General features: G+C 39.7%; 54 protein-coding genes and 4 pseudogenes (1 of these 58 only partly in view). 19 read left to right on the top strand and 39 right to left on the bottom strand.

Going from position 1 to position 57671, the window contains the following annotated elements:
- Window positions 1-115, bottom strand: partial view of a PAS domain-containing hybrid sensor histidine kinase/response regulator gene (locus CWB65_RS02995; protein WP_008128009.1) — the start only. The gene continues 3677 nt to the left of window position 1, outside the view; the window shows 115 of its 3792 coding nt (coding positions 1-115); it begins with the start codon at window positions 113-115; its stop codon lies off the left edge, out of view.
- 66 nt (window positions 116-181) lie between these two features.
- Window positions 182-601, bottom strand: a pseudogene (locus CWB65_RS02990) (PhoH family protein); the annotation flags it as partial.
- A 502-nt stretch (window positions 602-1103) separates the two neighbouring features.
- Between CWB65_RS02990 and CWB65_RS02985 the strand changes: the two are divergent.
- Together CWB65_RS02985 and CWB65_RS02980 are read left to right on the top strand one after the other, a co-directional pair.
- On the top strand, window positions 1104-1625 hold the full coding sequence (locus tag CWB65_RS02985; protein ID WP_008128012.1) for a DUF305 domain-containing protein: 522 nt from the start codon (window positions 1104-1106) through the stop codon (window positions 1623-1625).
- A 1-nt stretch (window position 1626) separates the two neighbouring features.
- Entirely contained in the window at window positions 1627-2358 is a 732-nt protein-coding gene (locus CWB65_RS02980) for a MauE/DoxX family redox-associated membrane protein (RefSeq protein WP_008109669.1), read from the top strand.
- A 216-nt stretch (window positions 2359-2574) separates the two neighbouring features.
- Here CWB65_RS02980 and CWB65_RS02975 read toward each other — a convergent pair whose 3' ends face one another.
- The 22 genes and pseudogenes from CWB65_RS02975 to cadR form a co-directional block, all read right to left on the bottom strand.
- A complete protein-coding gene (locus CWB65_RS02975; protein ID WP_235590935.1) occupies window positions 2575-2928 on the bottom strand; it encodes a hypothetical protein in 354 nt (117 codons plus the stop codon).
- Between the two features lie 48 nt (window positions 2929-2976).
- On the bottom strand, window positions 2977-3345 hold the full coding sequence (locus tag CWB65_RS02970; protein ID WP_008128017.1) for a hypothetical protein: 369 nt from the start codon (window positions 3343-3345) through the stop codon (window positions 2977-2979).
- Window positions 3346-3355: 10 nt separating this feature from the next.
- On the bottom strand, window positions 3356-3778 hold the full coding sequence (locus tag CWB65_RS02965) for a hypothetical protein (protein WP_008128018.1): 423 nt from the start codon (window positions 3776-3778) through the stop codon (window positions 3356-3358).
- Window positions 3762-4427, bottom strand: a complete 666-nt coding sequence (locus CWB65_RS02960) for a methyltransferase family protein (protein ID WP_008128020.1) — start codon at window positions 4425-4427, stop codon at window positions 3762-3764. The genes CWB65_RS02965 and CWB65_RS02960 overlap by 17 nt, the downstream gene beginning before the upstream one ends.
- Window positions 4420-4755, bottom strand: a complete 336-nt coding sequence (locus CWB65_RS02955; RefSeq protein ID WP_008128023.1) for a DUF2933 domain-containing protein — start codon at window positions 4753-4755, stop codon at window positions 4420-4422. Before CWB65_RS02955 ends, CWB65_RS02960 begins: the two co-directional genes overlap by 8 nt.
- Window positions 4756-4764: 9 nt before the next feature.
- Entirely contained in the window at window positions 4765-5118 is a 354-nt protein-coding gene (locus tag CWB65_RS02950; RefSeq protein ID WP_029773135.1) for a cupredoxin domain-containing protein, read from the bottom strand.
- 24 nt (window positions 5119-5142) lie between these two features.
- Window positions 5143-7386, bottom strand: coding sequence for a heavy metal translocating P-type ATPase (locus CWB65_RS02945; protein WP_138739854.1), 2244 nt, complete (start codon window positions 7384-7386; stop codon window positions 5143-5145).
- Between the two features lie 101 nt (window positions 7387-7487).
- Window positions 7488-7901, bottom strand: a complete 414-nt coding sequence (locus CWB65_RS02940; protein WP_004589265.1) for a MerR family transcriptional regulator — start codon at window positions 7899-7901, stop codon at window positions 7488-7490.
- A gap of 299 nt (window positions 7902-8200) precedes the next feature.
- Complete coding sequence (locus tag CWB65_RS02935; protein ID WP_138739853.1) at window positions 8201-8623, bottom strand: hypothetical protein; 423 nt, start codon at window positions 8621-8623, stop codon at window positions 8201-8203.
- Between the two features lie 147 nt (window positions 8624-8770).
- A complete protein-coding gene (locus tag CWB65_RS02930) occupies window positions 8771-9622 on the bottom strand; it encodes a formyltransferase family protein (RefSeq protein WP_238529425.1) in 852 nt (283 codons plus the stop codon).
- Window positions 9610-10305, bottom strand: coding sequence for a heparan-alpha-glucosaminide N-acetyltransferase (locus CWB65_RS02925; RefSeq protein WP_259413530.1), 696 nt, complete (start codon window positions 10303-10305; stop codon window positions 9610-9612). The genes CWB65_RS02930 and CWB65_RS02925 overlap by 13 nt, the downstream gene beginning before the upstream one ends.
- Entirely contained in the window at window positions 10296-11171 is an 876-nt protein-coding gene (locus CWB65_RS02920) for a copper resistance protein B (protein WP_008109642.1), read from the bottom strand. The genes CWB65_RS02925 and CWB65_RS02920 overlap by 10 nt, the downstream gene beginning before the upstream one ends.
- Window positions 11168-12991, bottom strand: coding sequence for a copper resistance system multicopper oxidase (locus CWB65_RS02915; RefSeq protein WP_138739852.1), 1824 nt, complete (start codon window positions 12989-12991; stop codon window positions 11168-11170). The genes CWB65_RS02920 and CWB65_RS02915 overlap by 4 nt, the downstream gene beginning before the upstream one ends.
- Window positions 12992-13018: 27 nt before the next feature.
- Window positions 13019-13483, bottom strand: a complete 465-nt coding sequence (locus tag CWB65_RS02910; protein ID WP_138739851.1) for a YybH family protein — start codon at window positions 13481-13483, stop codon at window positions 13019-13021.
- 15 nt (window positions 13484-13498) lie between these two features.
- Window positions 13499-14386, bottom strand: a complete 888-nt coding sequence (locus CWB65_RS02905) for a CopD family protein (protein ID WP_036984766.1) — start codon at window positions 14384-14386, stop codon at window positions 13499-13501.
- Window positions 14387-14405: 19 nt separating this feature from the next.
- A complete protein-coding gene (locus tag CWB65_RS02900) occupies window positions 14406-14753 on the bottom strand; it encodes a copper resistance CopC family protein (protein WP_004589258.1) in 348 nt (115 codons plus the stop codon).
- Window positions 14754-14997: 244 nt separating this feature from the next.
- A complete protein-coding gene (locus CWB65_RS02890) occupies window positions 14998-15345 on the bottom strand; it encodes a copper resistance CopC family protein (RefSeq protein WP_138739850.1) in 348 nt (115 codons plus the stop codon).
- A 53-nt stretch (window positions 15346-15398) separates the two neighbouring features.
- Window positions 15399-17981 (bottom strand): annotated as a pseudogene (locus CWB65_RS02885) (efflux RND transporter permease subunit); the annotation flags it as partial.
- Window positions 17962-18324, bottom strand: a pseudogene (locus tag CWB65_RS20230) (TolC family protein); the annotation flags it as partial. The pseudogenes CWB65_RS20230 and CWB65_RS02885, both read right to left, overlap by 20 nt.
- Window positions 18324-18821, bottom strand: a complete 498-nt coding sequence (locus CWB65_RS02875; RefSeq protein ID WP_004589252.1) for a DUF411 domain-containing protein — start codon at window positions 18819-18821, stop codon at window positions 18324-18326. The gene CWB65_RS02875 and the pseudogene CWB65_RS20230, both read right to left, overlap by 1 nt.
- Before the next feature lie 107 nt (window positions 18822-18928).
- Window positions 18929-19282 (bottom strand): hypothetical protein, encoded by a 354-nt coding sequence (locus CWB65_RS02870; RefSeq protein ID WP_138739849.1) that lies wholly within the window; start codon window positions 19280-19282, stop codon window positions 18929-18931.
- A 139-nt stretch (window positions 19283-19421) separates the two neighbouring features.
- Window positions 19422-19811, bottom strand: a complete 390-nt coding sequence (cadR, locus tag CWB65_RS02865; protein WP_138739848.1) for a Cd(II)/Pb(II)-responsive transcriptional regulator — start codon at window positions 19809-19811, stop codon at window positions 19422-19424.
- A 79-nt stretch (window positions 19812-19890) separates the two neighbouring features.
- Here cadR and CWB65_RS02860 point away from each other — a divergent pair, with 79 nt between their 5' ends.
- Together CWB65_RS02860 and CWB65_RS02855 are read left to right on the top strand one after the other, a co-directional pair.
- Entirely contained in the window at window positions 19891-20622 is a 732-nt protein-coding gene (locus tag CWB65_RS02860) for a transglutaminase-like domain-containing protein (RefSeq protein ID WP_138739847.1), read from the top strand.
- Complete coding sequence (locus CWB65_RS02855) at window positions 20609-21496, top strand: cation diffusion facilitator family transporter (RefSeq protein ID WP_008128682.1); 888 nt, start codon at window positions 20609-20611, stop codon at window positions 21494-21496. The genes CWB65_RS02860 and CWB65_RS02855 overlap by 14 nt, the downstream gene beginning before the upstream one ends.
- Before the next feature lie 71 nt (window positions 21497-21567).
- Here the strand turns inward: CWB65_RS02855 and CWB65_RS02850 are convergent, their stop codons facing one another.
- From CWB65_RS02850 to CWB65_RS02830, 5 genes are all read right to left on the bottom strand, one after another.
- Window positions 21568-24696: an efflux RND transporter permease subunit gene (locus tag CWB65_RS02850; protein ID WP_008128680.1), complete on the bottom strand. Its 3129-nt coding sequence runs from the start codon at window positions 24694-24696 to the stop codon at window positions 21568-21570.
- Window positions 24697-24706: 10 nt separating this feature from the next.
- On the bottom strand, window positions 24707-25603 hold the full coding sequence (locus CWB65_RS02845) for an efflux RND transporter periplasmic adaptor subunit (protein ID WP_008128679.1): 897 nt from the start codon (window positions 25601-25603) through the stop codon (window positions 24707-24709).
- A 70-nt stretch (window positions 25604-25673) separates the two neighbouring features.
- Entirely contained in the window at window positions 25674-26966 is a 1293-nt protein-coding gene (locus CWB65_RS02840) for a TolC family protein (RefSeq protein ID WP_008128677.1), read from the bottom strand.
- 72 nt (window positions 26967-27038) lie between these two features.
- Window positions 27039-27410 carry a hypothetical protein gene (locus CWB65_RS02835; protein ID WP_235590936.1) on the bottom strand — a complete coding sequence of 124 codons (372 nt, stop codon included), beginning with the start codon at window positions 27408-27410 and terminating at the stop codon, window positions 27039-27041.
- 8 nt (window positions 27411-27418) lie between these two features.
- The gene (locus CWB65_RS02830) at window positions 27419-28318 is read right to left on the bottom strand and encodes a cation efflux transmembrane domain-containing protein (protein ID WP_058405780.1); all 900 of its coding nucleotides are present in this window, start codon (window positions 28316-28318) and stop codon (window positions 27419-27421) included.
- A 166-nt stretch (window positions 28319-28484) separates the two neighbouring features.
- Here CWB65_RS02830 and CWB65_RS02825 point away from each other — a divergent pair, with 166 nt between their 5' ends.
- The 5 genes from CWB65_RS02825 to CWB65_RS20145 all read left to right on the top strand — a co-directional run bounded on the left by CWB65_RS02825 (window position 28485) and on the right by CWB65_RS20145 (window position 35138).
- Entirely contained in the window at window positions 28485-28835 is a 351-nt protein-coding gene (locus tag CWB65_RS02825; protein WP_008128668.1) for a hypothetical protein, read from the top strand.
- 83 nt (window positions 28836-28918) lie between these two features.
- Window positions 28919-30136 carry a TolC family protein gene (locus CWB65_RS02820; protein WP_008128666.1) on the top strand — a complete coding sequence of 406 codons (1218 nt, stop codon included), beginning with the start codon at window positions 28919-28921 and terminating at the stop codon, window positions 30134-30136.
- 66 nt (window positions 30137-30202) lie between these two features.
- A complete protein-coding gene (locus CWB65_RS02815) occupies window positions 30203-31537 on the top strand; it encodes an efflux RND transporter periplasmic adaptor subunit (RefSeq protein ID WP_138739846.1) in 1335 nt (444 codons plus the stop codon).
- 11 nt (window positions 31538-31548) lie between these two features.
- Window positions 31549-34749, top strand: coding sequence for an efflux RND transporter permease subunit (locus tag CWB65_RS02810; RefSeq protein ID WP_138739845.1), 3201 nt, complete (start codon window positions 31549-31551; stop codon window positions 34747-34749).
- 71 nt (window positions 34750-34820) lie between these two features.
- Complete coding sequence (locus CWB65_RS20145) at window positions 34821-35138, top strand: YkvA family protein (protein WP_171047555.1); 318 nt, start codon at window positions 34821-34823, stop codon at window positions 35136-35138.
- 40 nt (window positions 35139-35178) lie between these two features.
- Here the strand turns inward: CWB65_RS20145 and CWB65_RS02800 are convergent, their stop codons facing one another.
- The 5 genes and pseudogenes from CWB65_RS02800 to CWB65_RS02780 form a co-directional block, all read right to left on the bottom strand.
- Entirely contained in the window at window positions 35179-35496 is a 318-nt protein-coding gene (locus CWB65_RS02800) for a hypothetical protein (RefSeq protein ID WP_008128660.1), read from the bottom strand.
- A gap of 4 nt (window positions 35497-35500) precedes the next feature.
- Entirely contained in the window at window positions 35501-36535 is a 1035-nt protein-coding gene (locus tag CWB65_RS02795; protein WP_138739844.1) for a hypothetical protein, read from the bottom strand.
- 202 nt (window positions 36536-36737) lie between these two features.
- Window positions 36738-37100 (bottom strand): hypothetical protein, encoded by a 363-nt coding sequence (locus tag CWB65_RS02790; RefSeq protein WP_138739843.1) that lies wholly within the window; start codon window positions 37098-37100, stop codon window positions 36738-36740.
- A 192-nt stretch (window positions 37101-37292) separates the two neighbouring features.
- The gene (locus CWB65_RS02785) at window positions 37293-38675 is read right to left on the bottom strand and encodes a PhoH family protein (RefSeq protein WP_058405775.1); all 1383 of its coding nucleotides are present in this window, start codon (window positions 38673-38675) and stop codon (window positions 37293-37295) included.
- A gap of 257 nt (window positions 38676-38932) precedes the next feature.
- Window positions 38933-39796: pseudogene (locus CWB65_RS02780) on the bottom strand (PIN domain-containing protein); the annotation flags it as partial.
- Window positions 39797-40103: 307 nt separating this feature from the next.
- Here CWB65_RS02780 and rapA point away from each other — a divergent pair.
- From rapA to CWB65_RS02765, 3 genes are all read left to right on the top strand, one after another.
- A complete protein-coding gene (rapA, locus tag CWB65_RS02775) occupies window positions 40104-42998 on the top strand; it encodes an RNA polymerase-associated protein RapA (protein ID WP_138739841.1) in 2895 nt (964 codons plus the stop codon).
- Between the two features lie 193 nt (window positions 42999-43191).
- On the top strand, window positions 43192-43845 hold the full coding sequence (gene rluA, locus CWB65_RS02770) for a bifunctional tRNA pseudouridine(32) synthase/23S rRNA pseudouridine(746) synthase RluA (RefSeq protein WP_138739840.1): 654 nt from the start codon (window positions 43192-43194) through the stop codon (window positions 43843-43845).
- 119 nt (window positions 43846-43964) lie between these two features.
- Window positions 43965-44870, top strand: coding sequence for a DUF3530 family protein (locus CWB65_RS02765; protein ID WP_249365009.1), 906 nt, complete (start codon window positions 43965-43967; stop codon window positions 44868-44870).
- On the opposite strand, the gene djlA is transcribed toward CWB65_RS02765, so the two are convergent.
- From djlA to CWB65_RS02750, 3 genes are read right to left on the bottom strand one after another with little or no spacing between them, the layout of a single operon-like run.
- Window positions 44853-45710, bottom strand: coding sequence for a co-chaperone DjlA (gene djlA / locus CWB65_RS02760; RefSeq protein WP_138739838.1), 858 nt, complete (start codon window positions 45708-45710; stop codon window positions 44853-44855). The two genes, CWB65_RS02765 and djlA, sit on opposite strands and share 18 nt — an antisense overlap.
- A gap of 33 nt (window positions 45711-45743) precedes the next feature.
- Window positions 45744-46397 (bottom strand): N-acetylmuramate alpha-1-phosphate uridylyltransferase MurU, encoded by a 654-nt coding sequence (murU, locus tag CWB65_RS02755; RefSeq protein WP_138739837.1) that lies wholly within the window; start codon window positions 46395-46397, stop codon window positions 45744-45746.
- Window positions 46394-47395: an aminoglycoside phosphotransferase family protein gene (locus tag CWB65_RS02750; RefSeq protein ID WP_138739836.1), complete on the bottom strand. Its 1002-nt coding sequence runs from the start codon at window positions 47393-47395 to the stop codon at window positions 46394-46396. The genes murU and CWB65_RS02750 overlap by 4 nt, the downstream gene beginning before the upstream one ends.
- A 112-nt stretch (window positions 47396-47507) precedes the next feature.
- On the opposite strand from CWB65_RS02750, the gene lptD reads away from it, so the two are divergent.
- The 7 genes from lptD to CWB65_RS02715 all read left to right on the top strand — a co-directional run bounded on the left by lptD (window position 47508) and on the right by CWB65_RS02715 (window position 56244).
- On the top strand, window positions 47508-49754 hold the full coding sequence (gene lptD, locus CWB65_RS02745; RefSeq protein ID WP_033025766.1) for an LPS assembly protein LptD: 2247 nt from the start codon (window positions 47508-47510) through the stop codon (window positions 49752-49754).
- Between the two features lie 39 nt (window positions 49755-49793).
- On the top strand, window positions 49794-51089 hold the full coding sequence (gene surA / locus CWB65_RS02740) for a peptidylprolyl isomerase SurA (RefSeq protein WP_008131826.1): 1296 nt from the start codon (window positions 49794-49796) through the stop codon (window positions 51087-51089).
- 2 nt (window positions 51090-51091) lie between these two features.
- A complete protein-coding gene (pdxA, locus tag CWB65_RS02735; RefSeq protein ID WP_008131824.1) occupies window positions 51092-52084 on the top strand; it encodes a 4-hydroxythreonine-4-phosphate dehydrogenase PdxA in 993 nt (330 codons plus the stop codon).
- Window positions 52081-52887 carry a 16S rRNA (adenine(1518)-N(6)/adenine(1519)-N(6))-dimethyltransferase RsmA gene (gene rsmA, locus CWB65_RS02730; RefSeq protein ID WP_006793226.1) on the top strand — a complete coding sequence of 269 codons (807 nt, stop codon included), beginning with the start codon at window positions 52081-52083 and terminating at the stop codon, window positions 52885-52887. Before pdxA ends, rsmA begins: the two co-directional genes overlap by 4 nt.
- The gene (apaG, locus tag CWB65_RS02725) at window positions 52871-53260 is read left to right on the top strand and encodes a Co2+/Mg2+ efflux facilitator ApaG/CorD (protein ID WP_006793227.1); all 390 of its coding nucleotides are present in this window, start codon (window positions 52871-52873) and stop codon (window positions 53258-53260) included. Before rsmA ends, apaG begins: the two co-directional genes overlap by 17 nt.
- 12 nt (window positions 53261-53272) lie before the next feature.
- The gene (locus CWB65_RS02720) at window positions 53273-54073 is read left to right on the top strand and encodes a symmetrical bis(5'-nucleosyl)-tetraphosphatase (RefSeq protein WP_008131821.1); all 801 of its coding nucleotides are present in this window, start codon (window positions 53273-53275) and stop codon (window positions 54071-54073) included.
- A 155-nt stretch (window positions 54074-54228) separates the two neighbouring features.
- The gene (locus CWB65_RS02715; protein WP_008131820.1) at window positions 54229-56244 is read left to right on the top strand and encodes a methyl-accepting chemotaxis protein; all 2016 of its coding nucleotides are present in this window, start codon (window positions 54229-54231) and stop codon (window positions 56242-56244) included.
- 80 nt (window positions 56245-56324) lie between these two features.
- Here CWB65_RS02715 and mutM read toward each other — a convergent pair whose 3' ends face one another.
- Together mutM and CWB65_RS02705 are read right to left on the bottom strand one after the other, a co-directional pair.
- Window positions 56325-57134, bottom strand: coding sequence for a bifunctional DNA-formamidopyrimidine glycosylase/DNA-(apurinic or apyrimidinic site) lyase (mutM, locus tag CWB65_RS02710; protein WP_008131819.1), 810 nt, complete (start codon window positions 57132-57134; stop codon window positions 56325-56327).
- Complete coding sequence (locus tag CWB65_RS02705; RefSeq protein WP_033025764.1) at window positions 57134-57649, bottom strand: hypothetical protein; 516 nt, start codon at window positions 57647-57649, stop codon at window positions 57134-57136. The genes mutM and CWB65_RS02705 overlap by 1 nt, the downstream gene beginning before the upstream one ends.
- Between the last annotated feature and the right edge of the window lie 22 nt (window positions 57650-57671).

Raw genomic sequence — 57671 nt, 5'->3', positions numbered from 1 at the left:
TGCGCTCAAGCTTGATATTGTAAAGATGTAAACACAGTAAAAAAGCAACGATTAAAGGCACCAACAGGGCAACAATTAAAGAGCGATAATAATGTTTGAGAGGTAAAAAATTCAACGTGCAGTCTGCCATTTGGCCCGAAAATCAATCATTAGACTATCGAGCCAAATAGTTAAGCGCAAGTTATAAATTCTCTTCTGCAAATGAAGCCAACCGACTCCTTACAACACCATTAAGATTTATAGTTGCACTGCCTTCAAAGTTTTTAAAACGTTCTACTATGTAGGTTAAACCTGATGTAACTGGCGTTAAATAGTTACTGTCTATTTGCGCTAAATTACCGGTGCAAATGAGCTTGGTGCCTTCTCCGCAACGAGTAATAATTGTTTTAAGTTGAGACGCTGTTAAATTTTGGCTTTCATCTAAAATTACTACCGCATTTTGAATACTGCGCCCACGCATAAAATTAACCGACTTAAACTGCACATTGGCCTTTTCCATGATGTAATTTCGGCTCGATATTGGGTTCTCGTCACCTTTATGGAGTACTTCTAGCGTATCGGTAATAGCAGCGAGCCACGGCGCCATTTTTTCCTCTTCCGTTTTCCTAAGATCCACACCTACGTTGTCAAAAAGTTACATTAATACTTATTTACTTAAATCCAAATTATTAATTATTTCCCTTTCAATTTGTATAGCTACAGTAACGTTTCTTCACATAACTCGATAAGCAACCGGAATATGATTTATCTATGGTTTGCATGAATTAACCAATACTTTCCTAATTCAGACTTGCGATGATCGCAATAATCCGATCAATATGAAATCCATCATAGCAGGTAAAACCACTAATAGAAATTTGAAGCCGAAGGCTTGGGTTAGATATAGAGTAACTAACGATCATCATTTCTAACTAAAACAAGTCCAATTATCAATATATAGCCTAACAGTGGCGCAAATCCAATTCTGTGTTGGTAAACCATATTCACAATAAGATAATAATGATACTGGCTCATTACTTGCACTTTTTCGAGAACATGACCACATGTAGAGAATAATAGGCTAACAGTGGGAAATATTTACACTATCAATGTAAGGATTACTTATGAAATACTCAAGATTTGCTGCAATGATCATCACCTCAACCATTACTATGTTTGTCATGATGTACCTCAACACTTACGCAGTATCACATATATGGTTTAGTGAAACGCGTATCTATATGGCGTTGTATATGGGAGCAGGTATGGCAATGATCATGCTGGCCTTTATGCTTGGCATGTACAGTAACAAGAAGCTCAACATGGCTATTTTTCTATTGGCGACAATACTGTTTGCCATATGTCTTTATCTTGTTCGCTCTCAAAGCACAATTTCTGACACTGCCTACATGAAAGCGATGATTCCTCATCACTCCATTGCTATTCTTACTAGTGAGCATTCAACTTTGGAGGATGTACGCGTGCGTGAATTGGCAAATGGTATTATTAAAGCCCAACGAAAAGAAATAAAAGAAATGGAATGGCTGATTAAAGATATTTCTGAAAATGGAAAGGTCAGCTCACAAGCTCAGGCTGAGCAACGACCGCTCCCAAAGTTTGAAGGCACACTGAACAAAGGAGACTAAGATGACTAAGACAGCTACCCTGTACAGAATGGTCACTGACGAACATATCTGCCCCTATGGTTTAAGGTCGAAAGATTTGCTGGAGAGGCAAGGGTATGATGTAGAAGATCATAAGCTCACGTCAAGACAACAAGCTGATGACTTCAAAGCTAAGCATGATGTCAAAACTACGCCACAAACCTTTATTGAAGGAAAGCGTGTCGGAGGATACGATGACTTAAGAGAGTATTTTGGTAAAGATGAAGCAGGTCAAACTGGCACAACCTACACGCCCGTTGTAGCCATTTTCTCGATAGCTGCACTTCTTGCTGTCGCATCTCAACATTTTGCTTCCGGCTCATTTATCTCCATCAGAACACTGATGCTATTTATAGCTTTTTCAATGACGCTCTTAGCGGTGCAAAAACTGAAAGACCTATACAGTTTCACAAATTCGTTTATTACTTATGATTTACTAGCGATGAGATGGATAAGATATGGTTATATTTATCCCTTCATTGAAGCATATGCAGGTATTGGTATGGTTGCCCAACTACAGCCTCTCGCAGTGGCACCATTTTCATTGTTTATCGGCACAGTTGGAGCAATTTCAGTTTTCAAAGCCGTTTACATCGACAAACGCCAGTTAAAGTGTGCCTGTGTAGGCGGCGATAGCAGTGTGCCACTTGGATTTGTATCGCTATCTGAAAACTTATTTATGATCGCGGGAGCATTGATTATGCTGCTGATGTAAAGGTATAGCTCTATTCGGCGGCCCCTTAACTGTTAAGATTAGACCTAGGATGCCAGCCCACACCTTTCTAATTCATATGTAACATTTTTTCTGTCGTACTGGCATCAAGATAACCAGAACTGAGCAAACAATCTCAAAGGTTTTACAAAATAACACTAAAGTTTTTTCATTAAGTTTTATTGTTATGCTCCTGTGGTGGCTTTCGCCACCACTTTACTAGTCTTCAAGTTCCACCATATCTTTCGCTGCGATGTCACCAGATATTAGTTTTACCGTTGCGAAGTGATCATTTACAATTTTAGTAATTTGTACCGTTCCCACTTTTTCAATAGTGTACGGATCATCACCTTCACCCGGCGCAATTTCCTCATGGAATCTAATAACACTGTATTTTTGTCCAACCTCTGCACCATGTTTGGCACCAATACAAATCAGAGTTCGATCAGTAGACTGCTCAACCACTTGGCCCCTCATCATATTTTTGTGATAAAACGCAGTATTCGAACAGCCTGCTAAAAAGATACCGAATACAACAAGCAAAAGAATTTTCATATTGGATGTTTTCATCATTTTTTCCTCATCTAACTTATTAACTGAGCAAGCTCTTTGGAAGCTTACTTATTTTATCCGGCTTGCACCCGGAGGAACTTTGTGACAACTCCACGGTTTATGAGCAGCGTTGTCTTTAACATTCTGATCAACAAATTTGTAGTAACTTTCTTTAGTGTGCGTCCACCAATCATCATGAACATCGGCACCATGTTTGCGAATAACTTCCTCAATCCCATCAAGGTTTATATTTGCCGCATCATATGCTAGGTGTATTTCACCTTCTTTGATGTTGTAACTGACTTCATCTATACCAAAAAGCTGATCAATTTTTTTTACTAACTCGTCACAGTTTTCTTCTGTGACATTACTTAGTCTTAAATTTCGAACAACTAAATTCTGCTCTCTAACGCCAACTCTATGATCTAAATCGCTCATAATTTATCTCCTAATGTGAGTGCGAGTGTTGTTGTTTTTTGTCTTTCATTTCTGCCATTTTGTATTTCATTTGTGGCATCATGTTTTCCATCATTTCCAGATGATGTTCAGCCATCTTGATTTGCTTATGCATTGGCATTGCTTCCATGTTTTTGTGCATGGATTGCATCATCTTCATCATTGAGCGGTGATGTTCAGCCATCATCTGCTGTTGCTTTTCAGGATCTTTTTCAGCTTTAATGGCATGGACTTCCTTTTTCATTTCCATCATTTTTGAATGCATTTTTCCCATGTTCTCATGCGACATTGCCATGCCTTGATGCATATCCGATTTGTTCGCACCTTCATGTTTATTCTCATTTTTTTGAGCAAATAAGCTTGTGGCCGCCAATAGTGAGCTGACAAATAAAATTGATTTACCTAACATTTTCATGATTTTTACCTTCTATGTTCTTATTAAAATTTGGAATCCAACTTGGTGTCGATTCCATATAGCTATGGTACTCCGAACCAAACTCGGCAATAGCTTGTGTCTCTTCGCGTTTCGCTAGCTTGACGTAAACAACGACTAAGATTGGAAACATCGCAAGTGTTGGGATGGTCGGCCACTGCAATAAAAAGCCGAATATGATTAGAATGAAAGCTACGTACTGTGGGTGACGACACCTCGCGTACCATCCTGTAGTAGCCAATTGATGGTGTTTTTGCGCGTGATGCAATACGTTCCATGCTGAAGACAACATAAAGAAACCTGCCACAATAAACACCATACTCGCTATATGAAATGGGTCCCAATGGGCATCACCTTCCAAACCAAAGAAAGTATGTAATAAGTGCCCATTTTCATGCGCAAAGAAGTTAACTTCTGGGTAATTTTCAGTTAACCATCCAGACAAAAAATAGATAGTTAAAGGAAAGCCATACATTTCAGTAAATAGGGCGACAATAAAGGCGGAGAACGCTCCTAGGCTTCGCCAATCAGTTGATGTTTTTGGTTTTACAAAACTAAAGGCAAAAAAGATAAAAATTGCTGAATTCAGTATCACCATTGACCATAAGCCATAATCATATGTCTCATTCATCACTGTTCTCCTTCTTATGCAATTCCTTGCGTCCTTTTTCTAACCCTTGTATGTAGCCATCGCGATAGGCTTCATTTTTATCCGTGAGTTCTTGAAAGCTCTCTTCCTTTTTGTCATCAGGCGCATGTGAATGATCGTGACCATGTTTGCCGTGACTGCCATGCATAAATACATGCATCAAAGGACATAACAGCAAAATTAAATAGGGAAGAAATTGCAGAACATGTTGTCCATGTTCAAAGATTAAAAAATAGGTGGCTGCGGCAATAAGCACCAATGCAGCCCAACCTGTGGGTGTAAACCAAAATTTAGGGTGCTCATTTTTCATGTTGGCCTCCTAAACGACTTTTAAGACACCGCGATACATTTGCATCTGACAATGAAACTCATGCTCTCCCGGTGATAAGTTCAATAAGGTAATTTGAGTAATTTCATTTAATTTAAGCTGCTCACTTATCTCCAATGATGGAATAAGCATTGTTTCAGCGCAGGGTGATTGATCTTTGCGCATAAACTTCAGAGTGACAGGCTGGCTAGCAGACACCTGAATTGAGGATGGTGAATACACGCCATCCCTCACTTCAATGAGTACTTCACTATCTTGAACAATTGTTTTATTGGGTTTGTATAGCCAAAACCACCAAACAATCATTGCAATTAACACTAAGCCTAATAAGTTAATTATCATCATTGTGATTCTCCAAATGCTTACTTTCTATGAGTTTTGGGCTTTAAAAAAGCGAAGTCGATTTGCATTTGACACTACGGTCAATGACGAAAACGCCATTGCAGCACCAGCAATTACAGGGCTAAGCAGAATGCCAAAGAAGGGGTATAGAACCCCCGCAGCAAAAGGAATCCCGGCTACGTTATAGACAAACGCGCCAAACAAGTTTTGTTTGATATTTCGTAAAGTCGCTTTGCTTACCGCGATGGCATCAGCAAGGCCATGAAGTGAACCACGCATCAGGGTAATATCTGCGCTTTCAATCGCAACGTCTGTACCTGTGCCTATAGCAAAACCAACATCAGCTAACGCTAGCGCCGGAGCATCGTTGATGCCATCACCTGTCATACCAACGATTTCGCCACTGCCTTGTAGCTCTTTCACCTTGTTGGCTTTGTCTTCTGGCAGCACTTCAGCAAAAAACTCGCTAATGCCCGCTTTTTTGGCAACAGCGGCAGCGGTTTCCTTGTTATCCCCCGTTAGCATGATGACGCGTATACCATTGGCCTGAAGACGTTGGATAGCAGAGATTGAGTCTGACTTGATTGGATCTGCAACAGCAATTATTGCGGCAAGCTCACCATCAACAGCAAAATACATAGGTGTTTTAGCTTCTTTTGCTAAAGACTGGGCTTTTCCAACAAAGCCAGTGAGGTCTATGCCTTTTAACTTCATTAGTTTATCGTTACCGAAAAGCAGGGCTTTATTGTTGCAGTTTGCTTCTACACCAAAACCCGTGATGGCGTTAAAGGCTTCAATTTTTAGTAACTCAATATCGTGCGCTAACGCACTTTCAACAATCGCTTGCGCTAAAGGGTGCTCTGAGCCGCTTTCTAAACTTGCTGCAAGCTGTAGTACGCCTTCTTCGTTAGTAGCTTTTGCCAAAACAATATCGGTTACCTTAGGTGCCCCTTCAGTAATAGTGCCCGTTTTATCTAAAATCATGGCAGTGATTTTAGAGGCGGTTTGCAGTGCTTCACCGTTTCGAATTAGCACTCCTGCTTCTGCTGCTTTTCCTACTCCGACCATAACAGACATAGGCGTTGCCAAGCCCAAAGCACACGGACAGGCAATAATGAGTACGGTAGTTGCTGAAACGATGGCAAAAGCAATTGCAGGCTCAGGTCCAAAGTTAAGCCATGCTAGCGCACTTAACACAGAGATGATCATGACAACAGGAACGAAAAAAGCTGAAATAACATCGGCCAAGCGGCCAATCGGCGGTTTTGAATTTTGCGCTCGTTTGACCATATTGATGATCTGTGCAAGCGCCGTGTCTTTACCAACGCGTGTCGCTCTAAATAAAATCATGCCTGATTTGTTCAAAGTACCAGCGACAACCTCATCTTCTTCAGCTTTTTCAACAGGCATGGGTTCGCCTGTCAGCATGGACTCATCAATGGAGGTGTGGCCTTCCAATACCACACCATCGACGGGAATTTTTTCGCCCGGTTTTACCTTTACAACATCATTCAGTAAAACCTGCTCAATACCAATCTGAACCTCTTTGTTATCACGAACTACGGTTGCCGTTTTGGCCTGCAAGCCGATAAGACGTTTAATGGCCTCAGAGGTTTTACCTCTGGCTTTTATTTCTAATGCTAGACCTAAATCAATTAAGCCAATGATCATGGCGGTAGCTTCAAAATAAACATGCCGTGCCATCAATGGAACGGCGTCAGGTGCAAACACGACAACCATCGAATACAACCAAGCTGTACCTGTTCCTAAAGCTATTAGAGTGTCCATATTAGCGGAGTGATTTTTAAAGCTTTTCCAAGCGCCAACATAAAAATGCTTACCTGAAAAATACATAACACCAAAAGTTAAAATGCCTACAAGCAGCCAAGACATGCGTTCAAGGTTGGTTTCAACCGTCATTTCTCCAACTACAATACTGTAGATCATCAAAGGAACACCGAGTGAAAGGGCAATAAATGTATCGCGCATTAGCTTTTTATAATATGCCCAATCAGCCGCTTCTTTCTCGTCAAGCGCATCTGTTGCAGAGCTATCATCAATTGGCTTCGCGTTATACCCCACAGACTCAACAGCTTTGATCAATTCTTCTGTTTTAGCTGTCCCATAAACTGTTACTGTCCTATCAGCAAAATTCATTTCCGCACTGACGACTCCAAGAGTTGCCTTCAACGCCCCTTCAATTTTGCCTACACAGCTAGCACACCCAGCACCTTCAATGATAAGCTGTTGGTTATGTGATACTTTCTCCAACGTATTCTCCTTACTTTTACACGAAGAGGATTGAGCTTTTGCCTGACAGCAACAGCCTGATTCAGTTTTTATATTTGTGTTAGTAGCCACCCTTTTTCCTCCTATGCTTTTTTAATTTGCTCAAAGTTTTCGATGAGATGACAAACCATGTTTGCAGTCGGTGCTTTGTCTTCCATTTCTTCCCATCGAGAAAGCGCAGAAGACATTTTTCCTCGAAGTGCCAACATTGCTTGAAACTGCTTTTCTGTTTCTTCAAGCCGCTCTTTGATCAGGCTTCTGACTAATGGGCACGCACTTTTACCATCTTCAGATTCATTAATAATTTCCTTGATATCTGCAACGGAAAAACCAAGGTTTCTGGCACTTAAAATGAATTTAAGTCTCGATACTTCTTTATTCGAGTATGACTTGTAGCCGTTCACTGACTTAGCAGGTTTTAACAGTCCCAATCGCGAGTAATAGCGCACCGTATCAGCAGTCGTTCCAAGGCTTTTTGCCAGCTCCGCAACTTTCATATTCACTCCTCAGTTTTTTAGCTAAGTTTGTACTCTCATCTTCAGCTTAGACCTGTGTCTAAGACACAGGTCAAGTACTAATTCTAGTGAATAAGCTAAAAACTAATTTTTTGGTAAAAGAGAAATCTCGGTCAAAATCGACAGCATTAAGTACTGTAAATAGCAATAGTTTGAGCATGTTCATCATGCCTCCAAAAAATATTGTGCTAATTGTTCAAAACGGTTGGTAATTTAAACCAATCAGTAAATCGTTTTATTTTTGATGGGACTGGCGAAAAAAAGGCGCACTGATCCCGTGATTAGCCAATAATTGGGGGACGATAAAGTAAGAGATGGATACCAGATTTTGGTAGGGGTATACGCTGTAGAATTAGCTCAGAATGAATATTGCAAATACCTTCGTCTTGCGCTTCCACAAGATAGGCATTTAAATGAAAGCTTGTACAAAAACCGCCTTCACAACAAACACAATCACCAGCTTTACATTTTTCACAGTCTTCATCACCATGACGGTTTTTAGAGTCTTGCGAATTTTCAGTGTGATAGTGACTATTGTCAATCATTGATTGATGATGCATATTTTTGCTTGGTTGTATAATATGCGTGTCGGATGAGCCATTATGATGCTCTTCACAATTCATTGGTTTAGCAATCGCAAAGCCATGCTGCGTAAGCAACACAGTTATTATTACTATTTTAAACCACCTGAAAAGTCCAAACATTATCATTCCTTCTTTAGCACCTACAATATTAGCCACTTTATAAAAATAATTTTATGATCTTGATCAACCTTTGAACTAAAACCTACGTTCTAACCTAGCCCTTAAAGTCTGCTTCAAAACATTTTATACACACTTTTAATATACGAATTACTCTAGTACTGCTGAGTTTACTAGCACCATAGAACTTTTAAAAACAACAGCAAAGCCACCATTCATAGCCACACTAATCAGCGCTTGGTCTTCAAAAATTATGCTGCCTAGCTTGTAGTCATGTTTGAAATCGGCCACCTCTAATTGGCTGACAATAAAAAGCTCTTCATAAATTGTTATTAAGATGCCAAAATGCCCATATTGACGTATTGCTTGCCTAAATTGTTGAGTATCATTGAGCCACGACATGATTCTCCTTTCTATACTAGGTTGCTTCCAATAAGTAGCTAATCGTTTTTGTTGTGGCGTAGCACTCTCATAGATAGTTTCGAGATCATTTAACAAGGTTTGCAGTAAAGATTCCGCAAGTAAGCTTGACTTCACCATTAAGGAGGAAATGGATTCATTTTGTCCTACTTCAAATTGTTCTTGGAGTAAGATATCTCCGCCATCAAGCATATATGTGATTTTGTGTATGCTTACACCTGCAAATTCTGGTAGATCCACAATGTAAGTTAATGGCGTAGGGCCTCTACCTTTAGGTAAAAGTGAGGGATGAATATTAAAGGCATATTTTATATCTGTTATGGGCAGTCTATATCCATAGTCAGCAACGACAAAAAGAGTTACTCCAGATTTTATATATTCATCAAGTTCTTCTTTAGTCGGTCTTAAAGAATGTGTCATTATCTTATGTATGCCACAAATTCGTTTAACGATACTTGCGTTTTCCTCTACATCATTAATATAAACAGCTTCAACACTAAAGCCTTGGTTAACCATAAATGTTAAACAGTTTGAAAAGAGATTATTTCCGAAATAGAGGACTTTCATATTCAATTGATCCATTCGATAGCGCTAAAGCCAGCAAAAAGCAAAGGTTGGTGAAGTAAATAAATCAGTAAAGAGTGTTGACTAAGCAATGTCAAATAAGGGTTTATCGCATGTTGATTGGCGGGAGCCAGACGAAAGATTCGGAAATTTGCAGCCCAGATACCGAGCAAGGGCAAAGCCAACCAAGGAAAAAGAGTAACCAAGTCACTAGGATGTTTTGAAATATATTGTTCAATATAGCTAAAAGGCCAATTCCACGGTATTTCTATCGCTATGTATGCGCTAAAAATAAATAAAGATAGCAGCAAAGCAAGTTTAGGTTTCCCCACCAACCAAACTAATAGAAGTGTTGCAACTGCTATGAAGTGTAAAATACCAAAGTAAATCCAATGTTCTGGCAAGGTAAATAGTGAGGATAAAGTCACTAGTAACGCAGCACTAGATATCTTAACCGTTCGCCAAGCTAATTTCTTCGCTGATATACCACCTTGATAGGAATAAACCAGACTGGCACCAACAGAAAACAAGAACAAACTTACAATTATTGCTCTTAGCTCTTTCCAGAAAAAGCCGTTAGGTATGTCTGTTCTAATATAACCAAAATAGTTTAAATCCCAGACAAAATGAAAAGCTACCATCAATATAATTGCGGTAGCTCTCATTAAATCAATGTAGTTATTTCTTCGTATTAAAACCAAAATCTTAAACCGGCAACAAACTCAGTATCGTTGCTGCTCTGCTCGTTTAGCTTGGCGTAATCTGCTGTGCTACCAAATTTATTAGTCCACTCTACACCTACATAAGGTGCAAATTGGCGAGTAAATTCATAACGAACCCTAACGCCAATAGCAGTACTAGATAGCCCACTGCCTAGCTCATTTTGTTCATCGTCTTTACCATAAAATGTTATTTCAGCACGAGGCTGTATAATGAGCCTTTGTGTTAAAAGCAGCTCATATTCAGCTTGTGCTGTAAATGCTGTATTGCCGCTCTCACCTACATACGCTGTCATATCAAGCTCAAACCAATAAGGTGCTAAGCCTTGAATACCAAACGCTAACCATTGACGGTTTTTGCCTTCTTTATAATAATCGTAGCGAATACCGACTTGCGTATCCCAATAAGCCGAAATTGCATGACCCCATAAAATATCAGTTTGATTTTCTTCAAGCTTGCCATAACTAACATCGCCCTCGGTTTTTATCACTAATCGATTAAAGGTGGTGCCGTACCAAGCTTGTAAATCGAAAACAGCAGCATCGGCTTGTTCGTTATACTCAAGGCGATCACCTAAAATAGCGTAAAACTTATACTCATCTGCAAGGGTTAAGCGCTCGCCATCTGCTAAAGCATATGGCCCTTGCGTTAAGGTTGTGCCATTAGCATAAGCGTGTGGATCGCGAGCATTTTTAGGGGCATCGCCGCCTTGCGGCTGCATTTTATCGCCCGCCATATCGCCAGACATGTCGCCCATTTCAGTTTGAGCAAACACATTCAGGCTCAATAACGGTGCGCTAATTAATAGTGCACTAGTAAGTACTGTTGATAAGGTTAAATTTCTCATGATACAACCACCTCTCTAAACATACCTGCATCCATATGAAACAGTAAATGACAATGCCAAGCCCAACGACCAAGATCATGTGGCGTAGTTAAAAAGCTAATTCTTTGGGCGGGCTGTACCATTATGGTATGGCGGCGAACTAACACATCGCCTTGATCGTTCTCCAAGTCGCTCCACATACCATGTAAATGCATAGGGTGTGTCATCATGGTATCGTTTTGTAAAATAACTCGTACCCGCTGATTATGCTTCATATGCACAGGGGTACTTTTACCAAACTCTAAGCCATCAAAAGACCAGCTGTAGCGTTCCATGTTGCCGGTTAAATGCAGCTCAATTTCGGCTTCGGGTGCTTGGTGGTCAACTATGCCATCAAGAGAGCGTAAATCTGCAAGTGTTAAAACTCGACGGCCGTTATTGCGCAGCCCAACACCAGGATCGTCTAAGTTTGTGCGTGGCGTATCAATGCGCGCATCAATTGAGGCGCCATATTCTGTTTTAGCGTGGCGAACTTTCTGACTTGGAACAGCCAGTGGGTTTTTACCCATATTATGCTTACTATGGTCCATTGCCATCGCTCCATGACCCATTGCACTATGATCCATTTTATTAGAATTCATGCCCGACATGTCTGCCATACCTGCCATCGCGGAATGCTCACCACCTTGGGCCATATTCCCCATCATATCTGTCATCGTTAACCATTCAACGGGATCTAGAGCAGGTACTGGTGCATTAATATTAGGTGCCATTGATAAAGTACCTTTAGCATAACCTGAGCGATCCATGCTTTGTGCAAAAATTGTGTATGCGTCATTTTTAGGCTCGACAAGTACATCATAAGTTTCACCGGGACCAAATCTAAATTCATCTACTGTCACAGGTTCAACATTTTGTCCATCAGCTTGTACAACTGTTAACTTCAGCTCAGGTATTCTTACATCAAAAAACGTATTGCTAGAACCATTAATAAATCTAAGCCTAACCTTTTCGCCAGCTTTAAACATTCCACGCCAGTTTGTCAAAGGCGCACAACCATTCATTAAAAAAGTCATTGCAGATGCTGATAAGTCTGCAAGATCTGTAGGGTTCATTCTCATTTTATTCCACATTTCCCGGCGTTGTAGCGCATTTGAAACGCTGCTATTTGAAATGTCATCAAAAAACTCTGGAACAGTAGGTTGATTAAAGTTAAATACATCCCCCTGAATTTTTAATTTACGGAATAACTCCATAGGATCATCATCAGTCCAATCAGACAATAGGATGACATGCTCATTGTCAGCACTAATAATATCCTTTTCTCTTGGCTCAATAATTAACGCCCCATACATACCGGTCATTTCTTGAAAGCCACTGTGTGAGTGATACCAATAAGTACCGCTTTGTTGTAACTTAAATTTATAAACAAACGTTTCGCCAGGCATAATGCCTTTAAAGCTAATGCCCGGTACACCATCCATTTGATACGGAAGAATGATCCCATGCCAATGAATTGAACTCGGCACTGATAATTTATTAGTTACCCTGATAGTAACGTCATCACCTTCTCTGAGGCGCAAGGTAGGAGCTGGTATTGAGCCATTGATTGTTGTAGCCATTCTTACAACACCTGTGAAGTTTACGGGTGACTCATCTATCACTAAATCTATTACTTCTCCACTTAGTTCGGGCGCAGTACCTGTTGAAGTTCCAGCAATCAAAGATGAAGCTGCATGAAGAACACTTGGAAAAGCAGCTAATATACCGCCAGCAGCTAAACCTTGTACAAAGCGTCTACGCGGTGTAGAAATTTGATGTAATGGATTTTTAATTCTCATTTTGTACTCCGTTATTTAACCAATAAATTAATGTGACCAATGAATGTGCTTAATCTTCCATTCACCATTTTGTTTTTCCAGCACCATCGTTTCCATGCCTTGATAATCGCGTTCAACACCTTTATGAGTACCTGTAGTTTGACTACGCGACGCAGAGATAGCGGTATTTCCAAGTATCGTCACTTGATGTTCAAGTGTGTCGCTCTTCATCGCTGCTAAATACTTCATATCCGACAACATATGATGATGAGCATATTCATCAGCGCTCCTTTCAACGCGGCCTCCCTCGAAAATGGTGACATCATCCGCTAACTGCGCTCTAGCCTGTTTTTGATTGCCAGTTTCAAGTGCTTGATGAAATGCCAAAACAACTTTTGCGGCAGGGGTATCTATACCTTTAAACAAACCTTTGTCTTTGTTCTTATCACCATGAGAGTTTGCTGCGAAACTAAACGTCATTAATAAAACAAGTAATATATTTATTGTTTTCATTCTCTCTTTTAGGTTTTAATTTGCAGGGCCAACAACACTAGTAAGCCCAGCCGTTACAGATAAAATGGCAAAAGCTACTACCATTTCTATCGAGATAGATTTAGATAACGCCTCCCTGCCTTGACTATTTTTAAGTTGTGGAACGAGTATTAGTTTATGTTTAGCAGCAAGTGCCAAAATAGACACTACAAGGGCCAATTTAAACAACAGTGTTTGTCCGTAACTTGAGCTTATTAGTGCATCAAGACTTCCGACCAATTGAATCACGAGCCAGAGGCCTGCTACCAACAATAGGCTCACTGTAAAACTTGCTTGTTTGCCAAAGCTTTCCATCAGCAAATGAAGTTCTGCATAACTTAGCTGATGGCAAGCCTGTTTTAGTGGCAATAACGCCCCAAACCACCATACCATAACGAGCACATGCAAAATAAGCAAGCCTTTTTCAATTGTGCCTAACTCAGAAATATGACCCAGTAACGTGAATGAGTATGCAAGGATTAATAAACTCAACATTAAAGCGCTTTGTTTTAAGTACGAGTTCACAGCGAGTTTGAACCTTAAAGCTAAAGCGATTATTGCGGTAACTAGCCCAAGCGCTCGAAGCAAAGCTCCAGTGCCGACAGAGGAGTCCCACATAATAGCCAATATATCAGCGTCTATCGCCCCCTGAATTCCCTCTTCTGCCATTGCACCAGTACTGGCAAAGAACCAAGTAATATTAGCGATCAAAGCCATAACTATATAAGTTCTTGTCCACGTTAAATTCGCTATTACAGCATTAGTATGAGATTCATTATTCTCAAATATTTGCCTGAAAAATGTATAACCAGCAATACAGGCAAAGCCGACGTAAAATACAATTTTAGACAGTACAATGACTGTATTCCAGATATACATTTCCATATCAATCACACCGCCTATTTTAGTGAACCATAAAGCCGAAGCTATGTTTCATTTTATGACCATCGTTACCTAAGAAGGTTACATCCACAGCATAGTTTGCAGGAGCTAATTTAGGTAGTTTCCATGTAAATTTGCTAGTAGCGACTTTAGAAGGCTCGAATCCAAATTTAAATTCTTCGCCTTGTTTATTGGCCAATGAAACTTTTACAACCCGTACCTCTTTGGTGAACACCAAAGTTAACTCTTCTGGAGGATTCATTAGCATTGCATTATCAGCAGGCACACTTTTTTCAAGATGCACATGCGCAAATACCGCACTACTAAAAACGACACTGATTACGGTTAAAAATTTAATTAATGTTTTCATATATACCTCTATTTTAGTTTGTTGAAATTGCTATTTATGGTTTCTTAACTTCGCTAAGCATTACTTTTTAGCTCCGCCTTAGAAAGCTCCTTATTACAGCATTAGTATGAGATTCATTATTCTCAAATATTTGCCTGAAAAATGTATAACCAGCAATACAGGCAAAGCCGACGTAAAATACAATTTTTGACAGTACAATGACTGTATTCCAGATATACATTTCCATATCAATCACACAGCCTTATTAATGAACCATAAAGCCGAAGCTATGTTTCATTTTATGACCATCGTTACCTAAGAAGGTTACATCCACAGCATAGTTTGCAGGAGCTAATTTAGGTAGTTTCCATGTAAATTTGCTAGTAGCGACTTTAGAAGGCTCGAATCCAAATTTAAATTCTTCGCCTTGTTTATTGGCCAATGAAACTTTTACAACCCGTACCTCTTTGGTGAACACCAAAGTTAACTCTTCTGGAGAATTCATTAGCATTGCATTATCAGCAGGCACACTTTTTTCAAGATGCACATGCGCAAATACCGCACTACTAAAAACGACACTGATTACGGTTAAAAATTTAATTAGTTTTTTCATATTTACCTCTATTTTAGTTTATTGAAATTGCTATTTATGGTTTCTTAACTTCGCTAAGCATTACTTTTTAGCTCCGCCTTAGAAAGCTCCTTGTTAAAGGCGTTTAATTCTGGCTTTTTAACGATTGAGTAAATTACTGGGAGCACAATAAGAGTGAGTAGCACAGCACTTGTCATTCCGCCTACCATAGGTGCAGCAATACGACTCATAATCTCCGAACCTGTTCCTGTACCATATAAAATGGGCATCAAGCCGATAATGATTGTTGCAACTGTCATCATTACTGGACGAACTCGTAAGCCTGCACCGTGCAATAATGCATCTTGATATGCATCATCAGAGATAGGTTCAGCTCGCTCTTCAGCTTTTTCCTTAAGCTCAGCAAGTGCCTGATTGAGATAGACCAACATTATCACACCAATCTCAACCGCTACCCCAGCTAGAGCAATAAAGCCCACGCCAACAGCCACAGAGAAGTTAAACCCTTCCAGATACATCAACCATAAGCCACCAATCATCGCCATCGGCAAGGTAACGATAATGATAGCCACCTCACTAAACGCTCTGAAGTTTAAGTAAAGTAGAATAACAATAATGGCGAGTGTTAAAGGCAATACATAGGTGAGCTTTTCTTTCGCTCTTTCCATATATTCGTATTGCCCAGCCCAAGTAATTGAATAACCTGCTGGTAGTTTTAGATTATTAGCCAAGTGTATTTTTGCACTTTCAACATAAGTACCTACGTCAACACCGTCTATATCGATAAACGTCCAGCCATTTAAACGAGCATTTTCACTCTTAATTCCCGGCGGACCGTTCTCAACTCGAATATCTGCGACATCACCTAGTGCAATGCGTTGACCACTTGGTGTTACAACAGGTAATCGTGATAGCTGCTCAGGAGAGTCTCGATAGTCTTGCGGATAGCGTAAGTTAACAGGGTAACGCTCTTGACCTTCTACCGTTTGGGTAACGTTCATACCACCAATAGCTGTAGAAACCACTTGTTGAACATCTTCGATGTTTAACCCAAAGCGACTTGCCTTATCGCGTGAAATATCAACCTTGATATATCGTCCACCTGCAACTCGCTCTGAGTAAACTGATGCTGTGCCTGTAACTTCGGGTAAAATTTGCTCTATTTGTTGGCCGATTTCCTGAATCACATCAAGCTCTGGTCCGGCGACTTTAATACCCACAGGCGTTTTTATGCCTGTTGCTAACATGTCGATTCGGGTCTTGATTGGCATAACCCAAGCATTCGTTAAGCCCGGAAACTTAACCAATTTATCAAACTCAGCTTTTAACGATTCAGTAGTCACACCCTCTCGCCACTGCTCTTGTGGCTTCAATTGAATAAAGGTTTCAATCATGGTTAAAGGTGCAGGATCGGTTGCAGTTTCAGCTCTTCCTACTTTACCAAATACAGTTTCAACTTCTGGCACAGTGCGAATAAGCTTGTCTGTTTGCTGCAATAACTCCCTTGCTTTACCAATTGAAATACCGGGATAGGTAGTAGGCATATACATGAGATCGCCTTCATCCAATGGCGGAATGAATTCACTACCAATTTTATCGACAGGCCAAAAGCCAACGATAGTCACTAATATTGCTGCTACTATTGTCGATTTTGGAAACTTCATGACTTGCTTTAAAACAGGCATGTAGATAGCAATCAATAATCGGTTTAACGGGTTTTTCTTTTCAGAAACAACTTTGCCTCGAATAAAGTAGCCCATCAAAACAGGCACCAATGTGATCGCCAAACCTGCTGATGCCGCCATTGCATAGGTTTTTGTATAGGCGAGCGGAGAGAACATTCTTCCTTCTTGCGCTTCCAAGATAAATACAGGTAAGAATGAGACTGTAATGATCAGTAAGCTAAAAAATAGTGCAGGGCCTACTTCACTCGCAGCCTTAGCAACAATTTGCCAGCGATTTTCATCTGTTAGTGGTGTTTTCTCCATATGCTTGTGCATATTTTCAATCATCACTATTGCACCATCAGTCATCGCACCAATCGCAATAGCGATACCGCCTAAAGACATAATGTTGGCATTGATGCCTTGCATATACATGATAATGAACGACACCAAGATACCTAATGGCAGAGTAATAACTGCCACAATAGATGAGCGAAGATGAAATAGGAAGGCCACACAGACAATAGCCACGACTGCAAGCTCCTCTAGCAACTTGCTCCAAAGGTTATCAACAGCACGATCTATTAACTTCGATCTGTCATAGACAGGGACAACCTCCACCCCCTCTGGTAAAGAAGATTTGAGCGACTCAAGCTTTTCTTTTACCCCATTTATGGTTTGTTGAGCATTTTCACCAAAGCGCATAACGACAACACCACCAACAACTTCGCCTTCGCCATTAAGTTCTGCGATACCACGGCGCATTTGAGGACCAAGGTTAACGTTGGCAACATCTCCAATACGCAACGGCGTGCCTTGTTCGTTAATACCAAGTGGAATTTTCTCTATATCACTAACTGATTGAATATACCCCGTTGCGGTAACCATATATTCAGCTTCAGCCATTTCCACAACGGATGCGCCAGTTTCTTTGTTCCCTTTTTGTAAGGCTATTTGTATTAAACTTAGAGGAATATCGTAAGCTCTCAATTTGTAACTGGTCTTTCTTGATCTCTAGACTGTCGCCTCTCGGAAACATTTGAGAGACGCCAACCTTTAGCTGAGTCATTCCTTCCTGATCTAAATCCCAAGTATCTGTTGGTAAATTCATTATCCCTAGCGATACTTTCGGATCAGGCAAAGTACCTGAAGCAATACTTCTATTTTCAACTGCACTTTGTTTCAATCGGCTACCATGAAGCCAAGGATCATTTTGCTGAGCTAAGGTGATAGCTTGTTCAAGCGACACTACTTTCTCAGCTTGAGCTGAGAATACAGATAAGCCGAGTATTAATGCAGTTGAAAGTGAAGTAAGGTTTGAAGAGTTCAATTTCATTAGAATTGCTCCTCGTATGTCTTAACTTTTGCATAGACTTTGCTCGTTCCATCTTTAAATAGAATTAACACGTTGTATGGCATAAAGCGGTCATCGACTTCCATACCGGGAGAGCCAACTGGCATTGCTGGAACTGAAAGCCCAATCGCATTGGGATGTTCTTCTGATAAGAACTGCTGAATAAATTTAGCAGGTATATGACCTTCAAAGGCAAATCCATTTCTACTCACTGCCGTGTGGCATGAACGGTAATTAGGTTTGATACCATACTTAGTTTTGATGTTGCCGATGTTTCGGAAATCTTTGGAATGCGCAACGATCCCTTTGTCTTCAATATGAGTTATCCATTTTTTACAACACCCACAAGTAGGGGTTTTATAAACGATTAACTCCAAAGGTGTTACGTCGTTATTGTGTGCATGGTTATGTTCGTTGGCGTTTGCAAACGCAGGTGAAAGCAGCATTACTACTGCTATTTTTAAATACTTATTGATCATTTTTGCCCCCAGACATCGCTGGAAAATATCTATAGCGCTACGACGCTATATTGACTAACAGAAAAATTAATTACATGTGCGAGAAATTTGGACGCACTAATCCTGTATTAGGCAAAAATTGGTGGACGATAAAGGGAAGTGGAAATTGAATGAGGTTGTTTAGATTGCAGAGCAGCTACAGATTCACTGAATATTTGAATATCTGTCGAATCAATACTGGAATTTAGGACTGTCGTAGATGAGCAAGCATTTGCAGGACAAATACATTCAACGTCACAACAATCTTCTGATTGACCATTACTGCTTTTATTCATATCACCATGATCCATGTTCATGTTCATGTGTGATTCGTGAGAACCTGATGACATTTCGCAAGGCATAGCAGAATACACAAATGCTTGCCCAACAAAGGCAATCAGCATAGCTACAACAACTAAGACTTTTGAAAGTGGTTTAAACATAAAGTTCTCTCAACAAAATACCTGCAAAATGTTAATGTATTTTCTTCTCTTTGTAAATTAAACACTATTTATTTTATTCAATCGCTTGATTTACATCAGTAAAATTTATAGTAAATCAATTGATTTCTTATATTACGTTTCAACTGTCCAATGTTTTAATGATCCCGCAGGCTTCAATTGTATTGTCTGACCCACAAGCACTTGCCATCTGTTGTAATTCAGCTTTAAGCGCCCTTAATTCTTTCATGCGTTTATTCACTAGTGCAAGTTGCTGATCAATTAATGCATTAACGCTAGAGCAGCTTTCTTCTGGCTTATTTTTTAATTCGATAAGACGTTTAATATCATTAAGTGATATATCTAGGCTGCGACAATGTTTTACGAATTCCAATTGTTTAAGTGCTTTACTATCATACAGCCTGAAATTACCTTCTGAACGGTTTGGATTTAACAGTAATCCTTCTCTTTCATAATATCGAATCGTTTGTATAGAACAGCCCGATTTTTTAGACAATTCGCCTATTTTCATCAATTTTCCCCAGACACTTGACTCTATAGTTACTATAGGCTCTATAGTATAAGTATGCAACGAAAAGGATATATAAAAAATGACTGAGAAATATTTAAACAATACGAATATCGTTAATTTTGAACACAAAGATATCCAATCCCTGATCGATCAGCGAGGATGGCAAAGCTTAGACGATTTCAACAAAATTGGAGCAGCATACCAATTTGTGAAAGATGAAATTTTGTTTGGTTACAACAAGAGCGATGATATTTCAGCGAGTGAAGTGCTGTCTGATGGTTATGGTCAATGCAATACCAAAGGCAATCTACTAATGGCTCTATTGCGTGGATTAGGCATTCCATGCCGATTTCACGGGTTTACTATAAACCAACAGTTACAGAAAGGTGCCATACCAATCTATGTTTTTTGGTTAGCGCCGAAATACATTATCCACAGTTGGGTAGAGGTTTACTTTGATGGACGTTGGATCAACTTAGAAGGCTTTATCTTGGATGAGCAATATCTCACTTCGTTACAACAGAAATTTAGCGAAGAAAAAGATAACTTTTGTGGCTATGGTGTTGCGACAAAATGCTTCTCTGCTCCAGATACAAATTGGCGCGGAACTGATACCTATATTCAAAAAGAAGGTATTCATGATGATTTCGGACTTTATGACTCTCCTGATAAGTTCTACCAAGAAAAAGGCACTAATTTGTCAGGCGTTAAACGTTGGATGTATCAGCGAGTGATCCGTCACCTGATCAACTTCAATGTCGCCAAAATAAGAAAGACGACAGTACTGGAGGTACAAAATGCACAACCATAATCACAGTCATCAGCATGGTAAAAACGACCGGATTGGCTGGGCATTTTTCCTTAATGTGATATTTACTATTATCGAATTTATTGGGGGTTGGCTAACCAACAGTACTGCGATAATGGCAGATGCCGTTCACGATCTTGGTGACAGTCTTTCTATAGGTTTTGCATGGATTTTAAGTCGTTTTTCAGATAAAGAAGCATCAGACAAATTCAGCTATGGTTATCGCCGACTTACACTTTTTGGTGCATTGGTAAATAGTATCGTTTTGATTATTGGTTCTATTTGGGTTTTATTTGAAGCAATACCGAGGTTGTCCAATCCTGAAATGCCTGTTGTCGAGGGGATGTTAGGGCTAGCGATACTCGGCGTTGCCGTTAACGGATATGCTGTATTAAAATTAAAAGCTGGAGAAACCTTAAATGAAAAAGTACTTACATGGCACTTGCTTGAAGACGTACTTGGCTGGGTTGCTGTGCTTATTGTATCTATTGTGCTGTTATTTGTAGATTTGCCCATTTTAGATCCGTTACTATCTATTGGCTTCACATTGTTTATCTTGTTCAATGTTTTTAAAAATCTGAAATCAACAATTGTCTTGTTTCTTCAGGCCGCGCCAGATGAAGAAACTCAAGAAAGTATAAAAGAGTCGCTAACTAACCTTCCAGAAGTTAATGGCGTACATCATCTGCATTTTTGGTCGTTAGATGGCGAAAGTCACGTATTAACCGCTCACATAGAATTAGTCGAAAAAATTGACGTTGATGAATTAATTAAACTTAAGGAACAAGTGGCTAAGAGACTTTCTGCCTATCGCTTGTCTCATACAACCATTGAATTTGAGTTTCCTAAAGAGACTTGCCGAGATGATGCGAATTAAACTTTAAAAATTAAAATAAAAAGATTAAATATAAAAGCAGCTTAAACATAAATTAAGCTGCTTTTTTGTTTTTAAATTTCGTCAGATTGCTGTTTACTGCTCTCAGCGCCATGCGCCCATTGATATAAAATAGGCAATACAAACAAAGTTAAAATTGTAGAAGATATAATACCGCCGATAACAACTGTTGCTAGTGGTCGTTGCACTTCTGCACCAATTCCAGTGTTTAACGCCATTGGAATAAAACCTAAACTTGCGACCAGTGCCGTCATTAAAATAGGTCTTAAACGAATGATGGCACCTTCAATGATCGCTACGTAAAGGTCGCCTTTTTCATGCCAAAGATCTCGAATAAAAGCCAACATAACCAAGCCATTTAATACGGCAACACCTGACAATGCTATGAAGCCGACACCTGCCGAAATAGATAAAGGCATGTCTCTTAAATAAAGAGAAATTACGCCCCCAGTTAATGCTAACGGTACACCACTGAAAATGATCAATGCATCTTTTAATGAACCAAATGCAATAACCAAAATACCTAAGATAACAATTAGTGTGATCGGCACAACTAAGCTTAATCTTTTACTCGCTGACTCTAGCTGTTCAAAGGTTCCGCCATAATCAAGCCAGTATCCTGCTGGAATTTCTCCTTCCTGATTAATTTTAGCTTTCACTTCTTTGACAAAACCGCCTAAATCTCTACCACGAACATTGACGGTAACCACAACTCTTCTTTTACCGCTCTCACGGCTAATTTGAGCAGGTAAAGACTCAGATTTAAGCTCTGCAACTTCTTCAAGTGGCACATAGTTACCATTCTCAAGTGGAAGCGGCAGAAATTTCAAACCATCAATATCCGTTCTAGTTTGCTCCGGTAGACGAACAACTAACTCAAATCGTCTGTCTCCTTCATAAATGATCCCCGCAGATTCCCCCCCTATTGCAGTGGCAACCCAGTCTTGCAATTCGGTAACGTTCAATCCATACCTACCAAGTGCTTCGCGTTTAGGGATTACCGATAAAGATGGAACACCTGTGACTTGTTCCATTCTGGCATCTGCTGCACCATCTACGGTTTTCACAATATTTAGAATATCTTTTGCGGTAAGTAATAACCGATCCAAATCATCGCCAAATACTTTGATGCCCACATCAGCTCTAACGCCAGAAATCAATTCATTGAAACGCATTTGAATAGGCTGAGTGAATTCATAGTTGTTGCCCGGAATGTTTTTCAGTACCTCTTCCATTTCTTCAACTAATTCACTCTTTGGCTTTGAAGGTTCGGCCCAATCTTTACGTGGTTTTAAAATAACAAAGATATCAGCAATACTCGGTGGCATTGGATCAGTTGCTACTTCTGGTGTGCCGATGCGCGAGAATACTTTATCAACTTCAGGAAACGCTTTAATACGTTGCTCAAGTACTTCTTGCATTTCTACTGATTGCTCTAGGCCAGTCGATGGAATTCTTAATGCCTGTAGTGCAATATCACCTTCATTTAATTGAGGAACAAATTCTGTCCCAAGCGTAGTTGCTAACCAAAGGCTATACCCCATTAACAGCGTTGAGAATGAAACAATAATCCAACGAAATTTCATCGCCATTTTTAACAATGGTTCATAAATAGACTTGGTTGAACGAATAACTACACTTTCTTTTTCGCTGATTTTACCTTTCATAAACACAGCTACAGCAGCAGGAACCAGTGTAACTGAAAGGATCATTGCGGAAATTAACGCCATAACGACAGTTGCCGCCATAGGGTGGAACATTTTCCCTTCAACGCCAGTTAGCGTGAAAATGGGGATGTAAACAACAGTGATAATTGCCACACCAAACAAGCTTGGACGTATCACTTCTGAAGTGGCTTCAAAAACGGTATTTAGGCGTTCTCTTAAGTCTTGCCTATGACCGTTGTGTTGGGCCTGTGCTAACCTACGGACAGAGTTTTCAACGATGATTACAGCCCCGTCCACTATCAAGCCAAAGTCCAATGCGCCGAGACTCATTAAATTGGCAGATACTCCTGCTTGCACCATACCTGTGATTGTCATTAACATGGAAATAGGGATAACAGCAGCGGTAATGAGAGCTGCACGTAAATTTCCAAGTAGAATAAATAACACAACAATAACTAAAAGCGCACCTTCAACGAGGTTTTTGGTAACGGTTGCAATCGCTTTATCTACTAATGTTGTTCTGTCGTAAACAGGCTCAGCGGTAATGCCCTTTGGCAGAGATTTTTGTATTTCGCTGAGCTTCTGTTCAACTGCTAAGGCAACGGTGCGAGAATTCTCACCAATCAGCATCATGGTTGTACCAAGCACTGTCTCAATGCCATTACGAGTAGCAGCCCCTGTTCTAAGTTCTTTGCCAATAGCAACATTGGCAACATCACTTATTTTTACAGGAATACCATTGTACTTTTTGATGATGACATTGAGGATCTCATCTATTGTCTCAAGTTGCCCAATGGAGCGCACTAACACTTGCTGTCCGTTTTGTTCGATATAACCTGCGCCACGGTTGTCATTGTTTTTACGTAATGCATCAGATATTTCTTCAAAGGTTACCTGATGAAAAAGTAATTTTTCGGGTTTAGGCGTTATGTGATATTGCTTGTTGTAGCCGCCGATACTGTTGACCTCAATGACGCCTTTAACTTGAGCCAATTGCGGTTTAATGATCCAGTCTTGTATTTCTCTTAAGGCAATAGCGGTATAAGGCTCTCCATTAGGCATTTTAGCGTCAGGAGAAGCTTGTACGGTATACATAAATATTTCGCCAAGCCCTGTCGAAATAGGACCCATTTCTGGCTCTAAGCCAGAGGGAATAACGCCTTTTATCGCAGCTAATCTTGCATTGATTAAGTTGCGAGCAAAATAAATATCGGTTCCCTCTTCAAAGATAACGGTTACTTGAGATAATCCATATCTTGACAGGGAGCGGGTGTGAGACAGCTTTGGCAATCCGGCTAAGGCTGTTTCTACAGGAAAGGTCACCCTTTGTTCCGCTTCCAAAGGTGAATAACCGGGGGCAGAAGTGTTTATTTGTACCTGCACGTTTGTTATATCTGGAACAGCATCAATGGGAAGTTTTTGATAACTCCACATACCAACGCCGATGATTACCATCAGCAAGCTTAATACTAAATAGCGCCTATTTATTGCAAGACGCAAAATTGATTCAATCATATTGCGTCTCCTAATCGTCGTCTTCTACTTCAGATTTCAATATATCTGCTTTTATCAGATAACTGTTTTTGTTTACATATTCAGTGTCTTTACTGAGGCCACCAATAACCTCGATATAGTTCTTATCTGAACGTCCTAATACAAGCGGTGCAAATTCGTACTCTTCATCTTCTTTAACAAATACACCTAATTGTCCACCTAGCTCTTGGATAGCAACTTTCTCAACGGCTAAATCCACCTTGAATTGATTTATTTTGACGTTGCCTTTTAATAATTGACCTGACGTTAGCTTTAACTCAGTGTTGTTTAATCGTACCCGTGCCAATACATAAGGTTGGTCTTTAGCTGGAATAATATTAGTGATGACTGAACTGAATGCGTGTTCACCTTGCTCAATATCAACATGCTGACCGACTTTGATTTGATTATATTGGCTGGTAAACACCTTAAATTCAGCCCACAAGGTGTCAAAATTGACGATTTCAAACAAGCTAGTGTTTTGCGTGATACCGCCAACATTTCCATTTCTCTGTAAAACTACCCCAGAAACAGGGGACGTTATTTTATAGGTATTTAAGCTTTCGTTAGATTCAATAACGGCCAATAGATCTCCTTTTTTTACCTTATCACCAACAGTGGAGTTAATTGTCTTTATAACGCCGTTATATCTAGCGCCAACTTGAAATAATTGTTCAGCGCCTATCGTCGTAGCGCCGTATACAGGGATAGTTTGGTTCAACGTTTTTGAAGCTAAATAGGCTGTTTCAACACCAAGCCTTTTTGCCATGTTATTGTTTATTTTGCTAATGCCTTCTTCGCCTTCATGTTCATCTTCACTAGCGATAACACTTTGAATGGGTGATAGATACCCAATAAAAATCAATAGTGCGAGTAAATAGTTTTTCATTTTGAATTCCTAAACGATTCAGTTAATAACTGAATCAATAAATTGTTATTAAACTTAAAGTGATGTTTATTTAGAGTGACAGCGCTTCGTTTGTTAGTTTTTCTATCTCTGCGCCATAAATTAGGGCAGCAGATGCCGCATCAATGAGGGTTCGCCGAGCATTTAACAGCTCTTGTCTAGCCGATACATAATCAAGATATCCATATCGACCTTTTTGATAGGCGTCTTGAGTATCTTCCAGTGCATCTTCAAGCATTGGGATAACCGACTGCTTTAATGAATTAGCTGTTAATATGGCTTGTTTTCTATTGGAGTATGCTCGTAGTAAGTGATTTCTAAACCTCAACTTAGTCGCCTCTTTCTCTATGGCAACTTGGTCACGCTCTGCTAGCGCACTAGCGATTGCACCAGAATTTCGCTTTTCAGCAAACAAAGGTAAGCTAAAGCCAGCGACCAGTACCGTATCATTGACTTCTTGAGAGCGCCTAACACCAACAGACCATTTGATATTGGCCGTTGACTCTGTTTTAGCCAACTGTAATTCGGCCTCTTTTAGTCGCTGCTCACTTGCATAAACTTGAATAGCAGGGTTTTTCTCTAATTTCGCAAAGAGACTACTAAAATCACTATCATTGCCAAACTGAAACAGATCTCCAGTTACTCTAGAGAATGACACTGATGTTTCTCCCCAGTAAGCTGATAAAGAAAGCTTTAGATATTCCAAGCGCTTTTGTTCAGATTGAAGGGTGAGGTTAGCCTGAGCAATAACTGCTTTTGAGCGTTTCACTTCAGCCTCAGGAGTAGCACCTGCGCGGTTACGCTGAGATACAATCTCTAACGTTTCTTGTGCTAAGCTCAAAGCATTTTCTGCCAATATAACTCTTTGTTGGGCTGCAAGTACTTCCACGTACTTCTCAGTGACTTGAGCCATTAAATTAAGCGCAGAGACTTCTTTCTCAGCATTGAGTAGTGCTCTTGATTTTGAAACAAGTCCAATCCGCGCTGAGCGTTTATCTCCCATTTCGATAACCGAAGATAGAGCGACTGTTAATTCAGCACTGTCGAATGCATTAAATTCACCTGAGCCTGCAAAGTTCTCAGCTTCAACTTCTAGTTCATAAGCAGGATTTAAACTTGCTGTTTGTTCTTGTCCTGTTAATGCGGTTTGTTTGAAATCAAATATTTTGAGTTCAGGATTTTGTTTAAGCGTCCACTGAATTGCCTCTTGAAGATTTAACTGCTTTTCAAAGGCATAAACATTAAATGTAAAAAGTGACAACGCGAGAAACGCGATATATTTAAGCCGAGGTGTTACACACCTCAAAATTGCTATCTTGCGATGCACACAGGTATTAAGTGCCATGTATACTTTCCTATAAATTTATATGTTTTTTTCGGTCATTAACATTTGACCTTTCATAATTTTCTATAAAATTTAGGCGTATTTAGGTGGGCGGAATGGCACCGAGATATAGCCTTTTAGCTCAGGAGAAACTAAGGCGTAGGTAAGGAAATATTCTATTGTTTGTAAAATGTTACAAGAATAATCTGCATTTAAAAATAAGTGACAACAGCAACAAAAATTACAATTATCAATTGAAGTGTTGCTATTACTCACCTCAAATATATTGGAGGTTTCTGGAGATTTTAGCGGGGTAATAGACTCAGTTAGTGATGTATTAAAAGAACTTTCAATTAAGTTTACTTCAAGCTCTTCTAGCGAAAAAAACACAGATTGCACCGCGATTAAAATCATTATCACGTATGATATATTTGATTTGATATACGATGAGTGCATTATTTTCATTTCTCTGCTTAATACTTTAGCTGTAAGATGCGGCGAGCACCGTTTAAAACGACAAGAGCAATTATCAAACCAATCACTAAATCTGGATAACGACTGCTTGTTGCTGTAACTAATAAGCCAGCTAAAATTACACCAACGTTTGCGATAACGTCATTTGCTGAAAAAATCCAACTCGCTTTCATATGAGCGCCGTCTTCTTTGTTGCCAAATATCAAAAACAGACAAGCAACGTTAGCGATTAGTGCTATTCCACCAAATATCATCATTAAAGAAGAGATCGGTTCACTACCGTAAACAAAGCGTCTTACGACTTCGCTCAAAGCACCTAGCGCTAGAATAACTTGAAGCACACCAGATATATGTGCTGCTCTAAGTTTCATGCTAATACTTTTACCTACGGCATAAATAGCTAAACCATACACAGCAGCATCAGCAAACATATCTAATGAGTCTGCAATTAGGCCAGCAGACTGTGCAATAATCCCAGCAATTACTTCTATAAAAAACATGACTCCATTAATGGCTAACAACCATTTTAGGGTTGATGCTTCTTTCATCTCATTTTTTTGGGCTAAGTCTTTTGCTTTTGCAGCTTCTGTACTGCAACTTTGTTTAGTTGACTCTAACTCTGCACCGAGTTTAAGTTGTTGTAACTTTTTTGTTATCTCATCTAAATTTTCATCATGAAAAACTTTGACTAAGCGATTAGGAATATCAAACTGCAATCCAACTGAAGGCTGAATTGAGTCAAGTGCTAATCTGATCAATCTCTCTTCTGAAGGACAGTCCATTTGAGGCACTTTATATGTACTGACAAACGCGCCACTATAGTTATCTAATTGTGTATCAATTTTTACGTCTTCGTTGGTAGGAGATGATTGACACTTACCACTACATTTTTCTGACATATTTAACATTCCGAAACAATATTAAAATAAGTATAAAATCTATAGTGGCTATAGAGTCAAATAAAAAGTTATTTAATTTGAAAAGATTGGGAAGTAACTAAATTGGCTAGTTTAAGTAAATAGTTTCTGCTAGTATTTTAAATACTATATTTAACAGGTAATAACTTTGAACCTTAATGTTGTGCTAAAAATACTATTAGTCGTTTCTATTGTTTTGCAATCGTTAACTGCTGTTGTATCCGCAACATCTGAGAATCACCAGATAGATATAGAGCACCTTCAAACTCAACATGATCATGACGATGATCGAAATGTTTTAAATGATAATACAGATGATGAACAGCACGATGTAAAGGATTGTCATCACTGTGGTCATTGCAGTGGCAGCCACTTATCTTGGATTTTAGTCAGTAATTCAAATGTCGATGGTAAGCTAAATATTATCAATAAAACTCCTTATCAATTTGACCAGACAAAAGCCTTCCTAGAAGCGATACATCGCCCACCTATTTCTTAATTAGATTAATTTTTAATGACCTATTTATTCTTTAACAATGGATAAAGGGTTCGTGTTTATTAATTTTAAAATTAAGAACTTTTATGTATATATATTTAAAAAATGCAGGTTTAGTCCTGTCTTTATGCATGGCTGTGAGTTTTTCAGTTGCCACTTATGGCAAACAGAAAAGTATTTCATGGCTAGATAGTCAAATAAATAAAGATCCCGAAGTTGTTGCGGCAAAAGAGTTACTTAATGCAAGTAATCATAGAGCCAAAAGTTTAACTCAAGCCGTATATAACCCAGAGCTTGAAGCAAACTATGAAAAAGAAGGTGATTTTGATAATTACTCTATTGGTATCAGTCAAACGATAGATTTTTGGGATAAGCAATCAACAAATAAAACCATTGGTGAAATTGATGTTTATGCAAACCAGCAACAATTGTTATCTCTACTCGATTCTAAAAAGGCTAATGCCTTAACTGCATTAGTTAATTGGCAAGCAGCAAAAAAAGCTGCTCAGTTACTTTCAGAAAGAGAAGAGCAATTGCAAACGCTCGTTGGAATTGTTGAAGACAAACGAAAAGCTGGACTTCTAGAGCCACTTGACGCTGAGCTAGTCTATTTAAACTTGTCGCAAATTTTTAGTGAAATATCTGAGTCTCAAATTGCTTTTAAAAATGCAGAGATAAAGGTTCAGGAGTTATTGCCAGATTGGACGCCTAATACCGCCAATTTACCCTTATTTACTTTTGGAGCAACAAGCTATTCATTTGATTCACAGTGGGTTGAGGATCATCCAAAAGTTAAACTCGCAAGAGCGCAATGGAAGGGGCAACAATCTAAAGCTCAACTAACCACTATGGAATCTAAACCTAATCCAACCATTGGAGTTAGCGCAGGTAAAAGTGGAGATGAAGACTTGGTTGGTGTGACTTTCTCAATTCCTTTAAACATCAGAAATAACTATTCAGATACTGTTAAAGCCGCTTATTCAGAAGCCATTGCAGCAGAGGCCCACTTTCATTCAATTTACCGAAAACAGTCTTTTGAAGCAAAAGCTAATTATGAGTCGCTGACTGTCAGTAAAAATTACTACCAGCAATGGCACAAACTCACCCAAGGCAGGTTGGCTAGCAGCGCAAAGTTACTCAACAAACGCTGGGAAGCTGGTGACATAAATACTTCTGATTATTTACTCGCATTAAATCAACGCGCGGAAGCGCTTCATGCAGGCATCCGGTTGGAAAAGCAATTTAAGCTTGCAGAAATATCCTTCGTTTTAAGTATAGGTCAGTTATCAAAACTTGAGATTTGAACGCGCTAATTTTTCATTAGCGAAAGAAGCGAAATCTTAAATTTATAAAAAATATAGGTTACAAAAATGAATACAATATTTAGTAAAAAATTATTAGCCGTAGTAATTAGCAGCCTGTTAGTAGGGCTTACTACAAGTCATGATGCTTTTGCACAGTCGTCAGATGTTACTGATTCTGTCACAAAGCTTTCCAAACAAGACACAAAAGAACATAAACACTCTGAGAACGAGAGAGTTCATGCTAAAGAACACCCTGAGCATAGTGAGTACTCAGAAAGAGAAAGCCTAAAAGGTCAAGAAGAAGATCTTGACGAGCACGGCCACGAAAAAGGACATAAGGAAGAAAAAGGTGACCATGACCACGGAAATGAGAATAAAGAAGACGAACATGAAGAAGGTATAACTCTTAGCCCGAAAAATATGTCACTTGCTAACATCAAAGTAGAAAGCGTCATCCCAGAATATCAATACAGTTCGATATACGCACCCGGTGAAATCAAGGCAAATGGTTACAGAAGTTATGTCGTATCTCCTCGTACTGAATCGGTCATTATTAGTCGCCATGCAGCTCTTGGAGAACACGTAGAAATAGGCCAAAAGTTAGTCACATTATTTAGTGAAGCGATGGCACAAGCACAAGCGGACTATTTAATCGCTTCAACAGAATGGCAACGCATTAAAAAACTAGGCAATAAAACCGTCAGCGAAAGCCGCTTGTTGCTAGCTGAAACAACTTACAACGCTTCTTACGGAAAACTCATTGCTTTAGGGTTAACTGAAAAAGCAATTCAGAGTATTTCTAACAAAGACATTAAAGCATTTGGGCAATATACATTAACAGCACAGCGTGAAGGCGTAGTGCTTCAAGACGATTTTATCCAAGGACAACGCGTTAATGCTGGTGATACTGTGATGTTGCTAGCAGACGAAAAGCAACTATGGGTAGAAGCAAAAGTTTCGCCTAATAAAAAGCTTGATTTGTCCAAAAACTCTCCGGGGATAGTCAAATTAGAGGGGCAAAGTTACAACGCAAAAGTCATTCAAGAAGCGCACACTATCGATCCATTAACTAGAACGAGGATAGTTCGTCTGTCAGTCGAAAACAAAGACGACAACCTCCATTCAGGTATGTTTGTAAAAGTCTATTTTCAATTTTCAACCCAAGAGAAAGTAATGGCTGTGCCGGAAGAAGCCTTGGTCCGCGGTGCTGATGGTGATTGGACCATATTCGTTGAAGACCACCCCGGAGAATTTAAAGCTGTAGAAATTGAATTAGGGCGAGCCTTAGGTGATTTTAGGGAAATAATCGGCGTTGAAAGTGGAACACGAATTGTCACCAAAGGCGCTTTCTTTGTTGCTTCTGAAATTGCAAAAGGCGGATTTGATCCGCACAACCACTAAGGAGAAATACAATGTTTAATAAAATTATTGATTGGTCCGTAAACAACCGACTCCTTATCTTAATCGCTCTTTTTGCCTCTATTGTTGGTGCAATAATGGTTATTCCAAAGTTAAATTTGGATGCCTTCCCTGATGTCACTAACGTTCAGGTTGCCGTGAATACTGAAGCGCCCGGATTGGCAGCGGAAGAAGTTGAACAACTTATTACTTATCCGATAGAAGCTGTGATGTACGCCTCGCCTGATGTTGAGCAAGTACGTTCGATTTCTAAAACAGGTTTATCTGGTGTCACTGTCGTTTTTAAAGAAGGCACCGATATTTACTTTGCTAGGCAACTTGTCTTTGAACGACTTCAAGCGGCAAAAGAATTGATCCCAGAAGGTGTTGGTACACCGAATATGGGACCGAACACCTCTGGGTTAGGTCAAGTATTTCAATATTTATTGATATCAGATAAAGACGCTGGTTTTGACGCGATGGCACTTAGAAGTCTCAATGATTGGATTGTCAAACTACTTATCATGCCCGTCGATGGTGTTACTGACGTTCTGTCTTTTGGAGGCAACGTTAGGCAATACCAAGTAAACATTGATCCTTCAAAACTTCTTGAATACGACCTAACCCAAGAAGATGTCGTCACTGCCCTAGATAGCAATAATGCCAATGTTGGCGGCTGGTATATGAATCGAGGCCAAGAACAACTGGTCATTCGAGGTACGGGGTGGTTTGAAAGTGGAGATGCTGGCATCGGTAATATCAAGCAAGTACCAGTAAAAACCTTCGATGGAACAGTAATAACCGTTTCTGACATAGCAAAAGTTGGAATGGGCAGCGAAATTCGACAAGGCGCTGTTACCATGACTCGCAAAACAGCAGAGGGCAAAGTCGAGAATCTAGGTGAAGTGGTTTCAGGTATTGTATTGAAGCGGATGGGGTCAAACACTAAGGCCACCATTGATGGAATCAATGCAAGAATACCACTAATTAATCAAGCGCTTCCAAAAGGCGTTCGCTTTGAACCCTTCTATGATCAAGCTGATTTAATTGAGAAAGCAGTTAATACCGTCGTTGAAGCACTAGCATTAGCTTTTGTTTTCATCTGTATTGTACTGGCGCTTTTCTTAATGAACCTACGGGCAACCTTTTTGGTTTTAATTTCAATTCCTATCTCAATTGGCATTGCTTTGATGATCATGGCTTGGTGGGGTATTTCTGCCAACCTTATGTCACTGGGTGGAATTGCTGTGGCTATTGGTATGTTGGTCGATGGTTCGGTGGTGATGGTTGAAAACATGTTTAAACATTTAAATAAGCCAGATTCAACTAACTCAGACAGTGTTCACGCTAGAGTTCCTGCCTCTGACACAGACCCACACGATGTTGAGCATGATGATCACGGTATTGAATTGCGTCTCAAGGAAGCAGGCAAAGAAGTCGCCCGTCCGGTATTTTTTGCAGCGTCTATTATCTTAGTGGTATTTACGCCATTATTTAGCTTCGAAGGGGTAGAAGCAAAACTCTTTCAACCTATGGCAATCAGTATCATCTTAGCGGTAGTATCTGCCATCATGGTGGCCTTGTTTGTTGTGCCTGCTCTGGCTACTTATCTGTTTAAAACTGGTGTAAAAGAAAAAGAAAGTTTCGTACTAAAACCTTTAGACAAACTTTACAGAAAAGGGCTTACTTTCGCATTAAAACGCACGAAGTTAGTCATTTCAGCTTCACTTGTTTTAGTTATCTCTGCATTTGCATTAGTGCCATTTATTGGCACTGAATTTGTTCCTGAGCTAGAGGAAGGGACGATTAATTTAAGAGCAACCCTCGCTCCTTCTTCTAGTTTAGATACAGCACTTACTGTTGCTCCAATTCTAGAAGAAAAATTAATGACCTTTCCTGAAGTAACTTATGCCCTGAGCAGAATTGGACGAGCTGAAATAGGTGGAGATCCAGAGCCTGTGAACAACATAGAAATTTATATAGGATTAAAACCAGTTTCTGAGTGGACAAGCGCTTCTAATCGATATGAACTTCAAGCTAAAATGGAAAGGTCACTGGAAGAGTTTCCGGGGTTGCTACTTAACTTTTCTCAGCCCATTGCCACTCGTGTTGATGAATTATTATCAGGTGTAAAAGCGCAATTAGCGATCAAGCTATTTGGACCAGAGCTTGATGTGTTAGCCAATAAAGGTCAGGAAATTGAAGCTGCAATTAAAGAAGTTGAAGGTGCTAGAGATGTCGCTTTAGAACAAATTGCTGGTGAAGCTCAATTAGTGATCAAGCCTAATAGACAGGAATTGTCACGATTTGGCCTGTCCGTTATCGACGTAATGGAGGTTGTGCGAGACGGCATTGGTGGCGTCGAGGCAGGGCAAATTATTAACGGCAATGAACGCTACGATATTTATGTACGTTTAGAAGAAGAATATCGTCGAAACAAAGAAGCTATCTCAGATATTCGACTTCAATCACCAACTGGGGCTTGGGTGCGCTTAGGTGATGTTGCATCCGTTTCATTTGAGTCTGGTCCACCGCAAGTCAGGCGCGATGATGTACAAAGACGAGTGGTTATTCAAGCAAACGTCCAAAATCGAGATATGGGTAGTGTTGTAGCTGATATCAGAGAGATAATAGCTAAAAAGGTTAATTTGCCTTCCGGTTATTCTATTTCTATTGGTGGACAATTTGAAAGCCAGCAGCGTGCGCAAAAAAGATTAGCTATAGTGGTTCCTTTATCATTAGGGTTAATAGCACTATTGCTTTACTTTGCCTTTGGCTCCGTTGGTCAGGCTATGTTGATACTAGTCAATGTACCTCTTGCTGTGATTGGTGGTGTGTTTTCTCTGTATTTGTCAAACCAATACTTATCAGTGCCTAGCTCGGTGGGGTTCATTACCTTATTCGGCGTTGCAGTATTAAACGGTGTAGTAATGGTAGAGAGCATCAATCAACGTATTAAAGATGGGTTAGACACCTCCAAAGCCGTTTTTGATGGCGCAACCTCTAGATTAAGACCCGTATTAATGACGGCTATCACTTCAGCATTGGGCTTAATCCCAATGTTAATGTCTAGCGGTGTTGGTGCTGAAATACAACGTCCTTTAGCAAGTGTTATTGTCGGAGGATTAATTACGGCAACCTTATTAACATTATTTGTGCTGCCTGTTTTATACAGTTGGTTTTCTAGGAAGAAAATAAAAGAATTATCTAGATAGAAAAATTTTTATAATGAACGAATATCTCACACTTAAGTGACGTTTTGTGTGGGATTACAATCTTAACTGTAGTGGCCAAAATCACTGTACCACTACAGTATGTAAAAGCCATTGCAATTATAGTCGCAGCTTACGCACTAAGCCCGATAGACTTAGTTCCAGATTTCATACCAATATTGGGGTTGATAGATGACTTTATAATTCTGCCTCTTGGTTTTGCACTAATTATTTATTTAACCCCAAAAAAAATATTACGAATCGCAAAAATAAAAGCTCAACAATATAACGAAAAGCCAATAAGCTATATTAGCGCAATTGCGGTTATTTTAGTCTGGTTTGTAGCTTTACTTTTTATTGCGCATTCAATTCAAAGCAAATTTATTACATGATTTTTTTAAAATTTATACTTAAAAATATACGTTATTTGAGCTATCTCATTTTTAAAATCGTTTCAGGTGTATATTGTCCTAAGCGCATAGTAGCGAGTTCATCAGTCGTTACACTGAATAATTTGGGCTTATCGGATAGTGAATAGCAGTTACCGTTGTGTGTGATGACCTCCATCTTGTTATCAACAAATCTTTTGCTAACAATTATGGAGGTAACAATTTGCTCATAGGGACGAAATCTAAATGTTTCATCTTCGATTACCTGACCAGCTAACACATCGCCTAAATAAGCCTTATTAGCGCCCAGACTGCCAAAAACAGAAACAATACTTACATCGACTAAAAATGTTTTTTCCATCAGCTTATACCGCCTCTTTTACCTTGATCGGTCTAAAACCCACGGAAAAGCGAGTACCTTTTAAGGCAAACCAGTCATTGCTAGCATCAGTGTGTGACATTAAGATTTTCTTTTGCTCAATTTGCATATCTGTGAGAACTTCATGATTCGCGTATGAGGTACTGATGCGGTGAGCTTCAAAAACTAGAGACTGTTGTTCAACTTTAATAATGTATTTCTGAAATTCCTTAGTATTTTTGACTAATAGATTTAGCTTAGGCAGCTCTGTATTTATTTTTTTAGCTTTTCCTGTGGGCAGCATAAAACCAAATACAAGGTATCGCTTACGTCGTATGTGATAAAACGCTGGGGTTTCACTACCATTTTGTAATACGTCACCAAAGGCACTTTTCAGGTTGTTCTGAAGCCAATTTTTATGTTTCTCAATTTTGTTTCTTTCCGCACCTAAAGTAGCCTTATGGAGATTACTATCTTGTTTAAGTCTTCTTGAAAGATAAGTACTTATATTGTCGTATGACAACTTACTCAGTGGATATTTTGAAGCGACCAATCTAAATGTTCGCGTATGAACCAACAAATCAGCATAAAGCACTTCTGTAGGATCAGTCAGTGTACTAAAATAAGGTTTCCAATTTAATTGGAATTCAGCGCCTGTGTTTACAATAAACCGAGACTCATCAAGTAACCCCATTGATTTATAAATCGCTGAGATTATTTGCAATTGTGGCTTTTCTATAAGATTAAGTGACAATATTCTTGCCGACATCACTTCAATTTCTTTGTGAAGTTCATCAATCAACTCATCGTCATCAACTTCACCAATGAAAATATATTTTAGTGTGTCATGTTCAAAAATGGCATGAAGATTATTTTTTGAATATTCGTGTCGCAGGCTTTGTTCAGCAGCCGAAAAATTAGCGAAATTATAAACACCTCTCGCGAATAACCCTGCTGCTATTAATTCGGGAATCTCAAGTAGCCAAGCAAAAATTTTGGCCTGATATTGAAGTTTAGTATGTAATTGCTCAAGCAAAATCATTTAGTTCTCCAAACGACATGACGAATAAACAACGGCCTACGGGACACGATGTTTGTTCAGTTTGAATCACCAAATTTTCTCGGATGCTCCGCTTCATTGTTCATGATTAAAAAAACCATGTGTAAGCATAGGCTGTCCGGTCAGCCTTCATTTCATATTATCTCAAATAAATAAAATGGCAACTTACGTATTTGTACAATTCTTAGGTAGATAATTTGCCTTTAAACTCGTCAAACTCAAGCCCAAAAAGGGATACGACCATTTCTTCATTTATATTGGAGCCGGGAAATTTTTTTTCAAAATTTCCAATAATGCTATCTAGGTGGCTAGCTAATATTTTTACTAAAAATATTTCCGAGTTTGGTGAGAGTGCAGACAGTGCTATCAATGGGTTGTCAAAGGATTCAGCTTTTATTTTTACTAGTAAATCGCTGTAACTGTCACAGCCGTAAAGACAAATAGCTAGGGCTTCTTGGGCTTGTCCAAGGGGAATAGTTAATAATTTAGATAATCGTTTTGCCTGCCTTTTTATATTTACTAGCAGGTCTTCTTTATTAAAAGACATCAATACACCAAAAAACGGCAACGCTAGGCCACGCACCTATGTCACTCAGTTTTTGTGAATATTTAATCTTTTAGTTCAGAGTAAATCCATTTCGTCCTGTTTTCGTGGGAACGGGCTTCTCTGAAAAGCCACTGCAAAAAGCAGTGGCTATTGTCGCAATATTATAAGGAAATGTGAATTGTAGTTTGATGCCTACATGTTCTTTTCAGTGAATTCAGCCAAGCTACTACGCTCTACTTCATCAAATATCAATACTGAGCCTTTTTCATAGTTTCTATACACGTTAACAGCCGCGCTAGCACCTGAAGATGCGGGTGTGACAAACTTATCATCAATCTGGGCTAAGTTGCCCAACACGATTGTGCGACAATTTTTGCCACCACGGCTTAACATGCCCTTAATTTGCGCTCTAGTCATGTTTTGAGCTTCATCAATGATTAAAACAGCATCGTCTATTGAACGACCTCGGAAGTAAGCCATACTAGTAAATTCTATATTGGCTTTTTCGATCACATGCTCAACAGTTGCACTAATATTACCTTCATTGTTATCACCTGAATGCATTGATATAAGCGCATCTGTTATACCTGCTAATAACGGCATTGATTTCTCTGTCAGGTCACCGGGTAAAAACCCCGGATCATCGTCCATAAAGTCTCTGGAGCGCACCACAACTATTTTTTTGTACTTTTTCAACTCCAATACTTGATGCAGCGCCGAAGCAACTGCTAAAAAAGTTTTTCCGGAGCCAGCAGGGCCAAGGATGATATTTAAGTCATAATATGGATCTGTTAATTGGCTTAAAGCTACTGCCTGACGCTGATTTTTAGGCAAAATGCCCCATACTTTTTCTTGTTTACGAGGCAATAACTTTGTGAATACCTCAGTATCTGTTACTTCTGAAATTCGCCCAATGTGTCCAGCTTCATCGTACCAATACATGTTTGGCTGGACTTCATCATTAAATAGACTTATTGGGAAAGTATAAACTTCTCCTGAAACCTTGAAGTCTTTATCTGATTTAATTCGATCAAAAAGATCTCCTTTAAAGGCTTGTACCCCTGTGTATAAAAGATCAATATCTGATATTTGATTATCTACGGCAACGTCTTCTGCCATGACCCCTACGGTTCGAGCTTTCAAGCGCATATTAATGTCACGGCTAACAATTACTACGTCTTTATCTAAGTCCTTCTGAAGATACAGTGCATAGTTAATTATTCTATTGTCAGCGTCACTTCCAATACCGTGCTTTAACTCTTTAGCCATATCGAGCTGGGTATCAATTCCAATAAACAGTTTTCCTCGTTTAGCTGTTTCAGTAGAAGGCAGTGGAATACCAGCTTCCATCTCTTCTGCACTGTGCCCATTTATTATATCTTCAAGCATACGAATACATACACGAGCATCAGCACTAACCGATTTGTTAGTTCTTTCTTTTAAGTTATCTAATTCTTCTAGAACTGTTAGACAGATGTATACGTCTTCACTGTACGCAAGAAGTGACTTTGGATCATGAACTAGTGCCGATGTATCCAATACTCTTGGGGTTTTGTTTTCACTTGGATTATTCATTTTAGTTCTCCTTTGAGAACGATTTTCATTAATTAGCATTTTAGATTTACCTTAGCTTTATTATTTTTGTTTGTGCCTCTTGCAGGTTAAATCCGTTATTTATATTTATTGATGAATGGTTCTATTCTTTAAGTCACACTTAATGACATGTTAGAGAGATTAGATCTTAGCCTGTTATAAATACTCAATTTATTCAGTAAGAATAAGGTCTGTAGATAGGTCTGCACAAATATTGAAAAAAAGCTTGCAGTAATACCTGTTTTCCCACATCCAGCGGGGCCCGTTAAAATCACCAGTTCAATGCTAGTATCAAGTAATGCATCAAGCGCCATACCCTGATAAATATTTTTGGGCTTAACGCCCCATGCATGATGATGCATTAACCGCTCAACACTAATATCTTTTATAGTAATGTGCTTATCATCAAACGACTTTACCCTAGCTGCAAAGTGATTACTCTCGTCAAGTAAATACTCATTACAAAATACATCGGGTATTAAATTTTTAGGCACATGATGAAACGTATCTCGCCCGTGCTGCTCTGTATTGCATTGCCCTACATGTCCCCAAAAGTCACCCTCTACTTTTTTATATCCGCTAGTTAGCAAATTAATATCATCAATAAGCTGATCTGTTCGGTAATCCTCTACATATTTAAGCCCTGCACCTTTAGCTTTTAAGCGCATGTTTATATCTTTCGTAACCAATATCACTTTTGAATCGCTATGCTGCTTTTGTAAATATACAGCACAGTTAATAATTCGATGGTCGTTTTCATTGCCTGGCAAACCCGAAATTGAGTCTGCGAATAAATGGTCGTTAACAATAATGAGCGTACCGGCAGAGCTCGACTTTGCTTTTTTATTACTGGGTAAGGCTACACCTTGTAGCATTTGTTCAGGGGTTGCGTTTTTGAGTACCTCATCTAAACCACGAATTGCAACGCGGGCATCGCGGCTTACATCGTGTTTTCTATCTTTAATATGATCAAGCTCTTCAAGTACGGTCATCGGAATAACCACGTTATGTTCTTGAAAAGACAAATAAGCGAGGGGCTCGTGGAGGAGTACGTTGGTGTCTAGCACATACATTTTACTTTCAAGGTTCGAAGCTTTTTCCATAGCACTTTCCTTACGTTTTATGATTTTTATGCTATACCAAAATAACTAAGTAAAACGGGCAAAAATCAAAACCTGCAATACTTAATTGCCAAGGCATATTGAAAGTTTAGTCTATTTGTCATAAAAGTCCGTTTTATTACAACCTGAATTTAGTTTTTATTTACCTTTTTAATAGGTTAAAAAATGGCGGTTTTATTCTTTATAATTAACACTTATAAAATTAATTAAAAGTGAGCTAAATAGCGCCTTGCAGTGGTGTTAGCTTACAGGTAACATAGCCGCCCTTTTCATCATAGACGAGACATACATGAATTTTTCCTTAGGTCAGCGTTGGATCAGTGATACAGAGTCAGATTTAGGATTAGGCACCGTTGTTGCCATTGAAGGCCGCCAGGTCAGCATATTATTTCCAGCCAGTGGTGAAAACCGTGTTTACTCTACAGCAGAAGCACCCGTTACCCGTGTGGCATTTAATCCAGGCGATGTGATCAAAAGCGTTGAAGAATGGGAATTAGAAGTCGAATCTATTGAAGTACAAGGCGAGTTACTTTGCTATGTGGGCACCCGTGTTGATAACGGCGAAGAAGCAAAGTTAAAAGAAACCTTTTTAGATCATTTTATAAAATTTAATAAGCCACAAGACCGTTTATTTGCCGGCCAAGTAGATCGTTTTGATCGTTACACGCTTCGTTACCAAACATGGCAACATAAATTTGAACGCGAGCAATCACCTATAAAAGGATTGATTGGTCAACGCGCTAACCTTATTCCGCATCAGCTTTATATTGCCCAAGAAGTGGGTAAACGTTTTGCACCACGCGTATTATTGTCTGACGAAGTAGGCTTAGGTAAAACCATTGAAGCAGGCATGATACTGCATCAGCAAATTATTAGCGGCCGCGCCAGCCGTGTACTTATTGTTGTACCTGAAAACCTTCAACACCAGTGGTTAGTCGAAATGCTACGCCGCTTCAACTTACGTTTTTCTATTTTTGATGAAGAGCGTTGCGACGAAGCCTTTGCCGACTCGCCAAATGTATTTGATACAGAGCAGTTAGTCCTTACTAGCCTTGAGTTTTTAACCAAGAAAAAGCGCTGGTTTGAACAAGCCACATTGGCTGATTGGGATCTATTAGTTGTTGATGAAGCGCACCACTTAAGCATTAATAACGGTAAACCAAGTACTGAATATCAACGCATGGCTGAGCTAAGCCAAGATATACCGGGTCTTATTTTACTTACAGCAACGCCTGATCAACTAGGCCATAGCAGTCACTTTGCACGTTTACAATTGCTCGACCCAGACCGTTTTTACGACTACGACGTATTCAAAGAAGAAGAAGCCAATTACAAAGATGTAGCGCAAGCGGCAAACCAGTTATTGCAAGAGCAAGCTCTTGACGACAACGCAAAAACAACGCTAATTGAGCTATTAAAAGAAACCGACATTACCGTCATTCTTGAAAAAGCGCAGCAAGGTGATTTACCAGCGCGTAAAGAAATACTTAACATGCTACTCGACAGACACGGTACAGGGCGTATATTGTTCAGAAATAGCCGCAGTGGCATTGATGGCTACCCAAGTCGTAAATTGCATGCCTATCCAATGGCATTACCAAAGCAATACAAAACGGCCATGTCGGTATTAGGTAACATGAGTGGTATTCAAAACGCAGAGCTGAGCGCGCATCGTGCTCTTTTTCCTGAAAAAATATTCCAAGAGTTTGAAGGTGAAAGCGCAAGCTGGGGCGCCTTTGACCCTCGCGTAGATTGGTTAATCGAAACACTTAAAACGCTTAAACACGAAAAAGTACTCCTTATTTGTGCCAAGGCCGAAACGGCTATTAGCCTTGAACAAATACTGCGTGAACGTGAAGCGATTAAAGCTTCGGTTTTCCACGAAGGTATGTCGATTATAGAGCGTGACCGCGCGGCCGCCTTTTTTGCAGACGAATACGACAACGCACAAATATTATTGTGTTCAGAAATTGGTTCAGAAGGTCGTAACTTTCAGTTCTCACATCACCTAGTGTTATTTGATTTACCATTAAACCCCGATTTACTAGAACAACGTATCGGCCGATTAGACCGTATTGGGCAAACACAAGATGTAAACATTCACGTGCCATATTTTGAAAACACGGCGCAAGAAGTGTTACTGCGTTGGTACAACGAAGGCCTTGATGCGTTTGAAACCACATCAACGACTGGCCAGCTATTGTATAAAGAATTTCGTGATGACTTACTCGAGTTTATTTCAGCCCATAACTGTGATGAAGACGAACTTGACCCACTCCTTGAGCAAGTCGCTCAGCAAAATACTGTGCTACGTAAAAAAATGGAAAGTGGACGAGATCGTTTATTAGAACTGCATTCATCGGGGCAAGGCGCCGCCGACTCATTAGTTGCTGATATTGAAAAGCTCGACAACCAGTTTGAGCTGCCCAGCTACATGATTAACGTGTTCGACACCTTTGGTGTAAGCCAAGAAGACAAAGGCGAAAATACAATTATATTAAAGCCTACAGAGCATATGTTAAGCGCATCATTTCCATCGCTTAAAGATGACGGCATGACAGTGACCTTTGACCGTGATACTGCTCTTTCGCAAGAAGATGTACATTTTATCAGTTGGGATCATCCAATGGTGCAAGGCACGATGGATATGATTTGTGATGATGACTTTGGTAGCGCATCGGTTGCTTTACTCAAAAACAAAAAACTCCCTGCGGGCACCTTTTTTGTTGAGCTTATTTTTGTAGCCGAAGCAATGGCGCCTAAAGCATTACAAGTGGGCCGCTTTTTACCCCCAACGCCTATTCGCATATTACTTGATAAAGCCAGTAATAACTTAGGCGAAAACGTCGCATTTGACGGGTTTAACCAACAGCTTTCAGCCGTTGGTCGTCAAACAGCAAGTAAACTTGCGGGTGCACTACAAAGCGCAATTCACCCTATGATCACAACAGCAAAAGACATGGCACAAGAAAAACTCGAGGTTATTCGTGCACAGTCGCTAGCTAAAATGCAAACGTCTCTTAGCGAAGAGCAAGAGCGATTAAGCGCGCTCAAGCAAATTAACCCTAATATTCGCCAAGAAGAAATTACCTTTTACGATAAGCAACGCACCGAGCTAACTGCACACATTGAAAAAGCGCAGTTACAACTAGACGCAATTCGCTTAATCGTGGTTTCTCACTAGGGTTTTGAGCTTTTAGTTGTTAGTAAAAATTGCAAACAACAGCAGCTAAGTAAAGCGTGGTATTTATACCGCGCTTTTTTATATTCAAAAAAGCATATAAATTAGAAGCCTTCGTACAGGCTATCAATGTTTTCCTTGAGCCTTTGCCCTTGCTACCTTAAAATAATGTCCTTCAAAATCATTAAGGCCGGCCGTGTTAGTTAATTACAACCCCCCAATGAATCCGTATTTAACCATACTTTTTCAAGACGACGACTTGCTTATTGTTAATAAACCCAGTGAATTATTGACCGTGCCGGGTAAAGATCCTAAGCATGCCGACAGCTTAATTAACCGCGTTAATCGCGTGTTTCCAACCGCAAGAATTGTTCATCGTCTTGATATGGCAACGTCTGGCATACTCTGCCTTGCTATGAATAAAGCTGCACACCGACATTTAAGTATGCAATTTCAAGATCGCGAAACCGCTAAGCGTTATATAGCTCGCGTTTTTGGTAAGCTTGAACAAGACAATGGCTCGGTTGATTTACCCCTTATTTGCGACTGGCCTAATCGCCCAAAGCAAATGGTAGATCATGAAAATGGCAAGCCATCACTCACTCATTTCAAAGTACTTGAACGAGAGGAAAACGCCACACGCGTAGAGCTCACTCCAATTACGGGGCGTTCACATCAATTGCGCGTACACATGCTAAGCCTTGGCCACCCTATTTTAGGTGACCGACTCTATGCTCATAAAGAGGCACTTGCAGCCGCACCGCGTTTACAACTCCACGCACAAATGTTGCAACTAAAACACCCTGTCACCGAACAAGTAATGACCTTTGAAGCAGAACCCGAGTTTTAATGGGCTCAATTACTTAGGAAAAATTAAACTTTTAAACAAGCATGCCGATACCTAACTAATGACGACTGGTTGAGCGTGTTATGGTGTTTTTGCAATTATTTAAAAAGGTTCTGTGTTACATGGCGTTTAGCTGTGTAGCCCTTTTAGCACTCTGTACAACGGCTGCAGAACATATTGCCCCGCCTTCTTTATCAAGTATTGAAAATAGCGATATTAAACGCCTTTTACCTACCGACGAAGTAAAAACAATGCTAGCAGGTGAAACTGAATTTTTAAGTTTACGTAGTGAATACATGAGCGCTGATTTTAGAGGGATTGTATTACTTATTCCCGATTGGCAATCAACCCCTACCAACAATGCTGGAATGAGTTACTTACGCAAAGAGCTTAACAATTTAGGCTACACCACCTATGCGATGACCACCCCTGATATTGATTGGCAAGCGAGTAAAATAGCTGAGCCTGCTGCAGAAACAGCACCAAGTGCCGCCACTGAAACAGAGAGTCAAGCCAACAGTGAATCAGAGCAGCCTAATGCTTCAAGTAAAAATGAAGCGCTTCATCATGTGGATGCCATTGAAGCCATCAGCGACGAAATACTCGATAACTACAAACTAAATTTACTTGCTCGCTACAAAGCGCTTTACCAAACCGCGATGCAAGAACCCACAAATATCGTTGTGATTGCGCAAGGCACCAGCGCAGGGGTGTTAACTGAGTACTATGCAGACTTTCCACAAGAGCGTATTGATGCGTTTATTAGTGTAAGTAGCTATCTGCCCAATGCAAAACGCAATAAAAGCTTAACCCAAACAACGTCTCTTGTTACGCCTGCACTTTTAGATATTTATTACGCCAGCGACAACCGTGATATTTTAATTAACTTAAAAAATCGCCAGCGCTGGGTTAACCGAAACGCTAAGTTTGACTACCGCCAGCGCCAGTTATTTGGGCTTCGTGATCAACCTCAACAACATGCTCGGCTAACAAAAGAAATAGACGGCTTTTTACGCCGCCTTTTTTAAATACTCATAGGCTGCTTGAATGTCTTGGCTTTTTTTAACCGCCAATTCCATCATATGTTTTGGTAAACCTTGCGATACTAATTTATCAGGGTGATGTTGCGCCATTAACTTACGGTACGCCACTTTTACTTCCCGCTCTGTTGCCCCATCGTTAAGTCCTAAGAGCCCAAGCGCTTGCGCACGATTCATATTATTGTTGGGGGGTACATGGTGCCCTGAGCCTTCTTTATAACTGCTACTTTGCCCTTGCTGCTGTTGGTAACGCTGTTGCTGTTTTCTAAAGTTAAATTCAGCTTGATAGCGTTTAAGTACAAACGCAAAATGAGTTTTAGAAATACCTAACTGCTTGCTTACTTCACTCAATAACTGCTTTTCTTGCTCAGCTAAAATGCCATCAGAAAACGCCATTTGAATTTGTATTTCTAAAAATAATTGCAGTAAGTCATGACGCTTAGCAAAGCGTTCTTTAAAATCATAGACGGTTTCTTTTAATGAAAAGTCGCTTTGTTTACCCGCTTGAAAAGCATGCTGTGCTTCACGGCGCTCTTCGCCTTTCAACCCCATTTCGTCCATAAATAAGCTAGCAGCTTTAATGTGTACCTCGCTTACTCGGCCATTAGACTTTGCAATATGCCCCATCACTGCAAAGCAGCTTGAAAAGAATAGCGCTTGGCGCTCGTGGACATCATCACCATTAAATAAACTTGAAAAACCACCCGCCTTATCAAAATTATTTTTTAAGCTTTTATCAAATAAATGACCAAGGTATAACCCTAAAATAGCACCAAAAATTTTGCCAAACATAAAGCCAAAACAAAATCCGAGTATTTTTCCCCACATGTAAACGACTACTCCTATTAATTATGTGTCGGCTTACGCCAAGCGCTCATTTAATGCCGTTAAACGCGCTGGTGTGCCTATGTCATCCCAATTACCAATATAAAGCTCGGTAGACACTAAATGCTTACTTAATTTTTCTCGTAATAACGGCCCAAGCGGACGAATGCCCGGCTCTAAACCATTAAAAAAGTCAGCCTGATAACGACTGATACCCGAAAACGTATATTTTTGACTATCTGGCGATAAGTGGCTCAATGTAAAATCCCCATCAAGATTATGTGGGGGATTTTCAATAAGCACCAAATGTGCCTCACCTGATTGTAAATGTAATTGCATAAGCGAACTTACATCGTAATCGGTAAATACGTCGCCATTTATCACAATAAACGACTCTCCCAATAAAGGAAGTGCCTGAATAATACCACCCGCGGTTTCAAGGCCGCCTTCAACTTCTTGGCTATAAACAATATTTACACCAAATTGACTGCCATCTTTAAAGTACGCTTTAATTTTATCACCCTGCCATGCAAGGTTTATCACTATGTCGGTAATGCCAGCGGCTTTTAAGTTATTAACATGGTGCTCTATGAGTGGTTTATTTTGCACTTTAAGCATAGGTTTAGGCATAGCTTGAGTGAGCGGCATCATGCGCTGCCCACGCCCTGCGGCTAAAATCATGGCTTTCATAAATTTACCTGCTCTAATCTTTTAGTCACTTTTGGCACTATCGTATTTTTAACCCAGTCACTGAGTGCATTGAGTTCAGGATAGCGTTCAGCAACATCTACAATATATTCAAGGGTAGGCAAAATATTAGCTAAATAACCTGTCTTACCGTCACGCAAATACAGGCGACAAAATATACCGGCGGCTTTTAAATGACGCTGTAAACCCGTTAAGTCAAACCAAACCTTAAATTCTTCAAACGAAGTATTACTGACTAAGCCTTCGCGTTTAAACTCGTTATATCCAAATGCTAAAAGCTGGGCGAGTTCATTATTAGGGAGCTTAAAATAGCAATCGCGTAACAACGAAACTAAATCGTAACAAAGTGGCCCGCGTACGGTGTCTTGGTAATCAATTATTGCCCACTGAGAATCGCTGTGCATAATATTACGGCTGTGGTAGTCGCGATGAACTGTTACCGTGGGTTGTTCAAGCATGGTTTGAGTGAGTAGATCGCAGCTCGACTCCCACATTTTAAGTTGGTTTGTATCAACGTTTTCAGCAATAAACTCTTTTACTAACCATTGGCTGAATATCGACAATTCAAGCGCTATAAAGTCTTTACCATAGGCCTGCATATCTGAAGCCTCAGGCGTTTGTGCCCACTTGGCTGATAAACTTATTAACTGTGTGTAGTAGTCGGTTCTATTTGCATCATTAAGCATGTCAGCTAAGTGTGTGCTGCCTAAATCAGTTAAAATAAAAAAGCCTTGTTGTTCATCACTTTTAATAATATGCGGTAACAAAAAACCCTGGTCAGTAAAAACTTGATTCAAAGATAAATACGGTGCGTTATTGACCTTTTGTGGATCGGAGTCCATTACAATAAAGTGCTGATTATTAATTGTTAAGCGAAAATACCGCCTAAAACTCGCATCTCCGGTTATCGCCTCAAGGGTATCTGGCCGTTTGCCAAAGTGGGTCGTTATGAAGTGTTGTAAATTATCAAAGCGTGTCATTTTATAAGATATCTATTTTTAACTAAGTTAATTAGGTCAATTACTGTATTTGCCATTATTTTCCTTTATTATGTGTAAATTATATTTATACACACAGTATTAGGGTCAATAAATGAGCAAAACCTGGGGCATTTTGATGCTAAGCGTAGTTAGCGCACCATCGCTTGCCGAAACTGAACTGACACACAAACTTTGTGGCACTTCAATGCAAACCAGAGCTTGGCAACCGCTACCTGGCGTAAAACTCGGTAATGTTGACATTAAAGCTGATGATGTAGAACTCCTTGGTACTCAAAGCGCCGAATTTACCGGCAATGTTGATATTAACACCGTTAATATGAGTTTGTCCGCACAAACTGCATTGATAGACAAGCAACGTGGTTTACTTAATGCCACAGGTCCTATTGTATATCGCGATGCTGTTAGTAACGTAAATAGCTCAGGGTTAAATGCCGATTTAAATAACTCAGAAATTAGCCTGTTAGGTGCTGATTACAAGCTAACAGAACAACAAGGTAAAGGCGGTGCTGAAAAGCTCACTATAAATGATTCTGGCTTAGTACTGATGAATGCAAGCTTTACTGCTTGTCCGGGCGAAACCCCAGCTTGGGAAATTGAAGCCGACGAGATTAATTTATCTCGCGAAGAAGGTTGGGGCGAAACTCACAACGCCATACTTCGAATTTTAAATACCCCTGTTTTGTATTTACCTTATTTTACTTTTCCATTAGACGAGCGCCGTAAATCGGGATTACTCACGCCTAGTATTTCAAGTTCAGACAAGTATGGCTTAGAAACCATTACTCCTTATTATTGGAATATTGCGCCTAACTTAGATGCCACCATCACGCCGCGTTATATGGCTAACAAGGGTTTGCAACTAAAAACAGAGCTTAGATATTTAACCAAGCAACATGAAGGCCTAGTGGGTATAGAATACCTAAACAAAGACGACTCAGAGCCAGCGCTTGGTGAGCGCTACATGTTTCATTGGCAGCAAAAAAGTTACTTAAACGAAAATTGGCGAGCAAGTGTTGACGTTACCAATGTAAGCGACGATAACTACATTACTGATTTAGAATCAAGTTATGCGAGTAAAACCGACACCCAACTTTATCGTACCGGCGTACTGACCCATTTAGGAGACACATGGCGGACCGATATAAAAGTTCAAAACTTTGAGGTACTGGGTGATCACTTAGAGTCGTACACTGCTATCCCACAAATTAATTTCACACAAACAGCACCATGGAAATTTGATCATTTTGATTTTAGCGTGTCTGGTGAGTTGAGCCATTTTACCAACAGCTCTGCAATTATAGATCAAGCAACTCGAGTTCATATTGAGCCAAAAGCACGGTTTGATTACGACCAATACGCATGGTCATTTTTATCTGAAGTAAGCTTATTACAAACAAATTACGATCAACAAGGTGACCTATCTGGCACACAGTTTAAGCAGAGTGTATCGCGTACTTTGCCAAAAGTACGTTTATATTCACAGCTTAATTTTGAGCGCGATACGTCCTACCTTGTCCAAGACGGTATTCAAACACTAGAGCCGCAAATACAGTATTTATATACGCCTAATAAGGATCAATCTGATATTGGTTTATACGATACAACCAAATTACAAGACGATTATTACGGCTTATTTAGAGACACACGCTTTTCTGGTGTTGATCGAATAGCTGCTGCAAACCAGTTTACGCTCGGTGCAACAACGCGCTTATTTGATAAAAAACAAGAAGAGATTTTTAACTTTAGTGCCGGACAAATCTTTTATTTATCTGATGATGCCAAGCCAACCGAGCAAAGCTTAAACTCAGATACCAATTACAATGCATTATTTGCAGCGCAAACCATGGTACATTGGCATCGTCGTTGGTATTTTTCTGCGGGTATACAGTACAACACTGATAGCAAACAAATGATTCAATCAAATGCCACTTTAGATTACAAAGGTGATAATAATCAGCTAGTGCAATTGAACCATCGCTATGCAAATGATGTCTCAGGAAATACAATCGAGCAAACAGGTGTGTTTACAAGTATTCCAATAAGTGACGAATGGCAGTTTATTGCAAGCTATCATCGCGACCTTGAAAACAACCGAAGTGTCGAAATATTAAGTGGATTGCAGTATGAATCGTGCTGTTGGGCGTTTCAAATTACTGGTCACCGCCAAATCGAAACTGATTTAAATCATTCAATAGGTACAGAGCAAGCCACCTTTGATTCAGGTATTAGTTTTAATTTTGTACTAAAAGGACTGGGAAGTAAAAGCCGCTATGATGCACAAAAACTATTACAACAAGGTATTTTTGGCTATCGTAGACCGTATTTTCTTAATAACTAGTATCACAAACGTACTATTAGCAAGAGTAGTAAATAGAACATGACTTTAAAAAAATTATTAGTATCAACCGTTTTAAGTATCAGCCTGTGCCAAAATGCATTTGCTGAACCAGTAGAAATTGACAAAGTTGTTGGCATTGTAAACCAAGGTGTTATTTTACAAAGCGAAGTAAACTCCATTGTTGATCGCGTAAAAAAGCAAGCCCAAGAACAAGGTCAACAATTACCTAAAGACGAAACTTTACGTGTGCAAGCCATGGAACGTTTAGTTAGCCAAGCACTGATGATGCAAATGGCTGAGCGCATGGGTTTACAAATTTCTGACAGCCAGTTAGATCAAACGCTTGCTAACATTGCAAAAGAGCAAGGCGGTACAATTAGCGATTTACGACGTACGGTTGAAGCATCTGGCGATAGCTTTCAAGCATACCGTGAAGAAATACGTAAAGAGATCACAACACAACAAGTTACCCGCGCAAACGTTGACCGCCGCATTTATATTAGTGAGCAAGAAGTCGATAATTTATTAAAAATAATGGCTAGCCAAGGTCAAAGTGCGGAAGAGTATGATATTGGCCACATCCTGATCGATATTCCTAACGAAGCAACAGCAGATGAAATATCAGCGGCTAAAACACGTGCTGATAAAGTTATTGAATTACTTAACGACGGCCAAGAATTTAAACGCATTGCAATTTCATCATCAAGCGGCTCAAAAGCACTTGAAGGCGGTCAATTAGGTTGGATGGGTATAAATGAGATGCCTTCTCTTTTCGCTGAAGCTGTAAAGAGTAAAAAGAAAGATGCTATCGTAGGGCCACTTCGCTCAGGTGCTGGCTTTCATATTATTAAAGTTCAAGATGTGCGTGGCCTACAAGTAGTTGAAACAACAGAAGTGCGCTCACGCCACATACTTATTGAACCTTCAATTATTTTAAGCGAAGAAAAAGCACGTAATATGCTTGCTGGTTTTGCTAAAGACCTACGTGCTGGCAACGCTGATTTTGGCGAGCTCGCAAAAGAATACTCTGAAGATCCAGGCTCTGCACTCAAAGGCGGCGAATACGATTGGACTGATCCAACCACCTATGTCCCTGCGTTTAGAGATACATTACTATCGCTCAAACAAAACGAGATTAGCGAGCCTTTTAGAACCCAGTTTGGTTGGCATATAGTACAACTACTCGACAAACGTGTTGCTGATAAAACAGAGTTAGCAAAACGTAACCGCGCACATGGCATGCTATTTAACCGTAAATTTAAAGAAGAAAGCTTCAACTGGCAGCAAGAAATGCGCGAACAAGCCCATGTTGAAATTTTCCCTACAGACGAATAAATATGACCTTAAGAATAGCAATTACACCAGGTGAACCTGCCGGTATTGGTCCAGATTTGCTCATTACGCTTGCTCAGCAAGCGTGGGACGCACAACTTGTTGTGCTTGCTGATGCCAAACTTTTAAAAGAACGTGCAAAACTTTTAGGTTTACCTATAAACCTCATTGAGTTTGATGAAAGCGCTCCTGCTAAAGCAACACCCGCAGGCAGCGTGTATATTTATCAAGTCAATTTAGGTGATGATGTAGAGTTAGGCGTACTTAACGATGCTAATGGCCAATACGTGTTAGACACCTTGCGTATCGCAAGCGAAAAAAACATGGATGGCACGTTTGACGCTGTAGTTACAGGCCCTGTTCACAAAGGCATTATTAATAAAGCCGGTATTTCATTCAGTGGCCACACAGAGTATTTTGCACAGCAGTCAAACACAGCAGATGTTGTCATGTTATTAGCCACTGAAGGACTTCGTGTTGCGCTTGTGACAACACATATTCCACTGGCTTATGTTTCTCGTGCAATCACCGAAGACCGCCTGACCAAGGTTGCCACTATTTTAGATCACGACTTACGGACTAAGTTTGGTATTGAAAAGCCACGTATATTAGTCTGTGGGTTAAATCCGCACGCCGGTGAAGATGGTCACTTGGGCCGTGAAGAAATAGACACAATTACCCCTACCCTTGATATTTTAAGAAGCCAAGGGATGAATTTAATTGGTCCACTACCTGCCGATACATTATTTCAGGATAAATACCTTTCTGAGGCCGATGCCGTACTTGCTATGTATCACGATCAGGGTTTACCTGTGCTAAAATACAAAGGATTTGGTAAATCGGTGAATATCACGCTGGGTTTACCTTTTATTCGCACTTCAGTTGACCACGGTACAGCGCTAGATTTAGCTGGTACAGGTACAGCCGATGTTGGAAGTTTTGAATTAGCGATCCGCGAAGCAATTAAGCTCGCCCATGAAAAAGCACAGAATCAATGACCGATAAAGTACACTTAGGACACCGCGCCCGAAAACGTTTTGGACAAAACTTTCTATTTGATGAAATGATCATCGATAAAATAGTTTCAGCAATCGATCCTAAACCAGAAGATAATTTAGTAGAAATAGGCCCAGGCTTAGGTGCGATCACCGAACCTGTGGCTGAACTTAGCGGACACCTAACAGTTGTAGAGCTAGATAAAGACCTTGCAAAACGCTTAATTGAACACCCATTTTTAGGGCCAAAATTAACGGTAAACCAAGGCGATGCAATGAAGTACGACTTTGCAAGCTTAGTTAAAGACGACAAAAAGTTAAAAGTGTTTGGTAATTTACCTTACAACATCTCCACGCCATTGTTATTTCATCTTTTTGAGTTTGCCGATAACATTGAGCACATGCACTTTATGCTTCAAAAAGAAGTTGTAAAGCGCATGGTTGCAGGTCCTGGCAGTAAAACATTTGGTCGTTTAAGCGTGATGACGCAGTACTACTGTAATGCAATGCCTGTAATTGAAGTGCCACCAGAGTGCTTTAAGCCCGCTCCTAAAGTTGACTCTGCAGTTATTCGCTTAATTCCTAAAAAGCCTGAACAACGAACAGCTAAAAGCGTAAAAATACTTAACACTGTATGTTTAGAAGCGTTTAATCAACGCCGTAAAACATTACGAAACAGCCTTGGCAACTTACTTACAGCTGAAGAAATGGCAAGCATAGGTGTTGACGCTACATTACGTGCTGAAAGTTTATCTTTACAACAATTTATTGATATAGCTAACTGGATTTATGACAAAGAGCAGTAATATTGGATCACCTGTAAAGGTGTCTGTAGAGACATTTTATGTTGAAGGTCAATCACAGCCGGAAATAGAAAAATACGTATTTGCCTACTCTGTAACAATAAAAAATCATAGTTTATGTAGTGCTAAGTTATTGCATCGTTATTGGTTGATTACAGACGCAAACGGCAAAGAAGTTGAAGTTGAGGGCGAAGGCGTTGTTGGCGAAACCCCAACAATTGGCCCAGGTGAGAGTTACAAATACACCAGTGGTGCTATCCTAGATACACCTGTTGGTACAATGCAAGGCCACTACACGCTACGCAACGAGTTTGGTGCAGAGTTTGAAGCACCTATTAATGTATTTCGTTTAGCTTGCCCTAATATTTTGCATTAGTAAAAACGCTACATGGCCGATTATGCAATAGGTGATTTACAAGGGTGCTTCAAAGAATTCAGCACCTTGTTACAAAGGGTTGATTTTAATCCAAGTAAAGATCACCTATATTTAGTGGGTGATATTGTTGCCCGTGGTCCTGACTCACTTGCCTGCCTTGATTTCATCTATCAACATCAAGACAGCATGACAGTCACACTGGGCAATCATGATTTGCACATGATTGCTTGTTATTTTTTAAATAAACCGACTAACCCAAAAGATAAATTAGCCCCTATTTTTAAAAGCAGCTTACTCAAGCGTTATATCTCTTTTTTACAAACCCAACCACTCGCTTTATATTTAAAAACACATAATTGCTTTATCTCCCATGCAGGCTTAAACCCTGATTGGTCAATTGAAGATGCATTGCAACACGCAAAATTTGCTCAAGCTTGCTATCAATCAAAGAATGCAAAAAACTTTTTTAAGCATATGTACTCTCCCCATCCTAAAAAGTGGTCAACAACACTCAATGACTACGAAAAGTTTAGATATATAGTTAACTACTTTACCCGCATGCGCTTTTTAACCCATGACCATAAGCTAGACCTTAATGCAAAAGGTGCAATAGCAGATAGCAAAATGTTAACACCGTGGTTTATGCACAAGAACATTCTCACACTTAAGGATGAGCTTGTTTTTGGCCACTGGGCATCACTTGAGGGTAAAACAGGGGTTAACCATGTTCATGCTTTAGACACAGGCTGTGTATGGGGTAACGGGATGACGTTAATGGAACTTAAAACAAAAAATCTATTTATAGAAAAATGACTCTTTTTACCTAAATAACCTGAAAAATTCCAATACATCTGTTAGATTTATAAACTAATAGTTAAAATTAATTAAAGTAATTGATTTTAATTACTTAACTTATCCGAATAAAAGCCGATAAGTTTTAATTAAAGTATCTTTGAGTGGAAATCCATATGAATCTAACAGTGAGCCAACGTATTTGGGGTGGTTTTATATTTATCACGCTATTACTTTTAATTATTGGCGGCAATTCGTTAATTAAAATAGCGAATATAGACCGTTCTACTCAACAGGTGAACCAGCTATCATTACCGGCATTAAACAAAAGTTCAGAGCTACAAGCTGAATTCATATTAATGAGTAAGGCAGCACAAGCAAGTTTTTATACTTCATCTGCAAGTGAGCTTGAACCCATTAAAAAAAGAGTATTCGAACAAAAAAAATCATTCAACGAACTCCATGCACAGCTTCAGAGCGTTGTTAAAAACGACCCTGAACTAAGTAAAAGTAGTCAAAGTGTTGAGCAAACCTATGAAAACTTTTTAAGTATTGTTGAAAACTTACTCGAAGATAAAAATAAACAACTGGCATTAAATAAAACACTCACTGCACAAATTGAAGCCATTGAGCTTAGCGCAGAAGATGCTAACTCAGTAGTTTTAGACATAATTGATATAGATGGTTTTGAACAAGACCACCCTCGTGCTTTCCAAGCTGCAAATAACTTGGAAAATAACTTTATGTCGGTGGTTACCAACAGTACCGACATGTTAACAGTAAAAACGTTGACCACATTAGATATCGTTAAAAGTGAGCAAACCTACTATCTTGAAGAAGTAACACGCACTGTTGCTCTAATTAAACCGGCTATTGAGCAAAGCCATAGCGACTTGTTTAATGACCTCAAAGAGCATGTTGAAGCACTTGAGAGTAACGTAAAAGGTAACAACAGTTTAGCCGCGAATAAAAAACGTTTAATTGATTCAATTGCGCTCACTGAAAAAGAGCTAGCCGACTCAGAAGCCGCAACAAAAATAGCACTTAATCAAATTGACGAGTTAGTTTCGCAAGCAAGTAATGTTGCCTTTGAGCTTCAAAAAGGCGTTCGTAACGACGTAGACTCAGCAAACTTATGGACATGGGTTGGTATGATAATAGCAACTCTACTCGCCATCGCTATTGCATATATAACCGTAAGCCGTATTACCAAGCCACTTGCCGAAGTAAACAGAATTTTAGATATTGTAGCCAGTGGTGATATGACTCAACGCTTGGATGACAGCGCTAAAGACGAATTTGGCGAGCTATCAAAAAGCTGTAATACTCTAATAGACAGCTTACGCAGCTTAATCAAAGGGATTATTTCTCGCTCGACCCAATTAGCAGCTGCATCAGAAGAGACTTCGGCAATTACTGCAGAATCAAGCCAAGCTATTAGTAACCAGCAGGCACAAGTACAGCAGGCAGCAACAGCAACGACTGAAATGAGCAGTACATCGCAAACAGTAAGCAATAGTGCACAGCAAGCATTAAGCGAAATTAAAAACGCAGATAAAGAAGCTGAACGTGTTAAAGGTATTTCAAACAATAACAAAGCAACTATTGAGCAACTTGCGCGCGAGGTTGATGATGCCTCCCAAGTTATTAATAAGCTTCACCAAGATAGTGCATCGATTGGCAGCATACTTGATGTTATTCGTGGCATTGCAGATCAAACTAACTTACTCGCGCTTAACGCCGCAATCGAAGCAGCGCGTGCAGGTGAATACGGCCGTGGCTTTGCCGTTGTAGCAGACGAAGTACGCTCACTGGCAAGTAAAACTCAAGAGTCAACCCAAGAGATCCAATCAATGATTGAATCGCTACAAACGGGCGCAGAAGCGGCTGTAACAGCAATGACCAAAGGTAAGCAACGCGCAGTATCGTGTGTAGAGCAAACTGACTTAGCAAGTACAGCGCTTGACTCAATCACCTTTGCGGTATCGCAAGCCCATGACGTGAGTGAAGAAATATCTACAGCAGCACTTGAGCAACAACAAGTGGCTGAAGAAATTAGTGAACGTTTGGAGTCAATTGTTGCTATTGCAGAACAAACAGCTGAAGGCGCAAGCCAAACTAATATCTCAAGCTCTGAAGTAGCAAAACTAGCCGAAGAGCTGCGTTTATCGGTAGACGAATTTAAAGTTTAAAACGCTTTGTATATACTAAAAACCCCGTTAGCACCATGTGTTAACGGGGTTTTCTTTATAGCATTAGAAAGTAAAGGTAGTTACTTTTGGCAATGTGAACAAAAAACAGTACTACGCTGCCCCAGCCTTATTTCTTCCAGCTCATTATCACACGTTAAACAGGGCTTTCCTTTTCGCCCATATACCAATAGCTCTTGAGCAAAATAACCCGGCTTACCATCACTTTGTGCAAAGTCTTTAAGCGTGGTACCACCTTGAGTTATAGCGGCAGCAAGCGTGTCTTTTATTATAGGGATAAGTACTTGATAACGCTTAAGTGACACCTTCCCCGCTTCGCGCTTTGGATGAATCCCAGCTTTAAACAATGACTCGTTAGCGTAAATATTCCCAACCCCTACTACCACAGCGTTATCCATAATAAACTGTTTTACAGGTACTTTTTTATTGCGTGACTGCTCGTACACCCGCTTTGCGAAAAAGTTATCCGTTAAGGGCTCTGGGCCAAGCTTTGAGAGTAACTTATGCACCTCACCTGGCTCTTGCCATAAGCAACACCCAAAGCGGCGAGGATCGTTTAAGCGCAGCGCTTTATCATTAGCAAATACAAATTCAACATGGTCGTGCTTTTTTAAAGGCTCGCTCTTATCTACAACCCGTAGGTTACCTGACATACCTAAATGTAAAATAGTGCTACCAAGCTCACAATGCAGCAATAAATATTTTGCACGGCGCTCAATATTGGTAACAGTTAACCCCTCTAGCTGGTAAACATCGTCAGGTACTGGCCAGCGCATACTCGCATTATAAATATTAACCTTGGTTACAACTTGGTTTTTTATATGAGGAGTAATGCCCATTCGGCTCACTTCTACCTCTGGTAATTCAGGCATTAATTAGACCCACTTTGTGAAAAATCAAAACTAGGAAACAGCTGTGTAGCTATAGTTATATCAAGTGCAAATACGCGCTGAGTACTTTTTTCGAGTAAATAATACTGATTATTTCCTTTGTAAAGTAAATATACCCAAGGCAAACTTTCTCCAGCTAATTCAAATGTGGCAACAAACAAAGGCGCATTTGGGTTAAAAACCACAGACTCATTAACCACTGGCAACTGTATTCCTTGCCAAATATTAACAAGTTCTTGTAGTTGTTGCTCTGACGGTTGCCAAAAAACAGGCACATCTTTCTTTATTGCAGTTGTACGCCAACTAGTACCAATACGCTCAATTTTTTGATCAACAAAACTAAGGGTTAAAACAAAGCTTTGTGTAGGTAACACCGCTTGCAATGTGGGCTCTTGTTCACCACTTAAAAACTGCTTATGCCAACCATTTAAAAAGAAAATCATAATCAGCATCGAGAAGATTATAACGTTATTCCACCCCTTACGGCCCAGTCGCATATTTATACACCTAGTAAATTCA

The sequence above is a fragment of the Pseudoalteromonas sp. S554 genome, from assembly GCF_005930865.1.
GTDB lineage: Bacteria > Pseudomonadota > Gammaproteobacteria > Enterobacterales > Alteromonadaceae > Pseudoalteromonas > Pseudoalteromonas marina.
Note: the sequence above shows the minus strand (reverse complement) of the source record. Positions and strands in the feature narration are given on the sequence as shown.

Bases quoted from the DNA above. Each gene is read 5' to 3' on its own strand.
- CWB65_RS02985 (WP_008128012.1), top strand. From the start codon at position 1,104: ATGAAATACTCAAGATTTGCTGCAATGATCATCACCTCAACCATTACT.
- CWB65_RS02980 (WP_008109669.1), top strand. From the start codon at position 1,627: ATGACTAAGACAGCTACCCTGTACAGAATGGTCACTGACGAACATATC.
- CWB65_RS02975 (WP_235590935.1), bottom strand. From the start codon at position 2,928: ATGATGAAAACATCCAATATGAAAATTCTTTTGCTTGTTGTATTCGGT.
- CWB65_RS02970 (WP_008128017.1), bottom strand. From the start codon at position 3,345: ATGAGCGATTTAGATCATAGAGTTGGCGTTAGAGAGCAGAATTTAGTT.
- CWB65_RS02965 (WP_008128018.1), bottom strand. From the start codon at position 3,778: ATGAAAATGTTAGGTAAATCAATTTTATTTGTCAGCTCACTATTGGCG.
- CWB65_RS02960 (WP_008128020.1), bottom strand. From the start codon at position 4,427: ATGAATGAGACATATGATTATGGCTTATGGTCAATGGTGATACTGAAT.
- CWB65_RS02955 (WP_008128023.1), bottom strand. From the start codon at position 4,755: ATGAAAAATGAGCACCCTAAATTTTGGTTTACACCCACAGGTTGGGCT.
- CWB65_RS02950 (WP_029773135.1), bottom strand. From the start codon at position 5,118: ATGATGATAATTAACTTATTAGGCTTAGTGTTAATTGCAATGATTGTT.
- CWB65_RS02940 (WP_004589265.1), bottom strand. From the start codon at position 7,901: ATGAAAGTTGCGGAGCTGGCAAAAAGCCTTGGAACGACTGCTGATACG.
- CWB65_RS02935 (WP_138739853.1), bottom strand. From the start codon at position 8,623: ATGTTTGGACTTTTCAGGTGGTTTAAAATAGTAATAATAACTGTGTTG.
- CWB65_RS02930 (WP_238529425.1), bottom strand. From the start codon at position 9,622: ATGGATCAATTGAATATGAAAGTCCTCTATTTCGGAAATAATCTCTTT.
- CWB65_RS02920 (WP_008109642.1), bottom strand. From the start codon at position 11,171: ATGAGAAATTTAACCTTATCAACAGTACTTACTAGTGCACTATTAATT.
- CWB65_RS02915 (WP_138739852.1), bottom strand. From the start codon at position 12,991: ATGAGAATTAAAAATCCATTACATCAAATTTCTACACCGCGTAGACGC.
- CWB65_RS02910 (WP_138739851.1), bottom strand. From the start codon at position 13,483: ATGAAAACAATAAATATATTACTTGTTTTATTAATGACGTTTAGTTTC.
- CWB65_RS02905 (WP_036984766.1), bottom strand. From the start codon at position 14,386: ATGGAAATGTATATCTGGAATACAGTCATTGTACTGTCTAAAATTGTA.
- CWB65_RS02900 (WP_004589258.1), bottom strand. From the start codon at position 14,753: ATGAAAACATTAATTAAATTTTTAACCGTAATCAGTGTCGTTTTTAGT.
- CWB65_RS02890 (WP_138739850.1), bottom strand. From the start codon at position 15,345: ATGAAAAAACTAATTAAATTTTTAACCGTAATCAGTGTCGTTTTTAGT.
- CWB65_RS02875 (WP_004589252.1), bottom strand. From the start codon at position 18,821: ATGATCAATAAGTATTTAAAAATAGCAGTAGTAATGCTGCTTTCACCT.
- CWB65_RS02870 (WP_138739849.1), bottom strand. From the start codon at position 19,282: ATGTTTAAACCACTTTCAAAAGTCTTAGTTGTTGTAGCTATGCTGATT.
- cadR (WP_138739848.1), bottom strand. From the start codon at position 19,811: ATGAAAATAGGCGAATTGTCTAAAAAATCGGGCTGTTCTATACAAACG.
- CWB65_RS02860 (WP_138739847.1), top strand. From the start codon at position 19,891: ATGACTGAGAAATATTTAAACAATACGAATATCGTTAATTTTGAACAC.
- CWB65_RS02855 (WP_008128682.1), top strand. From the start codon at position 20,609: ATGCACAACCATAATCACAGTCATCAGCATGGTAAAAACGACCGGATT.
- CWB65_RS02850 (WP_008128680.1), bottom strand. From the start codon at position 24,696: ATGATTGAATCAATTTTGCGTCTTGCAATAAATAGGCGCTATTTAGTA.
- CWB65_RS02845 (WP_008128679.1), bottom strand. From the start codon at position 25,603: ATGAAAAACTATTTACTCGCACTATTGATTTTTATTGGGTATCTATCA.
- CWB65_RS02840 (WP_008128677.1), bottom strand. From the start codon at position 26,966: ATGGCACTTAATACCTGTGTGCATCGCAAGATAGCAATTTTGAGGTGT.
- CWB65_RS02835 (WP_235590936.1), bottom strand. From the start codon at position 27,410: ATGAAAATAATGCACTCATCGTATATCAAATCAAATATATCATACGTG.
- CWB65_RS02830 (WP_058405780.1), bottom strand. From the start codon at position 28,318: ATGTCAGAAAAATGTAGTGGTAAGTGTCAATCATCTCCTACCAACGAA.
- CWB65_RS02820 (WP_008128666.1), top strand. From the start codon at position 28,919: ATGTATATATATTTAAAAAATGCAGGTTTAGTCCTGTCTTTATGCATG.
- CWB65_RS02815 (WP_138739846.1), top strand. From the start codon at position 30,203: ATGAATACAATATTTAGTAAAAAATTATTAGCCGTAGTAATTAGCAGC.
- CWB65_RS02810 (WP_138739845.1), top strand. From the start codon at position 31,549: ATGTTTAATAAAATTATTGATTGGTCCGTAAACAACCGACTCCTTATC.
- CWB65_RS02800 (WP_008128660.1), bottom strand. From the start codon at position 35,496: ATGGAAAAAACATTTTTAGTCGATGTAAGTATTGTTTCTGTTTTTGGC.
- CWB65_RS02795 (WP_138739844.1), bottom strand. From the start codon at position 36,535: ATGATTTTGCTTGAGCAATTACATACTAAACTTCAATATCAGGCCAAA.
- CWB65_RS02790 (WP_138739843.1), bottom strand. From the start codon at position 37,100: ATGTCTTTTAATAAAGAAGACCTGCTAGTAAATATAAAAAGGCAGGCA.
- CWB65_RS02785 (WP_058405775.1), bottom strand. From the start codon at position 38,675: ATGAATAATCCAAGTGAAAACAAAACCCCAAGAGTATTGGATACATCG.
- rapA (WP_138739841.1), top strand. From the start codon at position 40,104: ATGAATTTTTCCTTAGGTCAGCGTTGGATCAGTGATACAGAGTCAGAT.
- CWB65_RS02765 (WP_249365009.1), top strand. From the start codon at position 43,965: ATGGCGTTTAGCTGTGTAGCCCTTTTAGCACTCTGTACAACGGCTGCA.
- djlA (WP_138739838.1), bottom strand. From the start codon at position 45,710: ATGTGGGGAAAAATACTCGGATTTTGTTTTGGCTTTATGTTTGGCAAA.
- murU (WP_138739837.1), bottom strand. From the start codon at position 46,397: ATGAAAGCCATGATTTTAGCCGCAGGGCGTGGGCAGCGCATGATGCCG.
- CWB65_RS02750 (WP_138739836.1), bottom strand. From the start codon at position 47,395: ATGACACGCTTTGATAATTTACAACACTTCATAACGACCCACTTTGGC.
- lptD (WP_033025766.1), top strand. From the start codon at position 47,508: ATGAGCAAAACCTGGGGCATTTTGATGCTAAGCGTAGTTAGCGCACCA.
- surA (WP_008131826.1), top strand. From the start codon at position 49,794: ATGACTTTAAAAAAATTATTAGTATCAACCGTTTTAAGTATCAGCCTG.
- pdxA (WP_008131824.1), top strand. From the start codon at position 51,092: ATGACCTTAAGAATAGCAATTACACCAGGTGAACCTGCCGGTATTGGT.
- rsmA (WP_006793226.1), top strand. From the start codon at position 52,081: ATGACCGATAAAGTACACTTAGGACACCGCGCCCGAAAACGTTTTGGA.
- apaG (WP_006793227.1), top strand. From the start codon at position 52,871: ATGACAAAGAGCAGTAATATTGGATCACCTGTAAAGGTGTCTGTAGAG.
- CWB65_RS02720 (WP_008131821.1), top strand. From the start codon at position 53,273: ATGGCCGATTATGCAATAGGTGATTTACAAGGGTGCTTCAAAGAATTC.
- CWB65_RS02715 (WP_008131820.1), top strand. From the start codon at position 54,229: ATGAATCTAACAGTGAGCCAACGTATTTGGGGTGGTTTTATATTTATC.
- mutM (WP_008131819.1), bottom strand. From the start codon at position 57,134: ATGCCTGAATTACCAGAGGTAGAAGTGAGCCGAATGGGCATTACTCCT.
- CWB65_RS02705 (WP_033025764.1), bottom strand. From the start codon at position 57,649: ATGCGACTGGGCCGTAAGGGGTGGAATAACGTTATAATCTTCTCGATG.